Consider the following 52,874-nt stretch of genomic DNA (forward strand, 5'->3'; position numbering starts at 1 on the left):
GCCGCCCCGGTCCTTGGGCGCCAAGGCCGTGAGCCGCCCGCCGGGCCGCAGGGCCCGGATCGCGAGCGCCAGCGCGAAGCGGCGCTCGACCGTGCCGGGGGGCGCGAGCAGCACGGCGGCCTCGAGGCTTTCGGCCGCGATGTCCTCCAGCCGCGCGGAGCCGGGGATCAGCGGCGAGACCTGGGCGGCCCCGTCCGGCACGGCGACGAGTTCGGCGGACGGCAGTCCGTGGACGATGGCGGTCGGGTCAGAGGTGGCGGTCATGGACTCGGGTCATGTCGGGTTCACGGAACCGAAGCCTCCCGCTTTTCCCCTCCTCCTGCGGTGCCCGCGCAAGCGGGCCTCGACGAAGGGGTCCGGATCCCGCGCGATCCCTGGTGCCCTCCGTCGAGGCTGCGCTTCGCTCCGCGCCACAAGATCAGGGGGAAGAACGGGAAGTGCGGCGTTGAGAAAAAATCAGCCCGTCGGGAATTCGAGGCCCATCTCGCGGTAGCGAGCCGGGTCGTCGGCCCAGTTCTCGCGGACCTTCACGTGCAGGAACAGGTGAACCTTGGTCTCGGCCACCTCGGCGATCTCGATGCGGGCGGCCTGCCCGATCGCCTTGATGGTCTGCCCGTTCTTGCCGAGCACGATCGAGCGCTGGCTCTCGCGCTCGACGAAGATGGTCTGCTCGATCCGCACCGAGCCGTCGGGCCGGCCCTGCCACTGGTCGGTCTCGACGGTGGAGCGGTAGGGCAGTTCCTCGTGAAGCCGGTCGTAGATCTTCTCGCGCGTGATCTCGGCGGCGAGCATCCGCAGCGGCGCGTCCGAGACCTGATCCTCGGGGTAGAGCCACGGCGAGGGCGGCATCCGCTTCGCCAGCGCCTTGCGCAGGGTCTCGACCCCGTCACCGTTGAGCGCGGAGATCATGAAGGTGTCCTCGAAGGGCACCTGTGCGTTGAGCGTCGCCGCGAGTTCGAGCAGGCGCTCGCGGGGGATCAGATCGATCTTGTTGAGGATCAGGATCTTGGGCCGCTTCACGTCGGAGAGGCGGCGGAGAATCGCCTCGACCTCGCCGTCGGCGCCTTTCCGGGCATCGACCAAGAGGCAGACCGCGTCGGCATCGGCCGCGCCGCTCCAGGCGGAATGCACCATCGCCCGGTCGAGGCGGCGCTTGGGGGCGAAGATGCCGGGCGTGTCCACGAGCACGATCTGGGCCACGCCCTCCATGGCGATGCCGCGCACGAGCGCCCGGGTCGTCTGCACCTTGCGGGAGACGATCGAGACCTTGGCGCCGACCAGCGCGTTGAGCAGCGTCGACTTGCCCGCGTTCGGCACGCCGATCAGGGCGGCGAAGCCGGCCCGGGTCTCCTCCGGCGCGTGCGTCACGGCCCCGTCGGGGGCGATCTCGTCCTCAGCCATGTGTCAGCCCCGCGTCCCGTCCTGTCCCTGAGTGCCGCCGATGCCCTCACGAGCAAGAACGCCTCGCGCCGCCTCCTGCTCCGCGACGCGCTTCGAACTGCCCTCGCCGTAGCCCGGCTCGATCCCTTCGACCCGCACCGCGATCCGGAAGACCGGGGCGTGATCGGGGCCGGAGCGCTCCACCACCTCGTAGACCGGAATCGGGAGGCTGCGGGCCATCGCCCATTCCTGCAAGCTCGATTTCGCGTCGCGCCCCCGAGGCGCGCCGGTCTCCTCGCCGGGCCGGAAGGCCGCCTGCACGATCGCCTTGGTGGCGGCGTAGCCGGCATCGAGGAAGACCGCGCCGAGGATCGCCTCGCACACGTCGGCCAGGATGGTCTGGTTGCGCCGCCCGCCGGTCTGGACCTCGCCGGGGCCGAGATTGAGATGGGGCCCGACCTCCCAGGCCTCCGCCACCGCCGCGCAGGTCTCCCGCCGCACGAGGCCGGCGAGACGCCGCGACAGCTCGCCCTCCTCGGCATCGGGGAAGGCGGCGTAGAGCGATTCGGCCACGGCGAGGCCCAGCACCCGGTCCCCGAGGAATTCCAGGCGCTGGTAGCTGCCGACCCGGCCCGAGACGCCGGCCTTGCTCACATGGGTCAGGGCCAGGGGGAGCAGGGTTTGGTCGGCGAAGCGGTAGCCGATGCGTGCCTCCAGCACGTCGAGCCCGGGCCGCGGCCGCTGGGCGCGCCGGACCCGGCTGGACGGCCGGTCCTCCGGGACGTCGTCCGTCGTCATCTCAATGGACCGCCACCAGGCGGCGGCGCCCGCGCAGGGCGATGCGGCAGCTGACGTCATCGGTGAGGTCGGACGTCGGCAGCGCGAACACCGCGCCGTGGCCGCGCGACCGCTCATGGGGCAGGAACGCGCCCGAGCGCGCCCAGCGCGAAAGATCGCCGACCGGCCGAAATCGCGCCATCGCGGCCGCCCGCCGACCGGCGCGGCCCAGTCCTAACGCGAGGGCAAGACCCAACTGGAGGGCAAGACCCGACGCGAGGGCGAGACGCGCCCCGGCGAAGGCCTGGGCAGGCCTGAGCGCCGTGCCCTCGGCTTGAGCGATCGTCGTCACATCAGTGGATCGTCGAGAACATGCGGCTCCAGCGCACGTCGGCCGGCCAGCGCCAGAGCTGCCAGGCGGGCGTGCCTGCGTCGATCGAGAAGAAGATCATCTCGGCCCGGCCGACGAAGTTCTCGAAGGGAACGTAGCCGACGCTGGCGAGGTCGCGCGAATCGGTGGAGTTGTCGCGGTTGTCGCCCATCATGAAGTAGTGGCCGGGCGGCACCGTGTAAACGTTGGTGTTGTCCCAGCTACCGCGGTCGCCGTCGCGCTCGATCACCTTGTGCGAGACGCCACCCGGCAGGGTCTCCATGTACTGGGCGACCTTCACCTGCTGGTCGAACGCGTCCAGGGTGTCGTAATCGGCGATGCGCTCGCGCTTGACCGGGGTGCCGTTGATGACGAGCACGCCGGAGACGACCTGGATGCGATCGCCGGGCAGGCCGATGACGCGCTTGATATAGTCGGTGGCGTTGTCCTTCGGCAGCTTGAACACGGCGATGTCGCCGCGCTTCGGCTCGGCCGCCCAGACCCGCCCCTGCGCCTGGAACGGCAGGTACTCGGACAGAGGCAGAGAGTATTTCGAGTAGCCGTAGGTGTACTTCGACACGAACAGGTAGTCGCCGACCAGCAGCGTCGGGATCAGCGAGCCCGAGGGAATGTTGAACGGCTGGAACAGGAGCGTGCGCACCACCAGTGCGATCAGCAGCGCCTGGACGCCGACCTTCACGGTCTCGCGGATGCTCTCCCAGGTGGTGGGTTCGGCGGCCCGAAGCTCCGATTTGCTGTCGCGATCCACGCCCGCGCGTTCCATGCTCGTTGCCGTCGCAGCCTCCGGCCTCGCCGGAACGTCCGGCCCGTGCCGTTCATCCCGCGTCCGTTCTGCTGGGCCGGGGGTCTAGACCATGCGCGGCCTCCCCGCAACGCGAGGATGAGCCGGCTCAGACGGGCTCCGCCCTCAGCCCGGCGGGAGCGGGACCGCCTCGATGATCACGAAGGCTTGTGCCAGAGGGGGTTCGTCGGTGAGCGTGATGTGCAGCCGCGCCTCATGGCCGGGGGGGACCATGCCCGCCAGGTGCTCACGCGCACCTCCGGTGAGGTGCAGGGTCGGCGCGCCGCCGGGGAGATTGACCACCTCCATGTCGCGCCAGAACACGCCCTGGCCGATCCCGGTGCCGAGCGCCTTGGCGCAGGCCTCCTTGGCGGCGAAGCGGCGGGCATAGGAGGGGGCGCGGGCCGCACGCCGGTCGCATTTCGCCCGCTCACCCTCGGTGAAGACCCGGTGGGTGAAGCGGTCGCCGTATTTCTCCAGCGACGCCTCGATGCGACGGATGTCGCAGAGATCGGTACCGATGCCGAGGATCATCGAATCTTCCCGCGAACCGGCCTGCCGGTGCGGAGGCGTCCGCCGCCGGCGCGACGGGGCGCCGTCGCGCCGGCGGAGCGTCCTTTGCGGACCGTCCGTCTCATGAGCCGCTGCCCCTCACCGCCGCGCCCGGTCCATGGCGGCGCGCATGTCGTGCACCGCCTGCCTGAGCCCGACGAAGATCGCCTCGGCGATCAGGGCGTGGCCGATATTCAGCTCGCGCAGGTGCGGCACCGCCGCGACCGGGCCGACGCTGTCGAGGGTCAGGCCGTGGCCGGCATGGATTTCGAGGCCGAGCCCGGCGCCGTGGGCGGCGGCGCGGACGATCCGGTCGAGTTCGTGCGCCACGCGCTCTGCGTCGCCCGCCACCGCCGCCTCGCAATAGCTGCCGGTGTGCAGCTCGACCACGGGGGCCTTCAGGGCATGGGCCGCCTCCATCACCGCCTCGTCGGGCTCGACGAACAGCGAGACGCGGATGCCGGCCTCCGTGAGCGTCGCGATACGGGGCGCGAGGTGGTCGCGGCCACCGATGATGTCGAGGCCGCCCTCGGTGGTGCGCTCCTCGCGCTTCTCCGGCACGAGGCAGGCGGCGTGCGGCCGGGTGTGGAGCGCGATGCCGACCATCTCGTCCGTCGCCGCCATCTCGAGGTTCAGCGGCACCGGCAGCGCCTTGAGGCTGGCGATGTCGGCATCGCGGATGTGGCGGCGATCCTCGCGCAGATGGGCGGTGATGCCGTCGGCGCCCGCCGCCACGGCCTCCTGGGCGGCGCGGACCGGATCGGGCAGGAGCCCGCCGCGGGCGTTGCGGACGGTGGCGACGTGATCGATGTTCACGCCCAGGCGCAGGGACGACACGGGGGGCTCTTCCGGGTTTCGACGGCAGCGGGATGCGGGTTTAGCCGCTGGCGCCGAGTGTTGGAAGCGTCGAGGGCACGGCGAAGGCCGGCCCGGACGGGCGCACGGCCGCGCCCGCGCCCAGCCGCCGCAGGCCGGCCCGCGGGACCAGATCCCCCGGCTCGCGCAAGCCCCAGACCCATCCGAGCCGCCGGAGCGCCGTGAGCACCCACCAGCCCGGATCGGCCTGGCCGGGCTCGACGCCGAGGCGGGCCGATCCGGGCCAAGCGTGATGGTTGCCGTGCCACGCTTCGCCGAAGGTGATGAGCGCCGCCGCCGGCAGATCGTGCCCCTGCACGGCGACCCCGTCGACCGCCCAGCCCTGCGGCCCGCGCCGGTGCGTGACATGCCCGACCACCCAGTGCCCCGTCACCGAGACCGCCACCCGCACGGCGACGCCCCAGACCAGCCAGGGCATCCCGCCGACGAGGAAGAGAGCGAGGCCGAGCGGCACCTGTTGCAGCATCCAAGTCGCCTCGAGCCGGCGCAGGAAGGGATCGTCCCGCAGCCGCGCCTCCGGCACGAAACGCGGCGGATGGGCGAGATCCAGCCGGCAATGCATCTGCCACCACGCATCCTTCAGGAGCGGAGCCCGGTGTGCATGGAGATCGTGACAGGCCGCCTGCCGCTGCGCCCAGTCCCGCAGGTCGTGCAGGCGCACCATGCCGAGCGGCCCCGCCATCCCGACCAGCGTGCCGAGCCAGACCATGGTCCGCTCGAGCCAGAGGGGCGCCTCGAAGCTCCGGTGGATCAGGAGCCGGTGCAGCCCGAGCGAGTGCCCGAGGCAGAGCGTCACCGCGCTGAGGACGAGGAACACCATCACCGCCCCCGGGGTGACGAAGACCGGCCCGAGAGCGAGGGCGACCAGCGTCATCCCGCCGATCCAGAGCGATCGCCCCGGCGCCCAGGCGACACGCCCCTCCGTCGCGGAGACGCCCGGACCGGCGATCACCCGCTCCGTCGAGAGGCACGTTGCGGCGGTCCGCTGCATGAGGCTGCTCCGTTTCGATATTTAGGCAATTACTTAAATGCCGAAACGCCCGATGGTCAAGCGGGCCCGTTTTCGCTAGATCGGATCGGCTATCATGCAGCGCATCTTCGAAGCCCTCGCCTCCGCCCCCCGGCGCCGCATCCTCGCGATCCTCGCCCATGGCGAGATGAGCGCGGGGGACATCGCGGCGCGCTTCGAGATGACCCGCGCCTCGATCTCGCAGCACCTCTCCGTGCTGGAAACCGCCGGCCTCGTCGTCGGCGAGAAGCGGGGCCAGTTCGTCTTCTACCGTCAGGTGCCGGACAGCCTCGTGAACACCCTCGCCGGCTTCGTCCAGGAAGCCTGCCCCATCGGCCGCCCGCTCCGACACGAGAGCGCCGCCCGCGCCCGGCGCCAGAAGTCCTGACCGGGCGGCGGTGACCGGCTCGTCCGCCCATGCGGCGGCGCGGGCCGTTGCGCGGGCGCGGCCGATGCCCAGATTGTGCCGGGCCGACCCGGACGGCCGCCACAGGGATTGACCACGCATGCACGGCACGCTCTCCCGGCCGGACCCCGCACCGCCCCGGCCAGCCGCTTCCCGGCTGCCGCTCACCCTGCGCCTCGCCCTGCGCGAGCTGCGCGGCGGGCTCTCGGGCTTTCGGGTGTTCATCGCCTGCATCGCGCTGGGCGTCGCGGCGATCAGCGGCGTCACCTCGATCGCGGCCTCGCTCTCGGGCGGGCTCGGGCGGGAGGGCCGGCGGATCCTCGGCGGCGACCTGACCTACGCGCTGGTCAACCGCGAGGCGAGCCCGGCCGAACGCGCCGCCCTGTCCGCGCAGGGGCCGCTCTCCGAGGTCGCGACGCTCCGGGCCATGGCGGTGGCGGGCGACGGCGCGGCGCTGGTCGAGCTGAAGGCGGTCGATGCGGCCTATCCGGCGGTCGGCGCGGTCGAGACCGATCCGGCCCGCCCCCTGCCCGCGCTGCTGGCCGAGCGCGACGGCGTCTACGGCGCGGTCGCCGACCCGGCCCTGCTGACCCGGCTCGACCTCAAGACGGGCGACCGGGTGACCCTCGGCGGCTTTCCCGTGGAGATCCGCGCCGCGCTGGTCTCCGAGCCCGACAAGGTCGCGGCCGGCGTCGGGTTCGGGCCGCGCCTGATGATCGCGCTGCCCGCCCTGCGCGCCACCGGCCTCGTCCAGCCCGGCAGCCTCAACCAGTGGAGCTACCGCCTCCAGCTTCACGGCCTCGACGACGCGCGCCTCGCCGCCACCGACGCGGCGATCCAGAAGGCCCTGCCCGAGTCGGGCTTTCAGGTGCGCTCGCGGCTCAACGCCGATCCGCGCTTCGCCAAGGGCATCGAGCGCTTCACGCAGTTCCTCACCCTGGTCGGCCTCACCGCGCTCATCGTCGGCGGGGTCGGCGTCGCCAACGCCGTGCGGGCCTTCGTGGACGGGCGGCGCGCCTCGATCGCGACCCTCAAGAGCGTCGGCGCGCCGGGCTCGCAGGTCGTCGCCCTCTACCTCGTGCAGGTCATGCTGATCGCAGCCCTCAGCACGGCGCTCGGCCTCGCGCTCGGCGCCGCCCTGCCCTTCATCCTCGATGGGGCGTTGCGCGACCAGTTGCCCCTGCCGCTCAATCCCGAGATCGCGCCGGGCCGCCTCGCGCTCGCCGCCGCCTACGGGCTGCTCACCGCGCTGGCCTTCGCGATCCTGCCGCTGGGGCGCGCCCACGACGTGCCCGTGGCCGGGCTGTTCCGCGACACCGTCGATCCCGGGCGCAACCGGCCGCGAACCCGCTATGTCGTGGGGCTCGCCATCGCCCTCCTGGCGCTCGCGGGCCTCGCCCTCATCACGGCCTTCGACCGCAAGGTCGCGCTCCTGTTCATGGCCGCCGCCGCCCTCGCCTTCGGGGGCTTGAGGCTCGTCGCCGCCGGCATCATGGCCGGCGCCGCCCGCCTGCCGCGGCCGCGGGCGATGGTGCCGCGGATGGCCCTGGCCAACCTCCACAGGCCGGGCGCGCTGACCCCGGCGGTGGTGCTCTCGCTCGGCCTCGGCACGACGCTCCTCGTGACCCTCGGCGCCATCGACGCCAACATCACCCGGGCGCTGGAGAGCTCGCTGCCGGGCCGCGCCCCGAGCCTGTTCTTCCTCGACGTGCCCTCCCGCGACGCCGACGCCTTCACGACCTTCCTGGCCAACCGCGCCCCCGACGCGAAGATCGAGCGGGTGCCGATGATGCGCGGGCGCATCACCGCGTTGAACGGCGTCCCGTCCGGGCAGATCAAGGCGCCCGAGGACGCCGCCTGGGTGCTCGATGGCGACCGCGGCATCACCTATGCCGAGAGCCCGCCCGACGGCGCGCAGATCGTGGACGGCGCGTGGTGGAGCGCGGAGGACGGCCGCCAGCCCCTGGTCTCGTTCGAGGCGGACGCGGCCCGCGCCCTCGACGTCAAGGTCGGCGGCACCGTTACGGTCAACGTGCTCGGGCGCCCCATCACGGCGCGGGTCGCCAATCTGCGCAAGGTCGAGTGGCGCTCCCTCGGCATCAACTTCGTGATGGTGTTCTCACCGGGCACCTTCCGGGGAGCGCCGCACGCCGACCTCGCCACCCTGTCCCTGCCGCACGGCCCCGATCCGAAGCTCGAGGCGGAGATCGTGCGCGACGCCGCCAAGGCCTTCCCGTCGGTGACGAGCGTGCGGGTGAAGGACGCGCTCGATGCGGTCAACGATCTCGTCCACAAGCTGACGCTGGCGATCCGCGGGGCGAGCGTGGTCGCGGTCCTGTCGAGCCTCCTCGTGCTGGCGGGCGCCCTGGCCGCGGGCCATCGCGCCCGGCTCTACGACGCGGTGGTGCTGAAGGTGCTCGGCGCGACCCGGGGCCGGCTCCTCTCGGCCTACCTCCTCGAATACGGGGCGCTCGGCGCCATCACCTCGGTCTTCGGCATCCTGGCCGGAACCCTGGCCGGTGGGCTCATCGTCACCCGCGTGATGCGCCTCGATTTCCGGCCGGACTTCGTCGGGGCCCTGGGCGTGACCGGCCTCGCGGTCGCCTTCGCCGTGGTGGTCGGGCTCGCGGGCACGTGGCGCATCCTCGGCCAGAAGCCGGCCCCCTATCTGCGCCAGTTCTGAGGGGGGCTGGAACGCGAGCCCGCAGCAGACGGGGAAAGTCGTGCTTTAATCCCGCAGCGAACGCAAAAACTTCCATCAACCGAACGACTTGAAATCCGGGCCGTGAGCTTCAGCGCCCTCTTGTTTATGACTGCGTGACCGAACATATTCAGGCCAAGGCGCGTCCACCGCGCTGAAGGTCGCGCGTGGACCGGTACCATCCCCACGCCGGGAGCTTCCAAGGGAAACTTTCATGGCATTCGACAACAGCCCGTTCCGCTACGGCGCCCAGCCGCAGGGGTACGCCGGTTCCCAGGTCGAGGTCGACCAGGGCCTGCGCAGCTTCATGCTGGGCGTCTACAACAACATGGTCGTGGGTCTCGGGATCTCGGGTCTCGTCGCGCTCGGCCTCTTCCAGCTCGCCGTGGCCGACGCGCCGGGCGAGGCCGTGGCCCGCATGGGGAACGTGCCCCTCACCCAGCTCGGCGCGACGCTCTACGGCAGCCCCCTCAAGTGGGTGCTGATGCTGGCACCGCTGGCCTTCATCTTCGTGTTCTCCTTCCGGATGGACCGGATGTCGGCCTCGTCCGCGCGGATGATGTTCTGGGCCTTCGCGGCGGTGATGGGCGCCTCGATGTCCTCGCTGCTCCTCGTCTTCACGGGCGGCAGCGTGGTGCGGGTGTTCTTCATCACGGCGGCGACCTTCGGCGGCCTGAGCCTCTACGGCTACACCACGAAGCGTAGCCTGTCGGGCATGGGCTCGTTCCTGATCATGGGTCTGATCGGCCTGATCATCGCCTCGCTGGTCAACCTCTTCATGGCCTCCAGCGCCCTGTCGTTCGCCATCTCGGTGCTCGGCGTGCTCATCTTCGCGGGCCTCACCGCGTACGACACGCAGAAGCTCAAGGAGATGTACCTCTACAGCGGCATGGACGCCGAGGGTGCGGCCAAGATGTCCGTGAACGGCGCCCTGACGCTGTACCTGGACTTCATCAACATGTTCCAGTTCCTGCTCTCGCTGATCGGCGACCGCCGCTAAGCCTCGGGACCTCAGAGCCTGACAAGGAAAAGCCCCGGCCTTTCGGCCGGGGCTTTTTCATGCGCGCTCCCGTTTCGAAGCCGGTTCATCCGATCCCGCACGCTGGTCCCGCGGTGCCGCACGGAGCGCGTATCGGAGGGGTCGAACGAACCGGAGCGTCCGGCGGCTTCAACTATCGAAAAGACTCACTCCGTCAGGGAGCGGGCCTCTTCCGGCAACATGATCGGGATGCCGTCGCGGATCGGGTAGGCGAGCTTGGCGGAGCGGCTGATCAGCTCCTCGCGCACCGCGTCGTATTCCAGCGTCTCCTTGGTCAGCGGGCAGACCAGCAGTTCGAGGAGGCGCGGATCGACGCGGGTCGCCTCGACGGGCGGGGTGGGGCTGTCGGCCATGATGTCGTTCCCTGAAAGTCTTCGCCGCTGCGACGGCCGTGTCCATAGCCGGAAACGGCCGCCGACCCATACGGCAAAACGCTATTGCAGCGTCGGCTCCGCGCCGCTGGCGCGCACCAGCTCCATCTCGGTCACCGCGATCAGCACCTCGGCCCGGGTCCGGAGATCGGCAGCTTCCAGCATCGCCTGCTTCTCGCGCACGCCGAACGGGCTCATCATGCAGAGCGCGTTGACGAGCGCCTCGTTCGGCGCCTCCTCGATGCCGGACCAGTCGACTTGGAGCTCGTTGGCCTCGACGAAGCGGCGCAGGGTCTGCAGCACGCCCTCCCGGTCGACGGCCGCCTCGCCCGCCCGCGGCTCGAAATCGGCCGCGAAGGCGTCGTAGGACACCTGGCAGCGGCGATAGGTGGCGGTCGTCGCGAGCTCGCTCTCGACGCGGAAGCGGCTGACGCCGGTGAGCGAGATCAGGTAGCGCCCGTCGCCGGTCTCGGCGAACTGGCTGATGCGGCCGGCGCATCCGACCCGGTAGAGCCGCGGCGCCAGCGGCGCGCCGCTTCCGTCCGCGTCCGGCTGGATCATGCCGATGATCCGGTCCCCGCGCAGGGCGTCGTCCACCATGGCGAGGTAGCGCGGCTCGAAGATGTTGAGCGGCATCTGCCCCCGGGGCAGCAGCAGAGCCCCGGGCAGCGGAAACACCGGGATGATGGCGGGACAATCCGCCGGCGCCTTGAAATTCGCCTGCGCGCTCATGCGGATCTCCCGTGCGGGTCGTCGGAGGGCCGGCGCCCCGAGCTCATCGGCGCCGGCTCACGAGAACAGGATCGTCGAAAGCTGGCGGCGCCCGCGGATGGCGGCCGGATCCATCAGGCCCCAGGCCTCGAAGAACTGGAGCAGCTGCTTGCGCGCCCCGTCCTCGTTCCAGGTCCGGTCGGCCCGGGCGATGGCGACGAGTTGGTCCACGGCCTCGTCGCGCTTGCCGGCCGCGTTGAGGCCGAGCGCGAGGTCGAAGCGGGCCTGATGGTCGTTCGGATCGGCCTCGATCTGCCGCTGCAGGCCGGCGAGGTCGCCCAGGCTCTCGGCCTGGTCGGCAAGGTCGAGGGCGGCGCGCACGCCGGCCAGCGCCGGGTCGTCGGCCTTGTCGGCCGGCACCATGGCGAGGACCTGCCGGGCGTTCTCGATCTCGCCGAGTTCGATCTGGGTTTTGGCGAGCCCGGCGATGGCCTTCAGGTTGGCGGGCTCCTCGCGCAGGACCGCGGCGTAGAGCTCGGAGGCCGAGGCGAGATCGCCGGCGGAGGCGACGGCGGCGGCCTCGTCGAGGATCTGGTCGATCTCGGAGGGGCCGGCGAGCCGGTCGACGAAGGCGCGCACCTCCGATTCCGGCACCGCGCCCATGAAGGCGTCCACGGGCCGGCCGCGGTCGATCGCGATCACGGCGGGAATGGATTGCAGGCCGAGCTGCTGGCCGATCTGCTGCCAGACGCCGGGATGCTCGTCGATGTTGAGCTTGGCGAGCTTCACTCGGCCGCCCGCCGCTCGCACGACCTTCTCGAGGATCGGCGTGAGCTGCTTGCAGGGCCCGCACCAGGGCGCCCAGAAATCGACGATCACCGGCTGGTTCATCGACTCGGCGATGACCTCCTGCCGGAAGCCGGCGGTGGTGGTGTCCTTGATGAGACCGTCGGCGGCAGGGGCACCGGCGGGGTTGGCGTCGAGCATGGAGCCCTCTGGAATCGGAACGCGCGTTTTCGCGTGCGTTACATGGGGCCCGCGCCCCCGCCTGACCAGACGGTTTCGGGCGCGGGATGCCCCTTGGATCAGGGCTTGGCGCCCTCCTTGGTGTCCGGCTTGCTCTCGGGCTTGGCCTCGGGCTTGGCCTCGTTCGCCGCCGTGTCGGTGATGAAGGTGCCCGCATAGGTCTTGCCCTGCGACGTCACTTCGCAGTCGATCATGGTCTTGCCGGGCTCCGGGCGGGAGAATTTGCAGGCGCCGACCGCGGGCGAGGGCGAGCGGGCGATGCCCTCCGCGTTCTTCATGCCGGGCACCACGAGGCTGATCGGCTGGAGCTGCTCGGATTCCTCGGTGGCCTGGTGCTGCGCCCCGGCGCCGCTGAAGCTCAGGGACTGACCGTCCCAGGCAGCGAAGTCGAAGGTGGTGCGCCCGCGCGAGACCGTGTTGACGAGCTGCTCCTTGCAGTTCTGCGTGATGTCCTGGCCGCCGATGACCAGCCGCTCGCACCGGCCGGTCATCTTGACCTCGGCGCCCTGCTGGGCCGCCGCCGGACCCGCGGCGATCAGACCGAGGAATGCGAAAAGGGGGAGAGCGCGGGTCGTCATGGCGGGGTTCCTCCGAGAGCCAAGCCGCCTTCGCGGCCTTCGTTCGATCGCCGTGGTTCTGGCGCGCTCGGCGCCCGCTTCAAGCGCCGAAGCGCAGGGCGCGATCGTTGGGCGCATCGAAGTCGAGTTCCGGACCCAGCGGAACGATCCCGGTCGGGTTGATGTGCGGGTGGCTGCCGTAATAGTGCCGCTTGATCTGCGCGAGGTTCACCGTGGCGGCCACCTGCGGCAGCGCGTAGAGATCGCGCAGATAGTTCGAGAGGTTCGGATAGTCGGCGATGCGGCGGCGGTTGCACTTGAAGTGGCCGACATAGACCGCGTCGAACCGGACCAGGGTCGTGAACAGGCGGATGTCGGCCTCCGTCAGCCGGGCTCCGCAGAGGTAGCGGGCGCGATCGAGCCGCGCCTCCAGGGCATCGAGCTCCTCGAACAGCGCGGCGAAGGCCTCCGCGTAGACCTCCTGCCGCGTGGCGAAGCCGGCCTTGTAGACGCCGTTGTTGACCCGGTCGTAGACGCGGGCGTTCACGGCATCGATCGCCTCCCGCAGAGCCTCCGGGTAGAGGTCGGGCGCGGACGGGTCGGCGCCCGCGCCGCCGAAGGCGTCGTTGAGCATCCGGATGATCTCGGCCGATTCGTTGGAGACGATCGTGCCGCGCGCGCGGTCCCACAGCACCGGAACGGTCACGCGGCCGCTATAGTCGGGCTTGGCCCGCTGGTAGATCTCGTAGAGGCGCGTGGCGCCGAACAGCGGTTCCTCGGTCGAGCCCGGGACGCCGCCCTCGGCCTCCGGCTGGAACACCCAGCCCTCCTCGCGCATGTAGGGCGAGACGATTGAGACGGAGATCGCGGCCTCCAGCCCCTTCAGCGCCCGCACGATGAGGGCGCGGTGGGCCCAGGGACAGGCGAGCGACACGACGAGGTGGTAGCGCCCCGCCTCGCCCTTGAACCCGCCCTCCCCCGAGGGGCCCGGGCGGCCATCCGCCGTCACCCAGTTGCGGAAGGCGGAGGCCGAGCGCTCGAAGCGCCCGCCGGACTTGGCGGTGTCGTATCCCTGATCCCGCCACTCCCCGTCGACCAGCAAGCCCATCGTACGCCCTTTCCCTATCCTGCGAGCCGAGAAGATGGGAGCATGACGGGTCCAGAGAAGGCCGCCGGGCTGGCGGGGGCCGCGCGGAATCCCAGATGGTCGGTCGTGAAACGGAGCTGACGATGTCCGCACGCCTGTTCGAGCCCCTGCGCCTGGATGCCCTGGAACTGGAGAACCGCATTCTCGTCGCGCCGATGTGCCAGTACTCGGCCCGGGCCGGCGAGGCCACGGACTGGCACATGATGCATCTGGGCCAGCTCGCGCAGTCGGGCGCCGGCCTGCTGACCCTGGAGGCGACCGCGATCGCACCGGAGGCCCGCATCTCGCCGGCCGACCTCGGCCTGTACGACGCCGGCACCGAGCGGGCGCTCGCCCGCGTGCTGCAGGCGATCCGCGACTACGCCCCGATCCCGATCGCGATCCAGATCAACCATGCGGGCCGCAAGGCCTCGAGCCGCGTCCCCTGGGAGGGCGGCGCGCAGATACCGCCCGAGGCGCCCGACGGTTGGCGCACGGAGGCCCCCTCGGCCCTGACCCATGCCGAGGGCGAGGTGCCGCCCCATGCCCTCGACGCGGAGGGGCTCCGGCGCGTGCGCGATGGCTTCGTCGCGACGGCGCGGCGGGCGATGCGGCTCGGCATCGAAGGCGTCGAGATCCACGGCGCCCACGGCTACCTGCTGCACCAGTTCCTGTCGCCGCTCTCCAACCGGCGCGAGGATCAATACGGCGGCAGCCTGGAGAACCGGATGCGCTTCCCGCTCGAGGTGTTCGACGCGGTGCGCGCGGTCGTACCCGCGGGCCGGCCGGTCTGGATGCGGGTCTCGGCCACCGACTGGGTCGAGGACGGCTGGAGCCTCGACGAGACCGTGGAACTCGCCCGCGCCCTCAAGGCGCGGGGCGCGGCGGCGATCCATGTCTCCACCGGCGGCCTCTCCATCGCTCAAAAGATTCCGCTCGGGCCGGGCTATCAGGTGCCGTTCGCCGAGCGGATCAAGGCGGAGACCGGGCTCACCACCATCGCGGTCGGCCTCATCACCGAGCCGGCCCAGGCGGAAGCCATCCTCGCCGAGGGCCGGGCCGACGCGGTCTCGCTCGCCCGCGCCCTGCTCTACAACCCCCGCTGGCCCTGGCACGCGGCGGCCGAACTCGGGGCGCAGGTGCGGGCGCCCCAGCAGTACTGGCGCAGCCAACCGCGCCAGTACAAGGATCTGTTCGCGGACACGGCCCACGGGCAGCGTTGACCGATCGCTTGCCCGCGGGCCGGCCCCGGGCGGCGCGGCGAGGGGATTTCGGTCGCGCCCGGCGCGAACCGGCGGCGATCCCGGCGCAGGCCCGCACACCCTATTTCGGCACCGCCCCCACCAGCGGTCCGAGGGGACGGCTCAGGTCCGAGCGGCCGAGGCCCGGGGCGTAGAGGCTCGACACGCTGCCGTCGAGGAACAGCGCGTTGCGGCAGCCGAGGTCATCCTTGAACAGGCGGGCGAAGGCCCCGAAGGTCACCGGCTGCTCGGAAATGGCGAAGACCGCGGTGCGCCCGTCGTCGCGCACGCCGACGCCGTTGCGGATCTTCTGGCTCGGGCCGTCCGTCGAGATCTTGGGATGGATCTTCCCCTCGATCACCAGCATCGGGCCCGATTGGGTGGCGAAGTCGGGGCCGACCTTGGCGCGCAGGTAGCGGGCGGTGTCCATCACGCCGGCCCGCTCGCCCTTCACGTAGAAGACGCCGTTGGGCTTGAGGTGGAAGTTGCCCGGCCCGTTGGCGGTCGAGACGCCCTTCATCTCCCGGCCCTCCTCGACATAGAGTCCGACCGGGGCCTGGCCCTTGTCGTACATGCCGGCATTCATCGCGAAGCTGAGGCGGGGACCCTGCCGGTCGGCAAGGGTGCCGAGCGAGGAATAGGGCAACCCGTCCGAGCCGAGCCAGAACAGGCGCACCCGCTCGCGCCGCAGATCGACGGTGCAGACCGTGTAGGGCTGCCCCTCGGCCTCGACCGCCCGGCAGGGACCCTTGCCGGCCGCGGGAGTCTGCGCCGCCGCGGCGGCCGGGAGGAGCGCGAGCAAGAGCGCGAGAGAGGTGAGGCGAAACGCCACGGGCGGTCGATCCCTGTCTGTCGGTGCCCCGTCGGGCGAGGCTGGAGCCGTGAACGGTCTCTCCTCGCGCGAAAGCGGTGCGGCGTTCAAGGGGCGCGGCGCAGGGCCCGCCCTCCGCCGCCACGGGCGGGCCGCCTCTCGCGTTCGAACCTCACGGGATTGAGACCGCAAGTCGCGTGAACCCTCTGTTTCCCGTGAGCGTTTGGTGCTGAGGGGGGACAGCATTCTCTCGGTGGAGATGGTGTGATGATACGGGTTGTTCTGGCATCGGCCGCGATGGCCGGCGCGCTGGCGATGATCCCGGCGACCGCCGACGCTCGTCCCGGCTTCGGCGGTTTCCACGGTGGTGGTTTCCATGGCGGCGGCTTCGGCGGCGGCTTCCGCGGCGGTGGTTTCGGCGGCCCACGCTTCGGCGGCGGGTTCGGCGGACATCGCTTCGGCGGTGGGTTCGGTGGCTACCGGGCGGCCGGCTTCGGGCCGCGCTACGGCGGCGGCTACGGCTGGCGCGGGCATGGCGGGTGGCGCCGCGGCTATGGCGGCGTCGGGCTTGGCCTCGGCCTCGGCCTCGCGACGGGAGCCGCGCTCGGGGCGGGCTATTACGGTGGCTACGGGGGCTATTACGGATCGCCCTACGGCTACTCCAACGTCGGCTACGATCCCTACTATTACGGCGGCTGCTACACCGTGGAAAAGGTGAAGTGGACGCCGTGGGGTCCGCGGCGGGTTCTGGTCGAGCGCTGCAACTGATCCGGTCCGGATCGCTGTGACGGAAGGGGCCCGCGCGGCCCCTTCTTCGTTTCGTCAGCGCCGCATCTCGTCCCGTCGCATCGGCATGGCGTCGATGGTCGAGAACAACCGCTGCGGAGGGATCGGTTCGTCCGCGCTCAGCTTCGCCCCTCCGTCCTTGCCGACCAGCACCGCGCGGAAGCCGTCGGCGGGAAGGCTGAGAGCCTTGCGGATCGCCACCGCCCGCGGATCGTGCCCCACCGCCTCGACCGCCACGAGGTCCCGCTCTGCCGTGCCGGTCCGGGCCGAGGCGAGCGCCTGACGCTGCGCCGCGAGCCGGGGATCGTCGGCCTCGGGCGCGGCGATGACGAGCACCCGCGATTTCCAGAGATACGCCGCCAGGGGGTTGCTCCCGCCCGCCGCCATCGCCCCGCCTCCGCTCATCAGCGCCGCGAGGACGAGTCCGACCTGTCCCGACCGCATCGCCGTCCCCCGCCGCGCCTTCATTGCCGGGATCAGCGTGCGACCCCTCTGCCCGGTTCCCTGTCCGCCCCGTTCGGGAGACGTCCATGGCTCTTATGAATCGTCGGATCGTCCTGGCCTCCCGGCCGCACGGCGAGCCGAAGCCCGAGCATTTCCGGCTGGAGGAGAGCCGGGCGCCGACGCCGAAGGAGGGCGAGGTTCTCCTGCGCACCCGCTGGCTGTCGCTCGATCCCTACATGCGCGGCCGCATGAGCGCGGCGAAGTCCTACGCGCAGCCCGTCGAGATCGGGGAGACCATGGTCGGCCAGACGGTGAGCGAGGTGGTGGCCTCCCACCATCCCGCCTACGCGCTCGGTGATCGCGTGCTGAGCCCCGCGGGATGGCAGGATTACTTCGTCTCGGACGGGACCGGCCTGCACCGGCTCGATCCGGCGGCCGGCCCGCCGAGCGCCTTTCTCGGCGTTCTCGGCATGCCGGGGCTCACGGCCTATGCGGGCCTCCTCGAGATCGGCCGCCCGCAGCCCGGCGAGACCGTCGCGGTGGCGGCCGCCGCCGGGCCGGTCGGCTCCCTCGTCGGCCAGATCGCCCGGATCAAGGGCGCGCGGGTGGTCGGCATCGCGGGCGGGCCGGAGAAATGCGCCTACCTCACCGACGTCCTCGGCTTCGACGCGGCTCTCGACCACCGGGCCGGCGACTTCCCCGACGCCCTGGCGCGGGCCTGCCCGGACGGCATCGACGTGTATTTCGAGAATGTCGGCGGGGCCGTGTTCGCGGCGGTGCTGCCGCTCCTCAACGATTTCGCCCGGGTGCCGGTCTGCGGCCTCGTCGCGGGCTACAACCTGAGCGAAATGCCGCCCGGGCCCGACCGGGCTCCCCTGCTGATGCGCGCCGTGCTCACCCGGCGCCTGACGCTGCGCGGCTTCATCGTCTCGGATTTCGCCGGCCTGCACGGCGCCTTCCTGCACGACGTCGGCGATTGGCTGAAGGCCGGCCAGGTCAAGGCGCGGGAGGATGTGGTGGAGGGGCTGGAACAGGCGCCCGCCGCCTTCGCCGGGATGCTGCGCGGCACGAATTTCGGCAAGCTCGTCGTAAGGGTGGCCTGAGATCGGCGGCGGGACGGCGCCGAGGGGTAGTCCCTCGGCGTGTCCGGCTCCCGCGCAGTCCCAGCACGATCTCACGCCACGGCGCTCTTGCGGGACAAATAGAACAAAACTAGAACATGATTCCGCCGCGTGGACGGGCTCGCCGGTGTGAAGCGGGCACAAGCGCGGCGGACGGCTTGCCCGCGCGGGGGCGGACCTTCAAGGTCCGGCCATCGCGGGCGAGGATGGGCCCTGTGAGATCGGATCGGATGGAGAGAGTGAGATGGCGGGCAGCGTCAACAAGGTGATCCTGGTCGGCAATCTCGGGCGCGATCCCGAGACGCGGCGGCTGTCCTCGGGCGACCCCGTGGTGAACCTGCGCATCGCGACGTCGGAGTCCTGGAAGGACAAGGCGAGCGGCGAGCGCAAGGAGAAGACCGAGTGGCACTCGGTCGTCATCTACAACGACAACCTCGCACGCGTCGCGGAGCAGTACCTGCGCAAAGGGTCGAAGGTCTACATCGAGGGCCAGCTTCAGACCCGCAAGTGGACCGACCAGTCGGGCGTCGAGAAATACACGACCGAGGTGGTGCTTCAGCGATTCCGCGGCGAGATGACGATTCTCGACGGTCGCGGTGGCGGCGGCGGCGAGTTCGCGGGCGAGGACGATCAGGGCGGCGGCGGCGGTGGCCGGATCAGCCGCGGCGGCGACCGGGATGGCGGGCGCGACGATTACGGCTCGGGCCGTTCCTCCGGCGGCGGCGGCGGCGGCGACCGCCGGCCCTCCTCAGGGGGCGGATCGAAGCCGAACTACGACCTCGACGACGACATTCCGTTCTAGGACCTCGACCCGAAAGGGGGGACGCCGGCTCTCGACAGGGGGCCGGCGTTTCCCGTGGAGGATCAGGCGCGCCGTGGCTTCGTGGCCCGACGCGTCCGGGTCGAACCTCCCCAATGGTGGCCGCGAAGGTTTGGTCAGGCCTGGGCGGAGACCGGATCGCCCGCCGTTCCGTAGCCGCGTCGGGCGGCGGCGCGGTTGACGAGGCCGAAGCGCAGCACGGACTCCTCCCAATAATCGATCGCCCGCACGAGCCGGCGCCGCGCCCGCTCGGTCTCCTCGGGCGCCGCATCGGACGGCGTCTCGGCCAGCCCCACCGCCGCGATCAGCACGTTGTCGCGCTCGTCCTCGATGCGCCGGTCGCGCTCGAGATGTCCGCGCACCTCGGCATCGAAGAGGGCGATCACCCGCCAGGGCAGTTCGTCCTTGTCGACGCCGCCGGGAAAGGTCGCGGCCAGGCGCCGCCCCTCGGCACCGGCCCGGCGCATCAGGTCCGACAGGCTCGTCTCCATCCGGTCTCCTTCCGAGGTTCGCTCCGCCCCCCACCGAGGCCCGTTCGGCAACGCCCGTCGCGCCGAGATGGCCCCGCCGCCGGGCTCCGAATCGGCGAAGAATCGCCCCGCGCGAGGGCCGAAGGGCGCGCGCGGCGGGCCGATTGGACGCCCATTGGGGGGCCAAAGGCTTCGTAAGTCACGGCCACGCCGGTCGATTTCGTCCGCGATTGTGCCTTATTGCCTTCACACTCACCGGTGAAGTGCAAAAGGCGGCAGATCGACCGCGAATGCAGTCTCGGGGGCGAGAATGGTGGATGTCGAGAACCTTCCGGCTTGGGCGCGGCGACGGCTGGACCGGCATTTCAAGCGCGGCGGCAGCGGACGCATCGTTCGCTGGATGACGGTTTCGGCCGGCACGGTCGCCGATCCCGTGGCCGACGCGCCGCCCGCCGATTCAGGCGCGCCCCTTCCGCCGGACAACATCCTCGTCTTCGCGCGCTCGGCGGCGCCTGCGGCCCCGGAGCCGGCCCGCAGCCTCGCGGGCTGACGCCGCCCCGCCTGCGCGTCCGCCCGACGAGGCCTGGGCTCCGATCGTCGGGCGACCGCGCGTCGGGACGGCCGTGATCTGACGGATCGGGATCGGGCCCGGCGTCGTGCGAAGAAACCGGGCTCGCCGCCGTTCCAGCGGTTCGGGACGGCGCAAGCGTGGCAGGAATGCCGCACCGTGAGGAGAAGCGCACGCGCGCGGGCCGGTTGAGGGGTGAGCCACAGAAAGGGCATAACATCTGCTTAGCCGCCAGGGCCGAAGGGGGGTCCATGGGCAGCAAGCGGGATGGTTCGATGAGACGGACGGGATGGTTCGGCGTGAGCGCGGCGGCGGTTGCGGGCCTCGCCTTCGCGACGGCCGGCACGGCCGCGGCGAGCGAGATCGTCAGCGGCAAGGCGCGGGTTCTCAACGGCGACACGCTCGTCGTCGGTGGCCGCGTGGTCGGGCTCTACGGCGTGGCCGCGCCGGGTCTGAAGCAGACCTGCCTGAACGCCAAGGGACAGGGTTACGCCTGCGGGACCACCGCGGCGAAGGCGCTCGCGGCGCATCTGCGGGAGGCCACGGTGTCCTGCCGGATCCGCGAGACGGACAGCTACGGCCGGGCCCTCGCGGTCTGCCTGCGGGACAAGGACGATCTGAGTGCCTGGATGGCGGAGCGCGGCTTCGTCATGGCCGACCGCCGCCGGGGCCAAGCCGCCTATGTCGGCGCCGAGACATTGGCCTGGGGCAAGCGCCTCGGGCTCTGGGCGGGCTCCTTCGAGGACCCGACCAACCGGCCGCGCACGGCCTATAACCGCGCCAACGCCGTGGCCGAGGCGCAGCCCGGCGCCCACTGAGCCGAGCCGGGCGGTCTGGCGCGAGAGCAAGCGGGCCACGCAAAGGCCCCACGTCAGGAAGCCACGGCGGACAATCCGGTGCCGGGGCCGCCGCGGTCGCCGATCCGCCGCATCGCGCGCGTGTCGTTCGAGGCCTCCGCCCCGGTCGGGCGAATCGTCCGGCGGTTCGGACCCGCCGGAGCGCCGCACCAGGCGAGGATGGGAGGGCTGCCCATGTCGATCGAACAGGATCTCGGCTTCCGATCCAAGCTGGTGCTGCACAAACTCGGCCACGATCTCGGACGCTCCCTCGACGAGCGCGGCGCCCTGGATCTGCCCCGGGCATGGCACGCCCTGGTCGACGAGATCGGCGACCGGGCCGACGACACCCTCACCCTCCAAGTCCATCGCACCCTCCAAGTCCATCGCACCCTCCAAGTCCATCGCACCCTCCCAGTCCCTCTCACCCTCCAAGTCCATCGCAACGACGATCCGACGCTCGGCCACGACCGCATCGTGTTCGACCTGGCGGAGTGACGGGGCTGCAGGCCGGGGGACCGCGGGCGATCGAGCGCTTGCGGTCCCGGAAGGCCAATGCCACCTAGAGCCTCGGCCCGAGGGAGGGACGCCGGCGTTCGGTCAACGCCCGAACCGGCGGAGAGACCTCGAGCATCGACCAGGGATGGCGGGGGCGAAGGCGGGGATCCGGACCCGGCCGCGCCGTCGTATCGCGCGCCGTCCTGCCCGCTCCGGGCCGATGCTTCAGGGAACATCGAGACCACACCATGCCCAGCCCGACCTCTCGCGCCGCCGTCCTGCTCGCAGGCCTCCTGCTCTCCGGTGTCACGGGGGCGGCCCTCGCGCAGACGGCGGCCGAGCCTCGTGCGCCCCTCACCGGCCGCAGCGTCACCGCGGCCGGCCAGACCAAGCCGCCGACGCCGGGGCAGCTCTCGGCCTCCTCGCAGGCGCAGATGCAGAAGGCGCAGCGCGCGGCCCGGGATCGCGACAAGGCGTGGGACGCCAAGATGAACCGGACGATGGGCTCGATCTGCAAGGGGTGCTGACCGACCGGAGGGGACGCCCCGGATGATCCGCTTCGAGGGCGTGGGCAAGCGCTTTCCCGGCGCCGAAAGCCCGGCGATCGAGGGCCTCGATCTCACGGTGCCGGAGGGCCTCACCCTCGCGCTGATCGGCCCCTCGGGCTGCGGCAAATCGACGACCCTGCGGATGGTCAACCGCCTCGTCGAGCCGGATACCGGCCGCATCCTCCTGGCCGGGCGCGACGTGGCGGCGAGCGATCCGGTCACCCTGCGGCGCGGCATCGGCTACGTGATCCAGGGGGTCGGCCTGTTTCCCCATCGCAGCGTCGGCGAGAACGTCGCGACCGTCCCCGAGCTGCTCGGCTGGACGCGGGCGCGCATCGCGGAGCGAGTCGATGCCCTGCTCACCCTCGTCGGCCTCGATCCGGCCCGCTACCGCGACCGCCGGCCCGACGCGCTCTCGGGCGGGCAGCGCCAGCGCGTCGGCGTCGCCCGGGCGCTCGCCGCCGACCCACCAGTGCTGCTGATGGACGAGCCGTTCGGCGCCGTCGATCCGGTGACCCGTAGCCGGCTTCAGGACGAGATCCGGACGATCCTGCGCTCCCTCGGCAAGACCGTGATTCTCGTGACCCACGACATCGGCGAGGCGATGCGGATGGGAGACCGGATCGCCGTGATGCACGACGGCCGCCTCGTCCAGTCCAGCACGCCGGAGGCACTGCTCGCGGCCCCCGCGGACGCCTTCACGGAGCGCTTCCTCGGCTCTGGCCGGGCCCTGCGCCGGCTCGACCGGCTGCGGGTGGGTGATTTTGCCACCGCCGCCCCGCGGGCGGGCGAGGCTCCCACGATCGCGCCGGAAGCGAGCCTGCAGGAGGCGCTCGACCAGATGCTCGCGAGCGGCGCGACGCATCTCGCGGTCGGCAGCGGCAGCCTGACCCTCGACGCCGTGCGGGCCGCCGCCCGGGCCGAGGCCGGGCCGGGCTGAGACATTCTTGGGACGATCCCGCGATCCCGCCCGCGGCGCTAACGCTTCTTCTTCGGATCGCGGTTCGACGCGCCCCGGATCAGGCCGGCAAGGCCCGCCTCGATCACCGCATCCGCGGCCTCGGAGGGCGAGAACCATTGCGACACCCGCTGGCCGCGCTCGGGAAACTTCTTGAGTTGCTTGCGCACCTCGAGCGGGAAGACCGTGACCTGGCACAAGACGGCGTCCCGGTTCTTCAGGCGCTTTTCGTAGAGGTAGAAGCCGAGGGGACGCTTGCCGACATGGCCGACGATGCCGGCCTCCTCGTAGGCCTCGCGCGCCGCCGCCTCGAAGGGCTTGCGGCCCTTCATCGGCCATCCCTTGGGGATGACCCAGCGCCGGGTTTCGCGGGAGGTCACGAGCAGCACCTCGGTCCCCCCTTCGGGAGTCCGGCGCATCGGCAAGACGCCGACCTGGGGGCGCGCATCGCGGCTGGTGTCGATCGGGCCGGCCGTCATGCGTGTGCAACGCCCCATGGGCCGCGCGGTTCGCGCGCGCTCTTGCCCACCGAGCCCGTCCCGAAGGGACACCGTGATGGACCGGACGATTTGACGACATGATGACGGAAAGGCACGGCGCTTCGCCCGAACGCTGTGATCGCGCCGCAGCAAAGGGCGGCAGCCTCCCGTAACGGAGTTCCGCCCCCGACCTCAAGGGAAAATTAACCGGCAAACCTTTCAGAACCGCATCGGTCGCAGGACGCGTCCGTTCGGTCCGAGGCCGCTCAGCCGTTCATGCTGAGGTTCTCGATCAGCGCGTTGAGATCGGCCCGCATGGCCTGGATCTCCGGCTCGGACATGTTGAGCTGGCACATCACCGATTGGCGCACGGCCACCGCCTCGGCGCGTAGGGCACGGCCCGCCTCGGTGAGGGAAATCTCCACCTCGCGCTCGTCCGACTGGCGCCGGCTTCGGCTGAGGAAGCCGCTGCTCTCCAGACGCTTCAGCACCGGCGTCAACGTGCCGGAATCGAGCCTCAGGCGCCGCCCGATCTCGGAGACGGTGACGCCGTCATTCTCCCAGAGGACGAGCAGGACGAGATATTGTGGATAGGTGAGGCCCATCCGTTCCAGCATGGGCCGGTACGACTTCGTCATCCGATGGGCGGCGGCGTAGAGCGCGTAGCAGAGCTGGTTGTCGAGCAGCAGCGGGTCCTTGAGCACCCCTGCGGTCTCGTTGGGAGCATTCACCACGCGTACCATGCCGTTCGACGAAGCCTTCCGTCCGGCAAAGCGACCGGGGCGGGCCACCCTGCGCGGGGCCTCAGCTTGGTCATGCCGCGGATACGATAGCGGATGAACCCCCGGTGGGTACATGCACAAATGTCCCACACCCGCTTTTCCCCGGACTTTCGTCCGCCCGGCGGGACGGGTCAGGGCTCAAATAGCAGAAAGGCGGCCCGGAGGCCGCCTTCCGCTCGACGTGGAGGAGTGCCCGCCGGTCAGGCGGCGTCGGCCGACGCCTGGCTCGGGCCGGAATCCTTGCCGCGTGCATCGACGTCGCGGTCCACGAACTCGATGACGGCGAGCGGGGCGTTGTCGCCATAGCGGAAGCCCGCCTTCATGATGCGGCAATAGCCGCCCGGACGCGACTGGTAGCGCGGGCCGAGCACGGTGAAGAGCTTCTTGACCATGTCCTTGTCGCGGATCTGGGCCATGGCGAGGCGGCGGGCGTGGACGCTGTCGGTGCGGCCGAGGGAGATCAGCTTCTCGACGACCGGGCGGAGATCCTTCGCCTTCGGCAGGGTGGTGACGATCTGCTCATGCTTGAGCAGAGCGACCGACATGTTGGCGAACATCGCCTTGCGATGCTCGGCGGTGCGGTTGAAGCGGCGACCGCGATAGGCGTGACGCATGATGGCTGTTCCTTCTCCGTCACGGCCGCCGTGCCACGGTACGGCCATGTGCCCTGCAGGGCTGTTCTTGAAATTCCGCGTAACCCCGCGGCGGGATGGATGAGGCGCGCCCGACCCCGGGGCATCGCCCCGGTTCGGGATCGGCCCGACAGGCGGCACCCTGCGGCGCCGCCCCGTGTCGCCCGAGAGCGACCGTGTCGCCTCAGTAATGCTCTTCGAAGCGCTTGGCGAGATCCTCGATGTTCTCCGGCGGCCAGCCGGGGATGTCCATACCGAGGTGCAGGCCCATGCCGGCGAGCACTTCCTTGATCTCGTTGAGCGACTTGCGACCGAAGTTCGGGGTGCGCAGCATCTCGCCCTCGGACTTCTGGATCAGGTCGCCGATATAGACGATGTTGTCGTTCTTCAGGCAGTTCGCCGAACGGACCGACAGCTCCAGCTCGTCCACCTTCTTGAGCAGAGCCGGGTTGAAGGGCAGCTGCGGCGCGAGCGGGGCGGCCTCTTCCTTGCGGGGCTCCTCGAAGTTCACGAAGACCTGGAGCTGGTCCTGGATGATGCGGGCCGCATAGGCCAGCGCATCCTCCGGGGTCACGGCGCCGTTGGTCTCCAGCGTCATGGTCAGCTTGTCCTTGTCGAGATCCTGGCCCTCGCGGGTGGTCTCGACGCGGTAACTGACCTTGGTGACGGGCGAGTAGAGCGCATCCACCGGGATCAGGCCGATCGGCGCGTCCTCGGGGCGGTTGCGATCGGCCGGGACGTAGCCCTTACCGGTGGCGACGGTGAACTCCATGCGGATCTCGGCGCCGTCGTCCAGCGTGCAGATCGCGAGCTCGGGGTTGAGCACCTGGATGTCGCCGGTCACGGCGATGTCACCCGCGGTGACGACGCCCGGGCCGGTCTTGCGCAGGGTCATGCGCTTGGGCGTATCGGTCTGCGAGCGCAGGGCGATCGTCTTGATGTTGAGGACGATGTCGGTCACGTCCTCGCGCACGCCGGGGATCGACGAGAACTCGTGGAGCACGCCGTCGATCTGCACCGAGGTGACCGCGGCGCCCTGGAGCGAGGAGAGCAGGACGCGACGGAGCGAGTTGCCGAGCGTCGTGCCGAAGCCGCGCTCCAGCGGCTCGGCCACCACGGTGGCGACCCGCTTGGGATCATCGCCGGCCGACACCTGGAGCTTGTTCGGCTTGATGAGCTCTTGCCAGTTCTTCTGAATGACCACAGTCCTACCTCTTCACAATCCCGCGCCGCCGGCGTCCCGGAAGCGCTTCGGCCGGCTCAGGGCGCGCCCCTCAGGCGCCCGAGCCGGTCCCGGATCCTCACCCCTCGCCGCCGACCCAGAGGACGGGAACGAAGCTGTAGCCGGCGCCGTCACGGGCGACGTGCCCGAGGGCCGGAAACTCAAGATGCGAGCCGCCGATCAGCGTCCCCTCGGTCGCGACCTCGTCGAGGATGCGCGTGCGGGTCGCCCGGGCCTGATCGCCATCGACGTCGAAGGCGACACCCGCCTCCGGTCGCTTGAACTGGATCGCCGGCATGTGCACCACGTCGGTCCACATCAGGAGCGCCTTGTCCCCGGAGACGATCCGCATGCCGCAATGACCCGGCGTGTGCCCGGGCAGCGGCACGGCGGTGATGCCAGGCACCAGTTCGCCACCCTCGTGGCGGCGGATCCGGGCACCGTAGGGCGCCACCGCCTTGCGGGCGTTCTCGAAATACGGCCTGGCCGCCTCGGGCGCCCGGGAGAGCGCCTCGTCGGGCAGCCAGTGGGCCGCCTCGTCGGCATGCACCACCAGTTCGGCGTTCGGATAGGCGGCGCTGCCGTCCTGGGTCACCAGCCCGCCCGCATGGTCGGGATGGAGATGGGTCAGCAGCACCGTCTCGATCGACTCCGGCGCAATGCCGGCCAGGGCGAGCGCGGCGGGCACCCGGCCCATCGTCGCGGGGCCGAAATGTCCGTAGCCGGAATCGATCAGCACCGGCTTGCGGCCGGCGCCGGTCACCACGAACGCGTTGAGCGTGACGACCGGAGCCTCGCTGCGGAAGCCCGCGCGCTGGAGCGCGCCGGCCTCCTCCTGCGGGATGCCGGTGACGAGGTCGAGCGAGCCCTGAAACCAGCCGTCGTTGAGCGCGGTGACCGTGAGGTCGCCGAGGGTCCAACGTAGCACGCCGGGTAGGGGCTTGTTCGATCCGTCCGCCATAGGCTTCTCCGCTCCGCGGTCGCTCCGGTTCGCCGTATCAGACGCGACGGCGCTTGCGCGGGCGGCAGCCGTTATGCGGAATCGAGGTCACGTCGCGGATCGAGGTCACCGTGAAGCCGGCAGCCTGGAGCGCGCGGAGCGCCGATTCACGGCCCGAACCGGGGCCCGAGACCTCGACCTCGAGGGTGCGCATGCCATGCTCGGAGGCCTTGCGGGCGGCGTCCTCGGCGGCGACCTGGGCGGCGTACGGGGTCGACTTGCGCGAGCCCTTGAAGCCCATCGCGCCGGCGGACGACCACGAGATCGTGTTGCCCTGCGCGTCGGTGATGGTGATCATCGTGTTGTTGAACGAGGCAGCCACGTGCGCCACGCCCGAGACGATGTTCTTGCGTTCGCGCCGGCGGACGCGGGTCGGTTCCTTGGCCATTGTTTCGCTCTGGTCCTTCAATCACGCCCGTATTTCCAGGCGCTCGGGATTCTTTTGGGATTTGGCGGCGCGACCTTGGACGGTCGTTCCGCCTGTGCCGGCCCCGTAGCGGGACACCCGGCGCGACGCGAAGGAGGCCGAGCGAAGCACGGCCTTCCAATGCCAAAAATTACTTCTTCTTGCCGGCGATCGGCTTCGCCTTGCCCTTGCGGGTACGGGCGTTGGTGTGGGTGCGCTGGCCGCGGACCGGGAGCTGCTTGCGGTGACGGAGACCACGGTAGCAGCCGAGATCCATCAGGCGCTTGATGTTCATCGACACGTCGCGGCGCAGGTCGCCCTCGACCATGTAATCGCGGTCGATGGTCTCGCGGATCTGGAGCACCTCGGCATCGGTGAGCTGGTTCACGCGACGCTCGGCCGGGATCCCGACCTTCTCGGTGATCTCCTCGGCCTTCTTCGGACCGATGCCGTGGATGTACTGAAGCGCGATGACGACGCGCTTGGCGGTCGGGATGTTGACGCCTGCGATACGGGCCAAGATGATCTCTCCATGGGGCGGACCCTGACGGCCCGCAATCACTGCGAAGATGCGCGTCCGGTGGAGGCCGGCCCCTGCGCACCCGCCCGAAACGACAAATCGGCCCGCGAGCGCCCCTTCAAGGCACTGTCGGACCAGATCCCGCTTGAGCGAAGGGGGCCCGCCTAGCGCAGGCGCGCCCCCCTGTCAACGACCTCATACCGCGCTGCGGCGAAGGAACGGCGCGTCGGGCCTACGAAACCGCCTTCTCGCGATACGACTGGAGCAACGCGGTCACGTCGCCGGTCACCTCGTCGATCGGCTTCATGCCGTCGATCTTCCGCAGCAGGCCGGTGCCGGCATAGTAATCCGACAGGGGCGCCGTCTGCTTCCGGTAGGCCTCGAGACGGGTCTTGAAGACCTCGGGGGTGTCGTCCTTGCGCACGGGCTGACCGCGGGCCGCGGTCTCCTCGGCACGCCGGGCGATGCGGCCGACCAGGGCGTTCTCGTCGACGACGAACTCGACCACCGCGTCCAGCGCGATGCCCTTGTCGGCGAGCATCCGGTCGAGGGCCTTGGCCTGTTCCACGGTGCGCGGGAACCCGTCGAGGATGAAGCCGGACTTGGCGTCGGCCTCCTCCACGCGGTCGGCGACAATGCCGACGACCACCGCGTCCGGCACGAGGCCGCCGCTCTCCATGATCGACTTCGCCTCGAGCCCGACCGGCGTGCCGGCGGCCACGGCCGCGCGCAGCATGTCGCCCGTGGAGAGCTGCGGGATGCCGTAGCGTTCCACGATGCGCTCGGATTGCGTGCCCTTGCCCGCCCCCGGCGGTCCGAGCAGGATGATCCGCATGACGTCTCCTCGTCGTCAGGGCCCGGCACCGGGCTCGTTCTTCCGTCCCGGCCTCCTCCCGCGGAGCGAGGCCGGTCTCACTTCACTGTGATGCGAGAATTCGGCGCTCCCGTCCATCGAACCTTTGGACGGGACGCGCCTGAAGCGGGATTAGCGTCGCCGGGCGCCCGTGGTCGAGGCGCCGCGCAGCTTGGCCTTCTTCACGAGCCCCTCGTACTGGTGCGCCATCAGGTGCCCGTGGATCTGCGCCACGGTGTCCATGGTGACCGAGACCACGATGAGCAGCGAGGTGCCGCCGAAGCCCAACGCCGCCGAGGTGTAGGAGGCGACGATCTCGGGCACGAGGCAGACGAAGGTCAGGTAGCCGGCGCCGATCACCGTGATGCGGGTCAGCACCTTGTCGATGAAGGCCGCGGTGCGCTCGCCCGGGCGAATGCCGGGGATGAAGCCGCCATGCTTCTTCAGGTTGTCGGCGGTCTCCTGCGGGTTGAAGACGACCGCCGTGTAGAAGAACGTGAAGAAGATGATCAGGGCGGCGTAGGCCACCATGTAGAGCGGCCGGCCGTGGCCGAGATAGGCCGTCAGCGTGCCGAGGATGCCGGTCGAGCCCTGGTTCGCCGAGAAGCTCGCGATCGTGGTCGGCAGAAGCAGCAGGGACGAGGCGAAGATCGGCGGGATCACGCCCGAGGTGTTGAGCTTGAGCGGCAGGAACGAGGTCTGGCCCTCGTACATGCGGTTACCGACCTGGCGCTTGGGGTAGTTGATCAGGAGCCGGCGCTGGGCGCGCTCCATGAACACGATGAAGTAGACCAGCCCGACCGCCGCGAGGCCGGCCCCGAGCAGGATCGCCGGCGAGAGGGCGCCGGTACGGGTCAGTTCGAGGGCGCCGAAGATCGAGGCCGGGAGGTGGGCGACGATGCCGGCGAAGATGATGAGCGAGGAGCCGTTGCCGATGCCGCGGGCCGTGATCTGCTCGCCGATCCACATCAGGAACAGGGTGCCGCCGGTCAGCGTCACCACGGTCGACAGGATGAAGAACGGTCCGGGCGCGATGACCGCGTTGGAGCCCTGCAGGCCGAAGGCGATGCCCCAGGACTGGACCAGCGCCAGCACCACCGTGAGGTAGCGGGTATACTGGTTGATGACCTTGCGGCCGGATTCGCCCTCCTTCTTCAGCGCCTCGAGGCTCGGAACCACCGAGGTGAGGAGCTGAACGATGATCGAGGCCGAGATGTAGGGCATGATGTTGAGCGCGAAGACCGCCATGCGCTCCACCGCCCCGCCCGAGAACATGTTGAACAGGCCGAGCACGCCGCCGGCCTGGTTCTGGAAGTTGCGGGCGAACTGCTCCGGGTCGATGCCGGGGATCGGAATGTAGGTGCCAAGGCGGAACACGATCAGCGCGCCCAGGGTGAACCAGATGCGCTTCTTGAGTTCGTCGGCCTTGGCGATGGCGCCGAAATTCAGGTTGGCGGCGAGCTGCTCGGCGGCTGAGGCCATGTCACGATTCCTAGAGCATCGGCCCAAAAGGTGGACATCGACTCGCGAGCGGAGCCGATGCGGCACTGAGAGGCGTCATGTCCCGGGTCGTCTCGGACGGTCCCGGAATGCGGAAGCGGCGGCCGCGTGCGAGCACGGGCCGCCGCTTCGGCGTTCGATTTAAGGGTCGGTTCAGGCCGACGCAACCGCGCTGTCGGGCGTGCCGCGGTGGGCGACGCCGGCGGCGAAGGTGGTGGTGACCGAGCCGCCGGCCTTCTCGACGGCCTCGATGGCCGACTTGGAAGCGCGTGTGATCTCGAAACTGAGCTTCGCCGTCAGCTCGCCGACGCCGAGCAGCTTCACGCCGTCGCGGGCCCGGGAGATGATCCCGGCCTGGACGAGGGCATCGACCGTCACGGTGGCGTTGGCGTCGAGCTTGCCGGCATCCACCGCTTGCTGGACGCGACCGAGGTTCACCTCGTTCAGGTCGTGGGCGTGGATGTTGTTGAAGCCGCGCTTCGGCAGGCGACGGTGGAGCGGCATCTGGCCGCCCTCGAAGCCCTTGATGGACACGCCGGTGCGGGCCTTCTGACCCTTCACGCCGCGTCCCGCGGTCTTGCCCTTGCCGGAGCCGATGCCCCGGCCGACGCGCATGCGGGCCTTCACGGCCCCTTCATTGTCGCGGATCTCGTTGAGCTTCATGGGTAAGCCCTCCTCACGCCGCGGCGTCGTCGAGGACGCGCACGAGATGCGCGACCTTGCGGATCATGCCGCGAACCGAGGGAGTGTCCTCCAGCTCGGCGACGCGGTGCAGCTTGTTCAGCTTGAGGCCGATCAGCGTCGCACGCTGGGAGGCCTCGCGGCGGATCGGCGAGCCGATCTGCTCGACGCGGACAGTCTTGTTTGCCATGCTGCCCTCCCCTTACGCCACAGCGGCTTCGGAGGCGTCGGCCGGGTCGGAATCGCGGCGGCGGGCCTGGAGGGCCGACACCTTGAGACCGCGACGGGCCGCGACCGAACGCGGGCTGTCCTCGTTCTTGAGCGCGTCGAAGGTGGCGCGCACGAGGTTGTAGGGGTTGGACGAGCCGAGCGACTTGGCGACGACGTCCTGCATGCCGAGGGTCTCGAACACGGCACGCATCGGGCCGCCGGCGATGATGCCGGTGCCCTGCGGGGCCGCGCGAAGGATGACCTTGCCGGCGCCGTGGCGGCCGTTGACGTCGTGGTGCAGGGTGCGGCCCTCACGCAGGCTGACCCGGATGAGGCCACGCTTGGCCGCCTCGGTCGCCTTGCGGATCGCCTCCGGCACCTCACGGGCCTTGCCGTGACCGAAGCCGACGCGGCCCTTCTGGTCGCCGACGACGACGAGCGCCGCGAAGCCGAAGCGACGGCCGCCCTTCACCACCTTGGCGACGCGGTTGATGTGGACGAGCTTGTCCACGAACTCGCTGTCGCGCTCCTCGCGGTCGTCGCGGCGACGACCCTCGCGTTCACGTGCCATTCTTGTGTTCCTATGATCTCACTGACGCGAGCCCGAAGGCCCGCTCGCTCGATGGCTTCCCTCCCGGCGACGGGAGGGAAGACGCGTCCTCAGAAGTCCAGGCCACCCTCGCGGGCCGCGTCGGCTAGAGCCTTGACGCGTCCGTGGAAGATGTAGCCCGAGCGGTCGAAGACGACCTTGGTGACGCCCGCGGCCTTGGCCCGCTCGGCGACGAGCTTGCCGACCGCCTCGGCCGCCGCCTTGTCGGCACCGGTCTTGAGGCTGGCGCGCAGATCCTTTTCGAGGCTCGAGGCCGCGGCGAGCGTACGGCCCGCGGCGTCGTCGATGACCTGGACGTAGATCTGCTTGGACGAGCGAAACACCGACAGCCGCGGACGGCCGTTGGCGGTGGCTCGAAGGGCCCGACGGACCCGCGCCTTGCGGCGCAGGAGGGCTTCGTTCTTGTTCGACATGAATCGCCCCCCTTACTTCTTCTTGCCTTCCTTACGGAAGATGAACTCGCCCGCGTACTTGACGCCCTTGCCCTTGTAGGGCTCGGGGCCACGATAGTCGCGAATTTCGGCCGCAACCTGACCGACACGCTGCCGGTCGATGCCCGACACCACGATCTCCGTGGGCTTGGGCGTCACGATGGTGATGCCGGCCGGGATCTCGTATTCGATGTCGTGGCTGTAGCCGAGCGAGAGCTTCAGCGCCTTGCCGGCCATCGCGGCGCGGTAGCCGACGCCGGTGATCTCCAGCTTCTTCTCGAAGCCCTTGGAGACGCCCTCGACGAGGTTCGCCACCTGGGCGCGCGAGGTGCCCCACAGGGAGCGGGCCTGCTTCGACTGGTCCTTGGGCTGCACCGAGACGGCGCCGTCCTTGAACTCGACGTTCACCTGGGCCGGCACGACGAACTGCAGTTCGCCCTTGGAGCCCTTCATCTTGACCGTCTGACCCGTGACCGTGGCGGTGACGCCGGCGGGGACGGGGACGGGCTTCTTGCCTACGCGAGACATTGAGCTGTCCTCCGGATCAGAACACCTTGCAGAGCACTTCACCGCCGACGTTGCGCTCGCGCGCCTCGTGATCGGCCATGACACCCTGCGGAGTGGAGATGATGGTCACGCCGAGGCCATCGGCGACCCGCGGCAGCTCGCCCACCGACGAGTAGACGCGGCGGCCCGGCTTCGACACGCGCTTGATCTCCCGGATGACCGGGCGACCGTCGTAGTACTTGAGTTCGATCGCGAACTCGGTGCGGCCGTTACCGAGGTCCGACACCGCGTAGTCGCGGATGTAGCCCTCGGACTTCAGGACGTCGAGAACCGAGGCGCGCAGACGCGAGCCCGGGGTCTGGACGACGTTGCGACGGCGCGACTGGCCGTTGCGGATGCGGGTGAGCATGTCACCCACGGGATCGTTCACCATGGATGCCTCCCCTTACCAGCTGGACTTCACGAGACCCGGGATCAGACCCCGGTTGCCGAGCTCCCGCAGAGCGACGCGCGAGACGCCGAGCTTGCGGTAGTAGGCGCGCGGGCGGCCGGTCATCTCGCAGCGGTTGCGGATGCGGGTGGCCGACGAGTTGCGCGGCAGCTCGGCGAGCTTGAGGCGCGCCTCGAAGCGCTCCTCCATCTCGCGGGACTCGTCGTTGGCGATGGCGAGCAGAGCCTTGCGCTTCTCGGCGAAGCGCTTGACCAGCTCCTTGCGGTGGTTGTTCTTTTCGACTGAGCTCTTCTTAGCCATGTCTTCTCTCTCCGGTGTCCGCGTCTAAGCGGCGCTGCATGAGCGCGGCTTACTGCCGGAACGGGAACTTGAAGTGGGCGAGGAGCGCCTTGGCCTCCTCGTCGGTGGTGGCGCTCGTCTGGACGACGATGTCCATGCCCCAGGTCTGCTCCGCCTTGTCGTAGGAGATCTCCGGGAACACGAGGTGCTCCTTGAGGCCCATGGCGTAGTTGCCGCGGCCGTCGAAGGAGCGCGGGTTCAGGCCGCGGAAGTCGCGCACGCGCGGCAGCGCGATCGTAACGAGACGGTCCATGAACTCGTACATGCGCGCCTTGCGCAGGGTCACCTTGCAGCCGATCGGCATGCCCTCGCGGACCTTGAAGGTCGCGATCGCCTTGCGGGCGCGGGTGATGACCGGCTTTTGACCGGCGATGAGAGCGAGATCGCCCGCCGCAACGGTGGCCTTCTTCGAATCCGCGGTGGACTCGCCGACGCCCATGTTGATGACGATCTTCTCGATCTGCGGCACCTGCATCGGGTTCTTGTACCCGAACTGCTCGATGAGCTTCTGCCGGACGACCTCGTCGTAATGCTTGCGCAGACGCGGGACGTAGGCGTTCTTGTCGGCCTCAGCCATCGATCTGATCCCCCGTGGTCTTGGCGAACCGGACCTTGCGCCCGTCGTCGAGGATGCGGAAACCCACGCGGGTCGGCTTGCCGTTGGCATCGGCGACCGCGATGTTGGAGAGCTGGATCGCAGCTTCCTTGGAAATGATGCCGCCTTCGGCGTTCTGGGTCTGCTTCTGGTGCTTCTTGACCAGATTGACGCCGCGCACGAAGGCCTTGCCGTCCTTCGGCAGCACCTGGATGACCTCGCCGGAGCGACCCGCGTCGCGGCCGGTGAGGACGACGACCGTGTCGCCCTTCTTGATCTTGGCGGCCATCACAGCACCTCAGGAGCGAGCGAGATGATCTTCATGTGGTTGCGGGCGCGCAGCTCGCGCGGCACCGGCCCGAAGATGCGGGTGCCGACCGGCTCCTTCTGATTGTTGATCAGAACGGCGGCGTTCTTGTCGAAGCGGATGACGGAGCCGTCGGCGCGCTTCACGTCCTTGGCGGTGCGCACGACGACCGCCTTCATGACGTCGCCCTTCTTCACGCGGCCGCGCGGGATCGCCTCCTTGACGGAGACGACGATGATGTCGCCGACGCCGGCATACTTGCGCTTGGACCCGCCGAGCACCTTGATGCACATCACGCGGCGCGCACCCGAGTTGTCGGCGACGTCCAGATTCGTCTGCATCTGGATCACGGGAGTGACCTTTCCTGGTTTCAGGCGGGTTTCCGCACGCGGACGGTATTGCCCGGCGGACGACGCCTGATGGGGACTTGACGTCCCCGGATGTAACGAACCGCGCAAACGGCGTCGTGAGACGCCGGCGCGGTCACCGCGTTGGGAGGGTGCGAACACCCTTGCCGAATGTCGCGAAGGCCGGCCGCATACTACGGCGCGAGAGCGGGCGCAAGGTCTCCCGCGGCAGACCGACCCACCACCGTCGGTCCGGACGCGGTCCGTGATCGCCTGCGGCCAATCGCGACAAGCCCCCCGGACCCGGTTCAGGATCGGGCCCGCCGCCTGCTAGAGAAGGGCGGTCCGTCAACCGTCGGCCCGGCCATGTCCCCAGCTCTCGCGCATCTCGTCTTGCCGCCCGACCGCCGCCAGTCGCCGACGGCGCTGCAGGTCCAGCGCGGGGTGCGCCGCCTCTTCTCCGAGATGGGCTGCGTCTCCCTGCCGGAATTCTCCCTCGCCAACGGGCGCCGGGCCGACGTGATCGCCCTGTGCGGCGCAGGGCGCCTCACTATCGTCGAGATCAAGTCGAGCGTGGCCGACTTCCGGGCCGATCGCAAATGGCCGGAGTACCGCGACTATTGCGACCGGTTCTTCTTCGCGATTCCCGAGACGGTGCCGGAGAGCCTGATCCCCGAGGAATGCGGGTTGATCGTCGCCGACGCCTTCGGCGCGGCGGTTTTGCGGGCGCCGCTGGAACACCCGCTGAGCGGGCCACGGCGCAAGGCCGTGACCCTCCGCTTCGCCCATGCGGCGGCGGGCCTCCTCCACGCTCTGGCCGATCCGGGTGCGATTCGCGAAGGTGCGCTCTGAGGCGTCCGCGCCTCGTCAGGCGGCGCGCACCGTCCCGAGGAAGCGCTGCACCTCGCCCCGCAGATGCTCCGACTGGCGCGACAGGCTCGCGGCGGCCGTCAGGACCTCATTGGCCGCCGTCACGGTCTGCTCCGCGGCATGGGCGACGCTCGCGATGTTCGCGGTCACCTGACCGGTCCCCGTCGCCGCCTGGGCGACGTTGCGCACGATCTCCTGGGTCGCCGCCCCCTGCTGCTCGACCGCCGCGGCGATCGACGTCGCGACGCCGCTGATCTCGCGGATCCGGAGGGTGATGTCGCCGATGGCGCCCACCGCCTTGCCGGTGGATGCCTGGATCCGGCCGATCTGGTCGGCGATCTCGCCGGTCGCCCGGGCCGTCTGGGTGGCGAGTTCCTTGACCTCGCTCGCGACCACGGCGAAGCCCCGGCCCGCCTCGCCGGCCCGCGCCGCCTCGATCGTCGCGTTCAGCGCCAGCAGGTTGGTCTGTCCGGCGATCGTCGAGATCAGCGCCACCACGTCGCCGATTTTGGCCGCCGCGCCGCTCAGATCCTGGACCAGGGTCGCGGTCTGGGCCGCCTCGTTCACGGCCACGCCGGCCATGGCGGCGGAGCCATCGACCTGCCGGCCGATCTCCTGCACCGAGGCGCCGAGTTCTTCGGCGGCGGCCGCGACCGTCTGGACGTTGGTGGCGGCCTCCTCGGCCGCGGCGGTGACCGTGCTGGACTGGTCGGCGGTCTGCGCGGCGGTGCCGGCCATGCCCTGGGCGGTCGTCTGGAGCTGCGCGGCCGCGGTGCCGACGGAGTCCACGATCCCGCTCACCGCCCGCTCGAAGCCGTCGGCCATCGCGTGCATCGCGGCCTTGCGCTGCGCCTCGGCCCCGGCCCGGGCGAGCGCCGTTTCCGCCTCCAGGGCGCGGGCGCGGATCAGGTTGTCCTTGAACACCTGCACGGCGGCGGCCATGGCGCCGATCTCGTCGCGCCGGGTCCGGTGGGGCGTCTCGACGGTGGCGTCGCCCGCGGCGAGGCGGCCCATGGTCTGCGTCATCGCCGCGATCGGCCGCGTGATCCGCCTCAGGCCCAGCAGCGTGGCCGCGAGCGCCACCGCGAGGGCGACGCCGACCGCGAGGGCGGCGACGAATGTCGCGGTCCCGACATCGGACGAGGCCCCATCGGCCTCCTTCTGCGCCGCGCCCTCGTTGAACGCGGTGGCGCGATCGAGAACCGCGCGCACTTCCGAATAGGTGGCGACGTTCGCCCGGCTCACGAGGATGTCCAGGGCCTCCTGCCCGCGTCCCGCCTCCGTGAGGGCCTCCAGCGCACGGCTCTTGCGCAGATAGCCCTCCCACAGCTCCGCGAACGGTCCGAAGATCGCCCGCTCCTCGGAGGAGGCGATCAGCGGCTCGTAGCGCTTGCGCGCCGCCGCCACGTTGTCGATCGCCGTCCGGGACTGGCGCAGGGCATCGGCCCGGTGCTCGGGATCCACCGAGGTGGTGACGAGGCGATATTGCTTGATCCGGACCTGATCGACTTCGCCCCGCAAGGCATTGATGGCGACGACCGACGGCAGCCAGTTGCCGGCCACTTCGGAGATGCGGCCCTGGATGCTGAACAGCTTGACCACGGACAGCGCGCCCTGGGCGCAGGCGATCAGCGCGAGCAGGCCGAACAGCCCCGCGAGCGTGCTCGTCAGGGACAGGCGCAGACCCGCTCCCGATCGATGTCCGAGATCCATCGTGTTCTCTCCCAGGAAGCGGTGTCGCCAGGAAGCGGTGTCGCACGGCCGCCTCCGCCGACATCGCACCGACCGGTGGATGATTCCCCGCCCGAGACTGACCATCGTCTCTGGCGGAGACCTGGGGAAGGTCGAGCATCTTGCTTAAAGCCGACTTAATCTCAGCAAACCCGACCTGACAAAGAAGTAAATCCCATAAGACCACATGAGGTTGTCTGACAGCGTCCGCGCGACACCTCACGATCATTGGACCACAGGTCGCCGGGCGGGCCCGGGGCGGATTGCGCGGCCGGCGCACGGGCAGCGGCAGACCCCGCCCCCGCTCGCGCCGGGCCGGTTCGCGCCATGGCAGCGGCTCACGATCAACTGTTCGTGATCGACGGCTGGCGGGTCCATATCGGACCGCGCTCGCTCACGCTTCGGAGGAGGCCCGAGCCATGAGCGAAGGATTTACGGGGGAGAGGATGGCGGCAGGGGGCCCGGCTGCAGGGCGCGGAGCACGTGGACCCGGAGGGCGGAGGACAGGTTGCGCGCGCCGCGCTCGGCATCGACCGCCCCGATCAGCGCCTGGACCGATTGTCCGCGCTCTCGGGCCATCGCCTGCAAGGCCGACCAGAATTCCGGTTCCAGGGAGACGCTGGTGCGATGGCCGGCAATCATCACGGACCGTTTGGCGATGCCCGTCGCGGGCGCGCCGCTCATGTCTTGTCGGGGTCGCTCAGCCGGTGGCCCTCGAGACGCGACGCCTCGAGCGCCTTGCGGGTCTCGACGAGGGTCTTCGTCGCTTTCGGCCGGCCGAACAGGACGCGGTTCTCGGCGGCCTTGGCCTCCCGCGCCGCCTTCTCGCGCGCCTTGCGCACTTGCCGCAGGTTGATGATCTCGGCCACGCGTCAGCCCTCCGCCATCGACCCGGCGCGGACCTTTCCGCACCGGGACAGGAGTTTGCGCCTATTCCGCGGAGGGCGCCAGCATGGTCTCGGGCCGCACCACGCGCTCGAACTCCTCCTCCGTGACGTAGCCGAGGCGCAGCGCCTCCTCCTTCAGAGTGGTGCCGTTCTTGTGCGCGGTCTTGGCGATCTCGGCGGCCTTGTCGTAGCCGATCGAGGGGGCGAGCGCGGTCACCAGCATCAGCGAGCGGCTCATCAGGTCGCTGATCCGGTCGGTGTTGGCCGTGATCCCGACGACGCAATTGTCGGTGAAGCTCACCGAGGCGTCGGCGAGCAGGCGCACCGATTGCAGCACCGCGTTGGCGATCACCGGCTTGAACACGTTGAGCTCGAAATGGCCCTGGCTGCCGGCGAAGCTCACGGTGGTGCCGTTGCCGACGACCTGGGCGCAGACCATGGTGAGGGCCTCGCACTGGGTCGGGTTGACCTTGCCCGGCATGATCGAGGAGCCGGGCTCGTTCTCCGGCAGCGACAGCTCGCCCAGTCCCGAGCGAGGCCCGGAGCCGAGCAGGCGGATGTCGTTGGCGATCTTGAACAGGCCGCTGGCCAGGGCGTTGAGCGCGCCCTGGAGGAAGACGAGGGCGTCGTGGGTGGCGAGCGCCTCGAACTTGTTCTCGGCGCTGGTGAAGGGCAGTCCGGTCAGCTCCGCGACCTTGGCCGCGAACCGCTCGGCGAATTCCGGATGCGCGTTGAGCCCGGTGCCGACCGCCGTGCCGCCCTGGGCCAGGGCCAGCACGCCGGGGAGCGTCGCCGCCACCCGGGCGCCGCCGAGCGCCACCTGGGCGGCGTAGCCGGAGAATTCCTGGCCGAGCGAGACCGGCGTCGCGTCCTGGAGATGGGTGCGGCCGATCTTGACGATGCTCTCGAAGGCCTTCGCCTTCGCGTCGAGGGCGTCGTGCAGGTGGGACAAAGCCGGGAGCAGCCGCTCCTGCACCTCCCGGGCGACCGCGATGTGCATGGCGGTCGGGAAGGTGTCGTTCGAGGACTGGCCGCGGTTGCAATGGTCGTTGGGGTGGACCGGCGACTTGCCGCCGCGCTTGCCCCCGAGCCGCTCGTTGGCGAGGCTGGCGATGACCTCGTTGGCGTTCATGTTGGACTGGGTGCCCGAGCCCGTCTGCCAGACCACCAGCGGGAACTCGTCGTCGTGCCGGCCGGCGACCACCTCGGCGGCGGATTCGGCGATGGCGTCGGCGATCTTCGGGTCGAGCCCGCCGAGATCCCGGTTCACCAGCGCGGCGGCCTGCTTGACGATGCCCAGGGCGTGGACGAGCGGCGCGGGCTGGCGCTCGGTGCCGATCTTGAAGTTCTGGATCGAGCGCTGCGTCTGCGCGCCCCAGTACCGGTGGGCGGGCACCTCGATCGGGCCGAAGGTGTCGGACTCCGTGCGGGTCTCGACAGCGGGGGACTCGTGCGGCGACATCGTGGCCTCTTCGTTGGGTCGGCTGGCCCCCTACTTAACGAAGCCTGATCGTCGGCGCGATGCCGCTCGCAAAGGGCGGATGACGCATCGATCGCTCCGTTACCGCCAAGATTGCCGCCCAGATTACCGCCGAGGTTTTCCCCGCCGATGCAGGACACGCTTCCTCTCGCGGCCGCACCGTTCCGGCCGAAGGTGCCGCCGCCGCTGACCCGGCCGCTCGGCCTGTTCGCCTTCCTGAAGGCGGCGCGGGAGAACCCGATCGGCACCTGGATGAAGGCGCATTTCGAGGAGTTCGTCGTGGCGGGCGAGACCGCCATGGGCCGCGTGACCGTCGTCAGCGACCCGGCCTTGGTGCGCTACCTCTTCGTCGAGAACGCCGCCAATTACCGCAAGGACGACCTCCAGAAGCGCGTGCTGGCGCCGGGCCTCGGCAACGGCCTGCTCACGGCGGAGGGGGACGAGTGGCGCCTGCAGCGGCGTACCCTCGCGCCGATCTTCTCCGCGCGTCAGGTCGCGGGGTTCACCCGCCCGATGGACGCGGCGGGGGCCCGCCTGGCCAAGCGCCTCGCCCGCCGCGACGGGGCGCGCGTCGACATGGCCCAGGAGATGACCCGCGCCACCCTCGACGTGCTGGAGCGGACGATCTTCACGCAGGGATTGCCGGGCGACCCCGACGCCCTGGGCCGGGCCATCACCCGGCTCCTCGAATCGGTCGGGCCGATCGATCCCCTCGACGTGTTCGGCGTGCCGGGCTTCGTGCCCCGCATCGGCCGCCTGCGGGCGCGCCCGGCCCTGCGCTTCTTCGCCGAGGTCGTCGACACGCTCCTGGACGGGCGCAAGGCCGCCATCGCCCGGGGCGAGGCGCCCCACGACCTGATGACCCTGCTCCTGAACGCGCAGGACCCCGAGACCGGGCGCGGCCTGTCCGACCTCGAGGTGAAGGCCAACATCGTCACCTTCATCGCCGCCGGACACGAGACCACCGCCAACGCCCTGACCTGGGCGCTCTACTGCCTCTCGCAGGACGCGCCCGCGCAGGAGCGGCTGGCGGCGGAGGCCGAGGCCGCCCTCGACGAAGCGAGCGGGACGATGGCCCTCGACCAGCTGCCCTTCGCCCGGGCGGTGATGGAGGAGACGATGCGGCTGTTCCCGCCGGTGCCCTTCATGAGCCGCCAGGCGCTGCGCGACGACCGGATCGGGCGGATCAAGATCCCGCGCAACTCCACGGTGATCGTGGCGCCTTGGGTGATGCACCGCCACCGCCGCCTCTGGGACGAGCCCGACGCCTTCCTGCCCGAACGGTTCCTGGGCGAACGACGCGAGGCGATGGCGCGCTACAGCTACCTGCCGTTCGGGGCGGGACCGCGGGTCTGCATCGGGCAGAGCTTCTCGCTGCAGGAGGCGACGCTGGTGCTCGCCCATGTCGCCCGCGCCGTGCATCTCATCCTGCCGGCGGACCACCCGCCCGTCACACCGCTTCACCGGGTGACGCTGCGGCCCAAGGACGGCTTGCGGATGGTGGTGCGGCGAAGGGGCTGAGCGCCCCTCGGAGGGGCTGAATGCCCCTCAGTTCTTCTTGCGGAAGGCGTCCAGGCTGACGACCTCGGCGGTCGCGTCCTTGTCGCTCTTCTCGGCGGCCTCGGGAGCCGGCTCCTTGCCCTCCCCCTCGCCCTTGCCTTCGTTCTTGGCTTCGTTCTTGGACGCACCACGGGCCGCCTTGCCGGAGGCGGGCAGGGCCGGGACGATCTTCGGGCCGGAGGTGGGAAGCGTCGTCAGGCCGGTGCCGAGCGGCTTGATCTCGGCGGGCTCGGAGGCCGCCCCGCGGGGACCGGTCTTGACCGTGGACGGCGTCGCCTCGGTCGACTCGGCCTCCTCCGCCGTCTCCGCGAGGTCGAATTTCAGGCCGAACTGCACGGAGGGATCGAAGAAGCCCGACAGAGCGTCGAACGGAATCAGAAGGCGCTCGGGCACGCCCGAGAAGGACAGGCCGACCTCGAAGCTGTGCTCGGTCACGCCAAGATCCCAGAACTGGTGCTGCAGGACGATCGTCATCTCCTGCGGGTATTTCTCGCGCAGGCGCTGCGACATGCGCACGCCCGGCGCTTCCGTCCGGAAAGAGACGTAGAAATGGTGCTCGCCCGACAGCCCTTCGCGGGCCGCGTCGGTCAGCACCTTACGCACGACGCCGCGCAGGGCATCCTGAACCAGCAGATCGTAACGGATCAGATCTTCGGCCATCGGCGCTCGCTTGCCCGGTCACGGCCGGGAGGCGGCTGCGTCGGGTCGTGGAATGAAGTGGAGGTTTCTGTTGCCAGGTACCTCCGAACCCCGCCGAACGGTGCTACCCGCTAGGACTTTAGGTCGGTTTTTGGCACCGCTTACGCGGCGACAGCCACCGGAGCAAAGTTGTCGTTGGCAACTATTGCAGAGGCCCGATAACGGCGGAACCATGCCGAGCGAAAGATCTCCCTTTACGCCCTCGTCGATCCTATTTCGCCCCCGCCGGAACCCAGCACATCGGCCGGTGACGGCCATGCGGCCATCGGTCCTGGGTTCGGGTGGAGGCGCCGGGTACCGCCCCCGGGTCCGATAGGTTTATTTCGAAGAACGTTTATCGCCATAGCCGGCCTTGCGACCGGCACGGTGAATATAGAGGGGCTGTCGGCGGTTTTGAAGAGCGATCCGCGCTCAGATCCGCTCCGCGCCGGGAGCGTGGCCGATATGCCGCCCCCCGGCGAGCGCGCGCTCGCGGCCATCCCCCTTCCATCCCCCCTTCCAGCCCGCTCCGGTTCGTGGCTCCGCTGGCTCGGCCGGGTGCTCGCCCTCGTGGCGCTTCCGCTCGTCGTCCTCGTCCTGGCGACGCTGCTCGCCGTCCTCCTCGTGCGGGTCGTCGGCGACCTCCGGCTCGGGATCGACCCGCTCACGCCGACCCTTCTGCGCCCGCGTCTGCCGCTCGCGGAACTCGCCGCCCGCGGCGTCGTCACGGATGCCGTGCGGCAGGGCGTGATGGCCCTGTCGGTGGTGGGCCTCGCCCTGTGGGCGAGCCGGGGCCTGGGCCGCGGGGCCTGGCGCGCGCGGCTCGGCCTCTCCCGGCCCGCGATTCCCCGGGCGCCGATGGGCCGGCTCTGGCTGCTCCTGCCGCTCTGGCCGGTGATCCACCTCCTGTGGGTCAGCGCCACGGCGTCGGCGCTCCATGTCAATTTCGCGCAGGGCGTGCGGATCTCGCCCTTCCTCTCGCCCGCGATGGTCGTCCTCTGGTTCGCCTTCGTGGTCGTGCTGGCCCCCGTGGCCGAGGAACTGCTCCTGCGGGGCGAGACCTTCGCCCGAGCGAGCGCCTTCCTGGGCCCGGCCGGCACCATCGCGGCGACGGCGCTGCTGTTCTGCCTCGCCCATGTCGGCCTGGAGCCCGGCACCAAGAACGCCTTTGCCCGGCCGCTGACCCTGCTGCCGCTGGCGCTGACCCTGGGCTGGCTGCGCTGGCGCACGGGCCGGCTCTGGCCCTGCATGCTGCTGCACGGCTGGAGCAACCTCGCCCTGGTGACCTATCAGCTCTCGCCCGGTTTACGCTGAGACGAGAACCCGACTCGACATCCGCTCCGCCGCCGGTCAGACCGGGAGCACCATGCGTGCGTATCACGATCTCCTGACCTGCATCCTCGACGACGGCGTCCGCAAGGAGGACCGGACGGGGACCGGCACGCTCTCGGTCTTCGGCCACCAGATGCGGTTCGACCTCGCCGAGGGCTTCCCGCTGGTGACGACGAAGCAGCTCCACCTGCGCTCGATCGTCCACGAATTGCTGTGGTTCCTGCGCGGCGACACCAACGTCGCCTATCTGCGCAAGAACGGCGTCACGATCTGGGACGAGTGGGCCGACCAGAACGGCGATCTCGGGCCCGTCTACGGCCGGCAATGGCGCTCCTGGGGCAAGCCCGACGGGGGCACCGTCGACCAGATCGCCGGGGTGCTGGCCGAGATCGCCCGCAATCCGGACTCGCGCCGCCTCGTCGTCTCCGCCTGGAACCCGGCCGATCTCGACCGGATGGCGCTCGCCCCCTGCCACTGCCTGTTCCAGTTCTACGTGGCCGAGGGGCGGCTCTCCTGCCAGCTCTACCAGCGCTCGGCGGACGCCTTCCTCGGCGTGCCCTTCAACATCGCGAGCTACGCGCTGCTCACGGCCATGATGGCGCAGGTGACCGGCTTCGCCCCGGGCGACTTCGTCCACACCTTCGGCGACGCCCATCTCTACGCCAACCATCTCGATCAGGCGCGGCTGCAACTCACGCGCGCGCACCGGCCCCTGCCACGGCTGCGGCTGAACCCGGAGGTCCGCTCGCTGTTCGACTTCCGCTTCGAGGACATCGCGATCGAGGGGTACGATCCGCACCCCGCGATCAAGGCGCCGGTGGCGGTCTGATGGCCCCCCCCCGCATCGCGCTCATCGCGGCGGTCGCCCGCAACGGCGTCATCGGCCGCGACAACGGCCTGATCTGGCACCTGCGCAGCGACCTGAAGCGCTTCAAGGCGCTCACCATGGGCAAGCCCATGCTGATGGGCCGCCGGACCTTCGACTCGATCGGCCGCCCGCTGCCGGGGCGGCGCAGCCTCGTCCTGACCCGGGACCGCAGCCGCGTCATCCCCGGCGCCGAAACCGTCCACGATTGGGGAGCGGCGCTCGCGGCCGCGGGGACCGAGGAATTGATGGTCGTGGGCGGCGCCGAGATCTACGCCCTTGCCCTTCCCTTCGCCGACCGGTTGCATCTCACCGAGGTGGCGGCGAGCCCGGAGGGCGACGTGCGCTTCCCGGATTTCGACCGCTCGGCCTTCCGCGAGACCGCCCGCGAGAGCCACCCCGCCGGGGAGCACGACGCGTTTCCGTTCCAGTTCGTGGATTGGGAACGCGTCGCCGGCCGTTGATCGAACCGGGGCGCATTGGCCGCAGGGGCGCGGCGACCGGACGATCCCCGCCCCGGTTGCGGTTGACCGGAGGCGGGACCACCTGCCAGCCTTGACAGGACAGTCCGGGGCCACTCAGGTGCGCGGCACGATCGTGCGATGCCGCAAATGCGTTCTCGCGGCTGAGAAAAATCGCCTTTCCCGCCACCCGGCGGGCCGGCGGGTCGAATGAGGGAGCGGCCATCCCGCGGCGGGCGGGGGCCGGCTTGAGCAGGAGTTCACGTCGAGAATGCCTTGGAGCAATCAGAGCGGCGGCGGCGGCGGCGGCCCCTGGGGCCGGCCCGGCGGCGGCGGCGGCGGCGGTAACGGCGGCGGTCCCTGGGGTGGCGGGGGCGGCGGCAAGACGCCCCCCGATCTGGAGGATCTGCTCCGGCGTGGACAGGACCGGCTGCGCGGCGTGATGCCCGGCGGCGGCCTCGGCGGCGGCAAGGGCATCCTGATTGCGGCGGGCCTCGTGCTCGGCGCGTGGCTGCTCACCGGCTTCTACATCGTGAAGCCCAACGAGGTCGGCATCAACACGATCTTCGGGCGCTACACCGGCTCCACCCGCGAGGGCCTGCGCTACAACTTCCCCTATCCGATCGGCACCGTGCAGAAGCCCAATATCGGCGTCGTGAACTCGATCCCGATCGGCTACATCACCGGCAGCAGCGCCACCCGCACCCGGGACGTGGCGGAAGAGAGCCTGATGCTCACCGGCGACGAGAACATCGTCGATCTCGACTTCGAGGTGCAGTGGCGCGTCAACCCGCTCAAGGCCGAGGATTACGTCTTCAACCTCGCCAACCCGGACGGCACCATCAAGGCCATCGCCGAGAGCGCCATGCGCGAGGTGATCGGCCGCCGCAACATCCAGCCGATCCTGACCAACGAGCAGTCGAGCATCGCCCAGGAGGTCAAGGAGATCCTTCAGGCCGCTCTGGACGAGTACGGCGCGGGCGTGCGCATCGAGGTGGTGCAGCTCACCAGCGTCAACCCGCCGCCCGAGGTGCGCCCGGCCTTCATCGACGTGAACGCCGCCCAGCAATACGCCCAGCAGGTCCGCAACGAAGCCGAGACCTACGCGAGCCGCGAGGTTCCGCAGGCCCGAGGCAAGGCGAGCCAGATCGTCCAGGGGGCCGAGGCCTTCAAGACCCAGGCGACGGCGGACGCGACCGGTCAGGCGGCCCGCTTCAGCCAGGTCTACGAGTCCTACAAGGTCGCACCCGCCGTGATCCGCGAGCGCATCTTCCTGGAGACGATGGAGAAGGTGCTGGGCTCCGTGAACAAGGTGATCATCGATCAGAACGGGTCCGGCGTGGCCGGTGCCACGGCCGCCGGCGTCCTGCCGGTGCTGCCCCTGACCGATGGCGGGCGGAGTCAGAACAGCGGAGCGACGAGCCGATGAACAATCCCGCCCTTCGCACGGGCCTGATCGTGATCGCGGCGGCGATCGCGGTCGGCCTCTACGCCTCCGTCTTCACCATCGGGCAGATGCAGCAGGCGCTGGTGCTCCAGCTCGGCCGCGTGCGCGACGTGCTGAACCCGGTCGGCCAGAACAAGCCGGGCCTCTACTTCAAGGTGCCCTTCGCCGACAGCGTGGTGCTGTTCGACAAGCGCGTGCTCGACCTCGACCTGCCGGTGCAGCCCCTGCTCACCGCCGACCGGCAGAACCTGGAAGTGGACGCCTTCGCCCGCTACCGCATCGTCGATCCTCTGAAGTTCTATCAGTCGGTCGGCACGATCGCCCTGGCCAACCAGCGTCTCGCCAGCTTCACCAACTCGGCGCTGCGCAACGTGCTCGCCCGTTCCAGCCGCGACGCGCTGGTGCGGACCGACCGCGCCAAGCTCATGAACGAGATCCAGGAGAGCGTGAACCGCGAGGCCCAGGGGCTCGGCGTCGAGATCGTCGATCTGCGCATGACCCGCGTCGATCTTCCCGCCAAGAACAGCCAGGCGGTCTACGACCGCATGACGTCGGAGCGGAAGAAGGAGGCGACCGACATCCGCGCCAACGGCGATCAGGCGGCGACCCTGATCCGCGCCAAGGCCGACCGCGACGTCACCGTGATCCTGGCCGAGGCCAACCAGCAGGCCGAGGAGCTGCGCGGTGCGGGCGAGGCCGAGAAGAACCGCATCCTGGCCGAGGCCTTCGGGCGCGACGCGGACTTCTTCGCCTTCTACCGCTCGATGCAGGCCTACGAGCAGGCGCTGAAGGGCCCGGACACCCGGCTCGTGGTGAGCCCGACCTCGGACTTCTTCCGCTACTTCTCCGACCCGCAGGGACGTCGCCCGGCGGCCGAGCGCAACGCCACCGCGTCGGCGCCCGGCACCACCGGAACCGTCAAGTAACGACGCCCGCGCCTCGCGGGCACCCGCCCGTCCCGCGGCATCGCGGCCGGCGCCCTTGATCGGGCGGCCGGCCGCGGAATCTATCGGCTCGCCCCGCAAGGGGACGCCCCAGGAATGGTGAGGAACCCGCCCATGAGAGTCGCCGCGAACGTCGTCAGGGGCGAAAGGTCATCGCTCGCCCGGCGCGCCTCCTCGGCGTTGGCCGCCGCGGTGCTGGGCCTGTCCGTCACCGTGACGGCCCTGCCACTCCCGGTCCTCGCGAAGGGTCCGGAATCGCTCGCCGATCTTGCCGAGAAGGTGACGGACGCGGTCGTGAACATCTCGGCCTCGACCACAGTGGAGGCCAACAAGAGCGGCGGGCGCACCATGCCGCAGCTCCCCCAGGGCACCCCGTTCGAGGATCTCTTCGAGGAATTCTTCAAGCGCCGCGGCCAGAACAGCCCGCGCAGCGAAGACGACAGCCCGCGCTCGCCCTCCCGCAAGTCGAACTCGCTGGGCTCCGGCTTCATCATCGACGCCTCGGGCCTCGTGGTGACGAACAACCACGTCATCGGCGACGCCAACGACATTCAGGTCATTCTCAGCGACGGCTCGAAGCTGAAGGCCGAGATCCTCGGCAAGGACCCGAAGATCGACCTCGCCCTGCTGCGCGTGAAGCCGACGGCGGAGCGCCCGCTCCGGGCGGTGCCCTTCGGCGATTCCGACAAGATGCGCCCGGGCGACTGGGTGATGGCGATCGGCAACCCGTTCGGGCTCGGCGGCTCGGTCTCCGCCGGCATCGTCTCGGCCCGGGGCCGCAACATCGAGTCCGGCCCCTACGACAACTACATCCAGACCGACGCGGCCATCAACAAGGGCAATTCCGGCGGACCGCTGTTCAACATGGACGGCGAGGTCATCGGCATCAACACCGCCATTCTCTCGCCTTCGGGCGGCTCGGTCGGCATCGGCTTCGCGGTGCCCTCCGGCACGGCGAGCCCGATCGTCGACCAGCTGCGCCAGTTCGGCGAGGTCCGCCGCGGCTGGCTCGGCGTGCGCATCCAGAACGTGGACGACGCCACCGCCGAGGCGCTCGGCCTGAAGGGCGGCGCCAAGGGCGCCCTGATCGCCGGCGTGGACGACAAGGGCCCCGCCAAGACCGCTGGCCTCGAGGTGGGCGACGTGATCGTCCGCTTCAACGACGTGCCCGTGAAATCCTCGAGCGAGCTGCCCCGCATCGTCGCGGCGACGCCCGTCGGCAAGACCGTCGAGGTGCGGGTGGTGCGCAAGGGCGAGGAGCAGACGAAGTCCGTCCTGCTCGGCCGCCTCGAGGATGGCGAGAAGACCCAGGTCGCCAGCGCGAAGCAGCCCGAGGCCGAGCCGTCGATCCGGCAGGTGCTCGGTCTCAACCTGACCGGCCTCACCGACGAGGCCCGCAAGCGCTACAACATCAAGGAATCCGTCAAGAACGGCGTCGTCGTCACCCGCGTCGATCCGAACTCGACGGCGGCCGACAAGCGCATCCAGCCCGGCGAGGTCATCGTCGAGGTCGGCCAGGAGACGGTGAACGCCCCCGCCGACGTGACGAAGCGGGTCGACGCCCTCAAGAAGGAGGGCCGCAAGTCGGTGCTCCTGCTGGTGGCCAGCGTCAGCGGCGACGTGCGCTTCGTCGCCATCGCGCTCGACTGAGCCGCCTCCCGGCGAGGCGGCGTGAGCCTCCTCGCCGTCACGGCGCCCCACGGCTCGGCCCCGCGCTCGGGCGCCTGCTCGCCCCGGTGCCGGTGATCGCCTGGCCGCTCATCGCCTTCGTGCGCGCAGAGCGGACGCGGCCCTTCGCGGTGCGGCGATCGGCGCGGCCGGCCCGTGCGCGTTCAACCTCGCGGTGATCCGCCTCGCACCGACAGGGGGCATCGCCGTCACCTACGCAGCGGCGCTCGCGGTGTCCCTCGGGCTGGTCGGGCTGCCTACCGGCGGGGTTAAGGGCGTCCGCGCCTCAGTGCACGAACTCGGCCGCGGAGAACCCCTGCAGGTAGAGCAGCGCGGTGAGGTCGCCGTGCTCGATTCGCACCCGCGCCGCGGCGGCGACCTTGGGCTTGGCCCGGAAGGCGACGCCGAGACCCGCCTCGCCGATCATCGGGAGGTCGTTCGCCCCGTCGCCCACGGCGAGGGTGTCGGCGGGCGCCAGGCCCAGGCGGTTGCGCAGCGCGATCAGGCTGGCGCGCTTGGCCTCCGCCCCGACGATGGGCTCCACCACCGCGCCGGTCAGCTCACCCTCGGCCACGTCGAGGACGTTGGCGCGGGTCTCGTCGAAGCCGAGCGCGCCGCCGACCGGCCCGGTGAACAGGGTGAAGCCGCCCGAGACGAGGCAGGTATGGGCCCCATGGGCGCGAAGCGTCGCCACCAGGGTGCGCCCGCCGGGCGTGTGGCGGATGCGGTCGCGGATCAGCGCGTCGATGGCCCCCACGGGCAGCCCCTTGAGCAGCCCGACCCGCTCGCGCAGGGCAGGCTCGAAGGCGATCTCGCCGCGCATGGCCCGCTCGGTGATGGCGGCGACCTGCGGCTTGATGCCGACGACATCGGCGAGTTCGTCGATGCATTCCTGCTCGATCATGGTGGAATCCATGTCGGCCAGGAACAGCCGCTTGCGGCGGTGGGCGCCGGCCTCCAGCACCGCCACGTCGATCGGCTCGGCCCCGAGCGCCGCCCGCAGGCGCTCGGTCAGGCCGGCCGCCTCGCCGGGCGCGCCCGGCACCAGGATCTCGGCCGCGACCTCGCCGTGCAGGATCCGCGGCTGGTGCTCGGTGCCCATCACCCGTCGGGCCTCGGCGAGGACCGCGTCGGTGATGGCGGGCCGGGCCGGGTTTGCTATCAGCGTCGCGACGAGGGTCATGGGGAGCAGGCCGTGCCGGTTGCGGACGGAGGCGAGGAGGACCGTCCGGCCGCGATTCTCATCGCAGGGCCGACCGCCTCGGGCAAGTCGGCCCTAGGGCTGGCGCTGGCGCGGGCCTTTGGCGGCACGGTGATCAACACCGACTCGATGCAGGTCTACGCGGATCTGCGCGTCCTCACCGCCCGGCCGAGCCCGGAGGAAGAGGCCCTCGCCCCGCACCGCCTCTACGGCAGCGTCGACGGGGCCGTGAATTTCTCGGTCGGGCATTTCCAACGGCAGGCCTCGGCTCTCGTCGCCGAGGCCGACGCGGCGGGGCGTCTGCCGATCTTCGTCGGCGGCACCGGCCTCTACTTCCGCGCCCTCGACGAAGGCTTTTCCGATCTCCCCGAAATCCCCGACGCCATCCGGACAGGCCTTCGCACGGAGGCCGAGGGACGGCCGACCGAAGCGCTCCACAGGTGGCTCGCCGAGCGCGATCCCGAGAGCGCCGCGCGCCTGCGCCCCTCCGACCGGATGCGGGTGATGCGCGCCCTCGAAATCTTCGCCGCCACCGGCCGCTCGATCGGCTCGTTCCACGATCGCCGCGAGCCGGGCCCGCTGGCAGGGCGAACACTCCTGAAAATCTTCCTCGCGGTGGAGCGCGACGCGCTGCGCCGCCGCATCGACGCGCGCTTCCTCGCCATGATGGAGGGGGGCGCCCTCGACGAAGTGGCCGCCTTGCATGCGAGGACGCTCGACCCGCTCCTGCCGGTCATGCGCGCCCACGGCGTGCCGGGGCTGATCGCCCATCTCGACGGCGCGCTCCCGCGCGAGGAGGCGGTGCGGCGGGGTCAGGGCGACACCCGCCGCTACGCCAAGCGCCAGCACACGTGGTTCCGCCACCAGATGGGGGCGGACTGGCACTGGCTCGAGCCCGAGGCGGCCCAGGCGATGGCCGTCAGACGCCTTCGCGCTGCAGCCGGGCGATGAGCGAGGACGTGTCCCAGCGCTTGCCGCCCATGGCCTCGACCTCGGCATAGAACTGATCGACCAGGGCGGTCACCGGCAGGCGGGCGCCGTTGCGGCGCGACTCGGCGAGCAGGATGCCGAGATCCTTGCGCATCCACTCCACCGCGAAGCCGAAATCGAACGTGTCGGCGTTCATGGTCTTGCCGCGGTTCTCCATCTGCCAGGATCCGGCGGCGCCCTTGGAGATCACCTCCAGCACCGCCTCGACGTCGAGCCCGGCGCGTTTGGCGAAGTGGATCGCCTCGGACAGACCCTGCACCAGCCCGGCGATGGCGATCTGGTTGACCATCTTGGTGAGCTGGCCCGAGCCCGAGGGCCCGAGCAGCCGGCAGGAGCGGGCATAGGCCGCGATGACGGGCTCGGCCTCGTCATAGGCACCGGCCTCGCCGCCGCACATCACGGTGAGGACGCCGTTCTCGGCCCCCGCCTGACCGCCGGAGACCGGGGCGTCGACGAAGCGCAGGCCCGCCGCGTCGGCCGCCGCCGACAGGGCGCGGGCGACCTCCGCCGAGGCGGTGGTGTGATCGACGAAGACCGCCCCCCGCTCCATCCCGGCGAAGGCGCCGTCGGGGCCCAGCACCACCGAGCGCAGATCGTCGTCGTTGCCGACGCAGGCGAACACGATCGACGCGCCGGCGGCAGCCTCCCGCGGCGTCGCGGCGGACCGGCCGCCATGGGCCGCGACCCAGGCCTCGGCCTTGGCCGGCGTGCGGTTGTAGACGGTGACCTCGTGGCCCTTCTTGGCGAGGTGGCCCGCCATCGGCGAGCCCATCACGCCGAGGCCCAGGAACGCGACTTTGGCCATAGGTATCGAATCTCCAGCGTCGGATCGGGATGCCTGGAGATACGCCGGATTGCCGGGCGGGTCCGCATTCAAAATGCGGTTTTCAGCCCGGCGATGCCGCGAATCGCGTTCCCGCCGGGCTCCCGATCGGAGGCCCGCCCGGCGCTATTGCAGCCGGTGGCCGATCACCTTGTCGATGCGGTTTCCATCCATATCCACCACCTCGAAGCGCCACGCGCCGATATCGACCGTCTCGCCGGTCTCGGGCAGGCGCTGCAGCGCGGTCAGAACGAGGCCGGCCACGGTCTCGTACGCGCGCCGCTCCGGCAGGGGCATCTCCACCCGCTCCGCGAACTCGTCCACCGGCATGGCGCCGGAGATGAGCCAGGAGCCGTCCTCCCGCCGCACCAGTTCGGGGTCCGGGTCGGTCGTATCCGCCTGGAAGGCGCCGGCGATGGCGTCGAGGATGTCGGCCGGCGTGAGCACGCCCTCGAACAGGCCGTACTCGTCGTGAACGAGGGCGATCGGGACCGCGGCCTTCTGAAGCTCCCGCAGGGCGTCGAGGGCGGTGAGCTGGTCCGGGAGGATGACCGCCGGCTTGACCTGCGCGCGCACGTTCAGCGGTAATCCGCGCGCCAGATCCGGCAGCAGGTCGCGGACTTGGAGCACGCCGACCATGTTCTCGGGGCCCCCATCGGCGACGGGCAGGCGGGCATGGGGGGAAGCGAGCAGGATCTCGCGATGCTTCGCCTCGCCGTCCTCGAGGTCGAGCCACGTCACCTCCGTTCGGGGCGTCATCACGCCGCGCACGCGCCGGTCGCCGAGGCGCAGGACGCCGGCGATCATCTGCTGCTCGTGCCCCTCGATCACGCCCGCGGCTTCCGCCTCCGCCAGGATGGTCCGGATCTCCTCGTCGGTGACCGAGGAGGGCGGCTCCTGCGTCTGGCCGAGGAGGCGGAAGATCATCCGCGTCGAGGCGTCGAGCAGCCAGACCAGGGGGCCCGCCAGGCGCGAGACCACCGTCATGCTCGGCGCGACGAGGCAGGCGATGCCCTCTGGATCGCGCAGGGCGAAGTTTTTCGGGACCAGCTCGCCGATGACCACGGAAAGATAGGTGATGACGAAGATGACGAGTCCGTATCCAGCGGGCTCCGCGATCCGCTCCGGCACCCCCTGCCCCTGCAGGAGTTCCGTCATCCGCTGCCCGAGCGCGGCGCCGGAATAGGCTCCCGCCAGAACGCCGATCAAGGTGATGCCGATCTGCACGGCGGAGAGGAAGCGCCCGGGATCGTCGGCGAGG

General features: G+C 70.5%; 63 protein-coding genes, 1 other RNA gene and 1 pseudogene (1 of these 65 running past the window's edge). 21 read left to right on the top strand and 44 right to left on the bottom strand.

Annotation, left to right across the window (positions count from 1 at the left end; all coding sequences use genetic code 11):
* The 8 genes and pseudogenes from LW587_RS13030 to LW587_RS13065 all read right to left on the bottom strand — a co-directional run.
* Positions 1-264 (bottom strand): annotated as a pseudogene (locus LW587_RS13030) (methyltransferase); the annotation flags it as partial.
* 192 nt (positions 265-456) lie between these two features.
* Positions 457-1,401, bottom strand: coding sequence for a GTPase Era (gene era / locus LW587_RS13035; protein WP_232630023.1), 945 nt, complete (start codon positions 1,399-1,401; stop codon positions 457-459).
* Between the two features lie 3 nt (positions 1,402-1,404).
* Positions 1,405-2,178 (bottom strand): ribonuclease III, encoded by a 774-nt coding sequence (gene rnc, locus LW587_RS13040; RefSeq protein WP_232630024.1) that lies wholly within the window; start codon positions 2,176-2,178, stop codon positions 1,405-1,407.
* A gap of 1 nt (position 2,179) precedes the next feature.
* Positions 2,180-2,509 carry a hypothetical protein gene (locus LW587_RS13045; RefSeq protein ID WP_232630025.1) on the bottom strand — a complete coding sequence of 110 codons (330 nt, stop codon included), beginning with the start codon at positions 2,507-2,509 and terminating at the stop codon, positions 2,180-2,182.
* 1 nt (position 2,510) lies between these two features.
* Positions 2,511-3,311: a signal peptidase I gene (gene lepB, locus LW587_RS13050; protein WP_232630026.1), complete on the bottom strand. Its 801-nt coding sequence runs from the start codon at positions 3,309-3,311 to the stop codon at positions 2,511-2,513.
* Between the two features lie 144 nt (positions 3,312-3,455).
* Complete coding sequence (gene acpS / locus LW587_RS13055; protein WP_232630027.1) at positions 3,456-3,863, bottom strand: holo-ACP synthase; 408 nt, start codon at positions 3,861-3,863, stop codon at positions 3,456-3,458.
* Positions 3,864-3,980: 117 nt separating this feature from the next.
* The gene (locus tag LW587_RS13060; RefSeq protein WP_232630028.1) at positions 3,981-4,718 is read right to left on the bottom strand and encodes a pyridoxine 5'-phosphate synthase; all 738 of its coding nucleotides are present in this window, start codon (positions 4,716-4,718) and stop codon (positions 3,981-3,983) included.
* A 40-nt stretch (positions 4,719-4,758) separates the two neighbouring features.
* Positions 4,759-5,748 (bottom strand): acyl-CoA desaturase, encoded by a 990-nt coding sequence (locus tag LW587_RS13065; protein ID WP_232630029.1) that lies wholly within the window; start codon positions 5,746-5,748, stop codon positions 4,759-4,761.
* A gap of 94 nt (positions 5,749-5,842) precedes the next feature.
* Between LW587_RS13065 and LW587_RS13070 the strand changes: the two genes are divergently transcribed.
* From LW587_RS13070 to LW587_RS13080, 3 genes are all read left to right on the top strand, one after another.
* Positions 5,843-6,154 carry a metalloregulator ArsR/SmtB family transcription factor gene (locus LW587_RS13070; RefSeq protein WP_232630030.1) on the top strand — a complete coding sequence of 104 codons (312 nt, stop codon included), beginning with the start codon at positions 5,843-5,845 and terminating at the stop codon, positions 6,152-6,154.
* 118 nt (positions 6,155-6,272) lie between these two features.
* Positions 6,273-8,855, top strand: coding sequence for an ABC transporter permease (locus LW587_RS13075; RefSeq protein ID WP_232630031.1), 2,583 nt, complete (start codon positions 6,273-6,275; stop codon positions 8,853-8,855).
* Between the two features lie 232 nt (positions 8,856-9,087).
* Positions 9,088-9,873, top strand: coding sequence for a Bax inhibitor-1/YccA family protein (locus LW587_RS13080; RefSeq protein ID WP_232630032.1), 786 nt, complete (start codon positions 9,088-9,090; stop codon positions 9,871-9,873).
* A gap of 185 nt (positions 9,874-10,058) precedes the next feature.
* On the opposite strand, the gene LW587_RS13085 is transcribed toward LW587_RS13080, so the two are convergent.
* The 5 genes from LW587_RS13085 to LW587_RS13105 form a co-directional block, all read right to left on the bottom strand.
* On the bottom strand, positions 10,059-10,265 hold the full coding sequence (locus tag LW587_RS13085; RefSeq protein WP_232630033.1) for a Trm112 family protein: 207 nt from the start codon (positions 10,263-10,265) through the stop codon (positions 10,059-10,061).
* Positions 10,266-10,346: 81 nt separating this feature from the next.
* On the bottom strand, positions 10,347-11,015 hold the full coding sequence (locus tag LW587_RS13090) for an LON peptidase substrate-binding domain-containing protein (protein ID WP_232630034.1): 669 nt from the start codon (positions 11,013-11,015) through the stop codon (positions 10,347-10,349).
* Positions 11,016-11,072: 57 nt separating this feature from the next.
* Positions 11,073-11,981 carry a thioredoxin family protein gene (locus LW587_RS13095; protein WP_232630035.1) on the bottom strand — a complete coding sequence of 303 codons (909 nt, stop codon included), beginning with the start codon at positions 11,979-11,981 and terminating at the stop codon, positions 11,073-11,075.
* Positions 11,982-12,079: 98 nt separating this feature from the next.
* Complete coding sequence (locus LW587_RS13100) at positions 12,080-12,598, bottom strand: hypothetical protein (protein WP_232630036.1); 519 nt, start codon at positions 12,596-12,598, stop codon at positions 12,080-12,082.
* A gap of 79 nt (positions 12,599-12,677) precedes the next feature.
* A complete protein-coding gene (locus LW587_RS13105) occupies positions 12,678-13,685 on the bottom strand; it encodes a glutathione S-transferase family protein (protein WP_232630037.1) in 1,008 nt (335 codons plus the stop codon).
* 122 nt (positions 13,686-13,807) lie between these two features.
* On the opposite strand from LW587_RS13105, the gene LW587_RS13110 reads away from it, so the two are divergent.
* Complete coding sequence (locus LW587_RS13110; protein WP_232630038.1) at positions 13,808-14,926, top strand: NADH:flavin oxidoreductase/NADH oxidase; 1,119 nt, start codon at positions 13,808-13,810, stop codon at positions 14,924-14,926.
* A gap of 100 nt (positions 14,927-15,026) precedes the next feature.
* Here LW587_RS13110 and LW587_RS13115 read toward each other — a convergent pair whose 3' ends face one another.
* A complete protein-coding gene (locus LW587_RS13115; RefSeq protein ID WP_442919145.1) occupies positions 15,027-15,776 on the bottom strand; it encodes a phosphodiester glycosidase family protein in 750 nt (249 codons plus the stop codon).
* Between the two features lie 246 nt (positions 15,777-16,022).
* Between LW587_RS13115 and LW587_RS13120 the strand changes: the two genes are divergently transcribed.
* A complete protein-coding gene (locus LW587_RS13120; protein ID WP_232630039.1) occupies positions 16,023-16,523 on the top strand; it encodes a hypothetical protein in 501 nt (166 codons plus the stop codon).
* A 54-nt stretch (positions 16,524-16,577) separates the two neighbouring features.
* On the opposite strand, the gene LW587_RS13125 is transcribed toward LW587_RS13120, so the two are convergent.
* Complete coding sequence (locus tag LW587_RS13125) at positions 16,578-16,985, bottom strand: DUF4174 domain-containing protein (protein WP_232630040.1); 408 nt, start codon at positions 16,983-16,985, stop codon at positions 16,578-16,580.
* Between the two features lie 86 nt (positions 16,986-17,071).
* Here LW587_RS13125 and LW587_RS13130 point away from each other — a divergent pair, with 86 nt between their 5' ends.
* Both LW587_RS13130 and ssb read left to right on the top strand, forming a co-directional pair.
* A complete protein-coding gene (locus LW587_RS13130; protein WP_232630041.1) occupies positions 17,072-18,088 on the top strand; it encodes an NADP-dependent oxidoreductase in 1,017 nt (338 codons plus the stop codon).
* A gap of 262 nt (positions 18,089-18,350) precedes the next feature.
* Positions 18,351-18,908, top strand: a complete 558-nt coding sequence (ssb, locus tag LW587_RS13135; protein ID WP_232630042.1) for a single-stranded DNA-binding protein — start codon at positions 18,351-18,353, stop codon at positions 18,906-18,908.
* Between the two features lie 134 nt (positions 18,909-19,042).
* On the opposite strand, the gene LW587_RS13140 is transcribed toward ssb, so the two are convergent.
* A complete protein-coding gene (locus LW587_RS13140; RefSeq protein WP_232630043.1) occupies positions 19,043-19,417 on the bottom strand; it encodes a hypothetical protein in 375 nt (124 codons plus the stop codon).
* Positions 19,418-19,796: 379 nt separating this feature from the next.
* Between LW587_RS13140 and LW587_RS13145 the strand changes: the two genes are divergently transcribed.
* The 5 genes from LW587_RS13145 to LW587_RS13165 all read left to right on the top strand — a co-directional run bounded on the left by LW587_RS13145 (position 19,797) and on the right by LW587_RS13165 (position 22,786).
* Positions 19,797-19,946, top strand: a complete 150-nt coding sequence (locus LW587_RS13145) for a hypothetical protein (protein WP_232630044.1) — start codon at positions 19,797-19,799, stop codon at positions 19,944-19,946.
* A 293-nt stretch (positions 19,947-20,239) separates the two neighbouring features.
* A complete protein-coding gene (locus LW587_RS13150) occupies positions 20,240-20,782 on the top strand; it encodes a thermonuclease family protein (RefSeq protein WP_232630045.1) in 543 nt (180 codons plus the stop codon).
* Between the two features lie 213 nt (positions 20,783-20,995).
* Positions 20,996-21,298, top strand: a complete 303-nt coding sequence (locus LW587_RS13155; protein ID WP_232630046.1) for a hypothetical protein — start codon at positions 20,996-20,998, stop codon at positions 21,296-21,298.
* Between the two features lie 248 nt (positions 21,299-21,546).
* On the top strand, positions 21,547-21,825 hold the full coding sequence (locus tag LW587_RS13160; RefSeq protein ID WP_232630047.1) for a hypothetical protein: 279 nt from the start codon (positions 21,547-21,549) through the stop codon (positions 21,823-21,825).
* A 22-nt stretch (positions 21,826-21,847) separates the two neighbouring features.
* The gene (locus tag LW587_RS13165) at positions 21,848-22,786 is read left to right on the top strand and encodes an ABC transporter ATP-binding protein (protein ID WP_232630048.1); all 939 of its coding nucleotides are present in this window, start codon (positions 21,848-21,850) and stop codon (positions 22,784-22,786) included.
* 38 nt (positions 22,787-22,824) lie between these two features.
* Here the strand turns inward: LW587_RS13165 and LW587_RS13170 are convergent, their stop codons facing one another.
* The 19 genes from LW587_RS13170 to rplN form a co-directional block, all read right to left on the bottom strand.
* Positions 22,825-23,283, bottom strand: a complete 459-nt coding sequence (locus tag LW587_RS13170; protein WP_232630049.1) for an NUDIX hydrolase — start codon at positions 23,281-23,283, stop codon at positions 22,825-22,827.
* 266 nt (positions 23,284-23,549) lie between these two features.
* Positions 23,550-24,014 carry a MarR family winged helix-turn-helix transcriptional regulator gene (locus LW587_RS13175; RefSeq protein ID WP_232630050.1) on the bottom strand — a complete coding sequence of 155 codons (465 nt, stop codon included), beginning with the start codon at positions 24,012-24,014 and terminating at the stop codon, positions 23,550-23,552.
* A gap of 251 nt (positions 24,015-24,265) precedes the next feature.
* Positions 24,266-24,679, bottom strand: a complete 414-nt coding sequence (gene rplQ / locus LW587_RS13180; protein WP_232630051.1) for a 50S ribosomal protein L17 — start codon at positions 24,677-24,679, stop codon at positions 24,266-24,268.
* 202 nt (positions 24,680-24,881) lie between these two features.
* Positions 24,882-25,901: a DNA-directed RNA polymerase subunit alpha gene (locus LW587_RS13185; RefSeq protein WP_232630052.1), complete on the bottom strand. Its 1,020-nt coding sequence runs from the start codon at positions 25,899-25,901 to the stop codon at positions 24,882-24,884.
* Positions 25,902-25,998: 97 nt separating this feature from the next.
* On the bottom strand, positions 25,999-26,880 hold the full coding sequence (locus LW587_RS13190; RefSeq protein WP_232630053.1) for an MBL fold metallo-hydrolase: 882 nt from the start codon (positions 26,878-26,880) through the stop codon (positions 25,999-26,001).
* A gap of 37 nt (positions 26,881-26,917) precedes the next feature.
* Positions 26,918-27,307 carry a 30S ribosomal protein S11 gene (gene rpsK / locus LW587_RS13195; RefSeq protein ID WP_003597118.1) on the bottom strand — a complete coding sequence of 130 codons (390 nt, stop codon included), beginning with the start codon at positions 27,305-27,307 and terminating at the stop codon, positions 26,918-26,920.
* A 169-nt stretch (positions 27,308-27,476) separates the two neighbouring features.
* On the bottom strand, positions 27,477-27,845 hold the full coding sequence (gene rpsM / locus LW587_RS13200; RefSeq protein ID WP_056247446.1) for a 30S ribosomal protein S13: 369 nt from the start codon (positions 27,843-27,845) through the stop codon (positions 27,477-27,479).
* 232 nt (positions 27,846-28,077) lie between these two features.
* Positions 28,078-28,680: an adenylate kinase gene (locus LW587_RS13205; protein WP_232630054.1), complete on the bottom strand. Its 603-nt coding sequence runs from the start codon at positions 28,678-28,680 to the stop codon at positions 28,078-28,080.
* Positions 28,681-28,830: 150 nt separating this feature from the next.
* Positions 28,831-30,180: a preprotein translocase subunit SecY gene (secY, locus tag LW587_RS13210; RefSeq protein ID WP_232630055.1), complete on the bottom strand. Its 1,350-nt coding sequence runs from the start codon at positions 30,178-30,180 to the stop codon at positions 28,831-28,833.
* Positions 30,181-30,351: 171 nt separating this feature from the next.
* The gene (rplO, locus tag LW587_RS13215) at positions 30,352-30,861 is read right to left on the bottom strand and encodes a 50S ribosomal protein L15 (RefSeq protein ID WP_232630056.1); all 510 of its coding nucleotides are present in this window, start codon (positions 30,859-30,861) and stop codon (positions 30,352-30,354) included.
* A gap of 13 nt (positions 30,862-30,874) precedes the next feature.
* Positions 30,875-31,069 (bottom strand): 50S ribosomal protein L30, encoded by a 195-nt coding sequence (gene rpmD / locus LW587_RS13220; RefSeq protein ID WP_232630057.1) that lies wholly within the window; start codon positions 31,067-31,069, stop codon positions 30,875-30,877.
* Between the two features lie 12 nt (positions 31,070-31,081).
* Complete coding sequence (gene rpsE / locus LW587_RS13225) at positions 31,082-31,660, bottom strand: 30S ribosomal protein S5 (RefSeq protein ID WP_232630058.1); 579 nt, start codon at positions 31,658-31,660, stop codon at positions 31,082-31,084.
* A gap of 89 nt (positions 31,661-31,749) precedes the next feature.
* Positions 31,750-32,112 (bottom strand): 50S ribosomal protein L18, encoded by a 363-nt coding sequence (rplR, locus tag LW587_RS13230; protein ID WP_232630059.1) that lies wholly within the window; start codon positions 32,110-32,112, stop codon positions 31,750-31,752.
* 12 nt (positions 32,113-32,124) lie between these two features.
* A complete protein-coding gene (gene rplF, locus LW587_RS13235; RefSeq protein ID WP_232630060.1) occupies positions 32,125-32,658 on the bottom strand; it encodes a 50S ribosomal protein L6 in 534 nt (177 codons plus the stop codon).
* 16 nt (positions 32,659-32,674) lie between these two features.
* Positions 32,675-33,070 (bottom strand): 30S ribosomal protein S8, encoded by a 396-nt coding sequence (gene rpsH / locus LW587_RS13240; RefSeq protein WP_192282721.1) that lies wholly within the window; start codon positions 33,068-33,070, stop codon positions 32,675-32,677.
* Positions 33,071-33,082: 12 nt separating this feature from the next.
* Positions 33,083-33,388, bottom strand: coding sequence for a 30S ribosomal protein S14 (rpsN, locus tag LW587_RS13245; protein WP_091947089.1), 306 nt, complete (start codon positions 33,386-33,388; stop codon positions 33,083-33,085).
* Positions 33,389-33,437: 49 nt separating this feature from the next.
* Positions 33,438-34,004, bottom strand: coding sequence for a 50S ribosomal protein L5 (gene rplE, locus LW587_RS13250; RefSeq protein ID WP_056247424.1), 567 nt, complete (start codon positions 34,002-34,004; stop codon positions 33,438-33,440).
* Positions 33,997-34,311 (bottom strand): 50S ribosomal protein L24, encoded by a 315-nt coding sequence (gene rplX, locus LW587_RS13255; RefSeq protein ID WP_232630061.1) that lies wholly within the window; start codon positions 34,309-34,311, stop codon positions 33,997-33,999. The genes rplE and rplX overlap by 8 nt, the downstream gene beginning before the upstream one ends.
* A complete protein-coding gene (rplN, locus tag LW587_RS13260) occupies positions 34,311-34,679 on the bottom strand; it encodes a 50S ribosomal protein L14 (RefSeq protein ID WP_012253654.1) in 369 nt (122 codons plus the stop codon). Before rplN ends, rplX begins: the two co-directional genes overlap by 1 nt.
* 363 nt (positions 34,680-35,042) lie before the next feature.
* Between rplN and LW587_RS13265 the strand changes: the two genes are divergently transcribed.
* On the top strand, positions 35,043-35,528 hold the full coding sequence (locus tag LW587_RS13265) for an MmcB family DNA repair protein (protein ID WP_232630062.1): 486 nt from the start codon (positions 35,043-35,045) through the stop codon (positions 35,526-35,528).
* Positions 35,529-35,543: 15 nt separating this feature from the next.
* Here the strand turns inward: LW587_RS13265 and LW587_RS13270 are convergent, their stop codons facing one another.
* The 4 genes from LW587_RS13270 to fumC all read right to left on the bottom strand — a co-directional run bounded on the left by LW587_RS13270 (position 35,544) and on the right by fumC (position 39,626).
* A complete protein-coding gene (locus LW587_RS13270) occupies positions 35,544-37,259 on the bottom strand; it encodes a methyl-accepting chemotaxis protein (protein ID WP_442919146.1) in 1,716 nt (571 codons plus the stop codon).
* Positions 37,260-37,709: 450 nt separating this feature from the next.
* Entirely contained in the window at positions 37,710-37,961 is a 252-nt protein-coding gene (locus tag LW587_RS13275; protein WP_232630063.1) for a ribbon-helix-helix domain-containing protein, read from the bottom strand.
* Entirely contained in the window at positions 37,958-38,146 is a 189-nt protein-coding gene (locus tag LW587_RS13280) for a DUF4169 family protein (RefSeq protein WP_232630064.1), read from the bottom strand. Before LW587_RS13280 ends, LW587_RS13275 begins: the two co-directional genes overlap by 4 nt.
* A gap of 61 nt (positions 38,147-38,207) precedes the next feature.
* Positions 38,208-39,626, bottom strand: a complete 1,419-nt coding sequence (fumC, locus tag LW587_RS13285) for a class II fumarate hydratase (protein WP_232630065.1) — start codon at positions 39,624-39,626, stop codon at positions 38,208-38,210.
* Between the two features lie 147 nt (positions 39,627-39,773).
* Here fumC and LW587_RS13290 point away from each other — a divergent pair, with 147 nt between their 5' ends.
* A complete protein-coding gene (locus LW587_RS13290) occupies positions 39,774-41,165 on the top strand; it encodes a cytochrome P450 (protein WP_232630066.1) in 1,392 nt (463 codons plus the stop codon).
* 27 nt (positions 41,166-41,192) lie between these two features.
* On the opposite strand, the gene LW587_RS13295 is transcribed toward LW587_RS13290, so the two are convergent.
* Both LW587_RS13295 and ssrA read right to left on the bottom strand, forming a co-directional pair.
* The gene (locus LW587_RS13295; protein ID WP_232630067.1) at positions 41,193-41,864 is read right to left on the bottom strand and encodes an SspB family protein; all 672 of its coding nucleotides are present in this window, start codon (positions 41,862-41,864) and stop codon (positions 41,193-41,195) included.
* Positions 41,865-41,920: 56 nt separating this feature from the next.
* Positions 41,921-42,305: a transfer-messenger RNA gene (ssrA, locus tag LW587_RS13300) on the bottom strand.
* Positions 42,306-42,347: 42 nt separating this feature from the next.
* Between ssrA and LW587_RS13305 the strand changes: the two genes are divergently transcribed.
* The 6 genes from LW587_RS13305 to LW587_RS13330 all read left to right on the top strand — a co-directional run bounded on the left by LW587_RS13305 (position 42,348) and on the right by LW587_RS13330 (position 48,581).
* On the top strand, positions 42,348-43,196 hold the full coding sequence (locus LW587_RS13305; protein ID WP_232630068.1) for a CPBP family intramembrane glutamic endopeptidase: 849 nt from the start codon (positions 42,348-42,350) through the stop codon (positions 43,194-43,196).
* A gap of 52 nt (positions 43,197-43,248) precedes the next feature.
* On the top strand, positions 43,249-44,043 hold the full coding sequence (locus LW587_RS13310) for a thymidylate synthase (protein WP_232630069.1): 795 nt from the start codon (positions 43,249-43,251) through the stop codon (positions 44,041-44,043).
* Entirely contained in the window at positions 44,043-44,543 is a 501-nt protein-coding gene (locus tag LW587_RS13315; RefSeq protein ID WP_232630070.1) for a dihydrofolate reductase, read from the top strand. The genes LW587_RS13310 and LW587_RS13315 overlap by 1 nt, the downstream gene beginning before the upstream one ends.
* A gap of 268 nt (positions 44,544-44,811) precedes the next feature.
* Positions 44,812-45,969: an FtsH protease activity modulator HflK gene (gene hflK / locus LW587_RS13320; RefSeq protein ID WP_232630071.1), complete on the top strand. Its 1,158-nt coding sequence runs from the start codon at positions 44,812-44,814 to the stop codon at positions 45,967-45,969.
* Entirely contained in the window at positions 45,966-46,913 is a 948-nt protein-coding gene (hflC, locus tag LW587_RS13325; protein WP_232630072.1) for a protease modulator HflC, read from the top strand. The genes hflK and hflC overlap by 4 nt, the downstream gene beginning before the upstream one ends.
* Before the next feature lie 132 nt (positions 46,914-47,045).
* Positions 47,046-48,581, top strand: a complete 1,536-nt coding sequence (locus LW587_RS13330; RefSeq protein WP_232630073.1) for a DegQ family serine endoprotease — start codon at positions 47,046-47,048, stop codon at positions 48,579-48,581.
* A 304-nt stretch (positions 48,582-48,885) separates the two neighbouring features.
* On the opposite strand, the gene serB is transcribed toward LW587_RS13330, so the two are convergent.
* The gene (serB, locus tag LW587_RS13335) at positions 48,886-49,782 is read right to left on the bottom strand and encodes a phosphoserine phosphatase SerB (protein WP_232630074.1); all 897 of its coding nucleotides are present in this window, start codon (positions 49,780-49,782) and stop codon (positions 48,886-48,888) included.
* 12 nt (positions 49,783-49,794) lie between these two features.
* On the opposite strand from serB, the gene miaA reads away from it, so the two are divergent.
* Positions 49,795-50,751 (top strand): tRNA (adenosine(37)-N6)-dimethylallyltransferase MiaA, encoded by a 957-nt coding sequence (miaA, locus tag LW587_RS13340; RefSeq protein WP_232630075.1) that lies wholly within the window; start codon positions 49,795-49,797, stop codon positions 50,749-50,751.
* Here miaA and LW587_RS13345 read toward each other — a convergent pair.
* Positions 50,720-51,595 carry an NAD(P)-dependent oxidoreductase gene (locus LW587_RS13345; protein ID WP_232630076.1) on the bottom strand — a complete coding sequence of 292 codons (876 nt, stop codon included), beginning with the start codon at positions 51,593-51,595 and terminating at the stop codon, positions 50,720-50,722. The two genes, miaA and LW587_RS13345, sit on opposite strands and share 32 nt — an antisense overlap.
* Before the next feature lie 144 nt (positions 51,596-51,739).
* Positions 51,740-52,874 carry the 3' portion of a hemolysin family protein gene (locus tag LW587_RS13350; RefSeq protein WP_232630077.1) on the bottom strand. The gene runs 143 nt beyond the window's last position, so the window shows 1,135 of its 1,278 coding nt (coding positions 144-1,278); the start codon falls outside the window, past its right edge — the gene reads right to left on this strand; its stop codon occupies positions 51,740-51,742.

Origin of the sequence: Methylobacterium sp. Leaf118 (genome assembly GCF_920984675.1) — a bacterium.
GTDB lineage: Bacteria > Pseudomonadota > Alphaproteobacteria > Rhizobiales > Beijerinckiaceae > Methylobacterium.

Excerpts from the sequence above, each read along its gene's own strand:
- LW587_RS13275 (WP_232630063.1), bottom strand. The coding sequence starts at position 37,961 with ATGAGCGGCGCGCCCGCGACGGGCATCGCCAAACGGTCCGTGATGATT.
- LW587_RS13120 (WP_232630039.1), top strand. The coding sequence starts at position 16,023 with ATGATACGGGTTGTTCTGGCATCGGCCGCGATGGCCGGCGCGCTGGCG.
- LW587_RS13065 (WP_232630029.1), bottom strand. The coding sequence starts at position 5,748 with ATGCAGCGGACCGCCGCAACGTGCCTCTCGACGGAGCGGGTGATCGCC.
- LW587_RS13165 (WP_232630048.1), top strand. The coding sequence starts at position 21,848 with ATGATCCGCTTCGAGGGCGTGGGCAAGCGCTTTCCCGGCGCCGAAAGC.
- rpsN (WP_091947089.1), bottom strand. The coding sequence starts at position 33,388 with ATGGCTAAGAAGAGCTCAGTCGAAAAGAACAACCACCGCAAGGAGCTG.
- LW587_RS13330 (WP_232630073.1), top strand. The coding sequence starts at position 47,046 with ATGAGAGTCGCCGCGAACGTCGTCAGGGGCGAAAGGTCATCGCTCGCC.
- LW587_RS13315 (WP_232630070.1), top strand. The coding sequence starts at position 44,043 with ATGGCCCCCCCCCGCATCGCGCTCATCGCGGCGGTCGCCCGCAACGGC.
- LW587_RS13270 (WP_442919146.1), bottom strand. The coding sequence starts at position 37,259 with ATGGATCTCGGACATCGATCGGGAGCGGGTCTGCGCCTGTCCCTGACG.
- LW587_RS13090 (WP_232630034.1), bottom strand. The coding sequence starts at position 11,015 with ATGAGCGCGCAGGCGAATTTCAAGGCGCCGGCGGATTGTCCCGCCATC.
- rplO (WP_232630056.1), bottom strand. The coding sequence starts at position 30,861 with ATGAAGCTCAACGAGATCCGCGACAATGAAGGGGCCGTGAAGGCCCGC.
- LW587_RS13140 (WP_232630043.1), bottom strand. The coding sequence starts at position 19,417 with ATGGAGACGAGCCTGTCGGACCTGATGCGCCGGGCCGGTGCCGAGGGG.
- LW587_RS13130 (WP_232630041.1), top strand. The coding sequence starts at position 17,072 with ATGGCTCTTATGAATCGTCGGATCGTCCTGGCCTCCCGGCCGCACGGC.
- LW587_RS13105 (WP_232630037.1), bottom strand. The coding sequence starts at position 13,685 with ATGGGCTTGCTGGTCGACGGGGAGTGGCGGGATCAGGGATACGACACC.
- LW587_RS13100 (WP_232630036.1), bottom strand. The coding sequence starts at position 12,598 with ATGACGACCCGCGCTCTCCCCCTTTTCGCATTCCTCGGTCTGATCGCC.
- era (WP_232630023.1), bottom strand. The coding sequence starts at position 1,401 with ATGGCTGAGGACGAGATCGCCCCCGACGGGGCCGTGACGCACGCGCCG.
- lepB (WP_232630026.1), bottom strand. The coding sequence starts at position 3,311 with ATGGAACGCGCGGGCGTGGATCGCGACAGCAAATCGGAGCTTCGGGCC.
- ssb (WP_232630042.1), top strand. The coding sequence starts at position 18,351 with ATGGCGGGCAGCGTCAACAAGGTGATCCTGGTCGGCAATCTCGGGCGC.
- LW587_RS13145 (WP_232630044.1), top strand. The coding sequence starts at position 19,797 with ATGACGGTTTCGGCCGGCACGGTCGCCGATCCCGTGGCCGACGCGCCG.
- hflC (WP_232630072.1), top strand. The coding sequence starts at position 45,966 with ATGAACAATCCCGCCCTTCGCACGGGCCTGATCGTGATCGCGGCGGCG.
- LW587_RS13345 (WP_232630076.1), bottom strand. The coding sequence starts at position 51,595 with ATGGCCAAAGTCGCGTTCCTGGGCCTCGGCGTGATGGGCTCGCCGATG.
- acpS (WP_232630027.1), bottom strand. The coding sequence starts at position 3,863 with ATGATCCTCGGCATCGGTACCGATCTCTGCGACATCCGTCGCATCGAG.
- LW587_RS13085 (WP_232630033.1), bottom strand. The coding sequence starts at position 10,265 with ATGGCCGACAGCCCCACCCCGCCCGTCGAGGCGACCCGCGTCGATCCG.
- LW587_RS13075 (WP_232630031.1), top strand. The coding sequence starts at position 6,273 with ATGCACGGCACGCTCTCCCGGCCGGACCCCGCACCGCCCCGGCCAGCC.
- serB (WP_232630074.1), bottom strand. The coding sequence starts at position 49,782 with ATGACCCTCGTCGCGACGCTGATAGCAAACCCGGCCCGGCCCGCCATC.
- LW587_RS13290 (WP_232630066.1), top strand. The coding sequence starts at position 39,774 with ATGCAGGACACGCTTCCTCTCGCGGCCGCACCGTTCCGGCCGAAGGTG.
- rplQ (WP_232630051.1), bottom strand. The coding sequence starts at position 24,679 with ATGCGTCACGCCTATCGCGGTCGCCGCTTCAACCGCACCGCCGAGCAT.
- LW587_RS13265 (WP_232630062.1), top strand. The coding sequence starts at position 35,043 with ATGTCCCCAGCTCTCGCGCATCTCGTCTTGCCGCCCGACCGCCGCCAG.
- LW587_RS13110 (WP_232630038.1), top strand. The coding sequence starts at position 13,808 with ATGTCCGCACGCCTGTTCGAGCCCCTGCGCCTGGATGCCCTGGAACTG.
- fumC (WP_232630065.1), bottom strand. The coding sequence starts at position 39,626 with ATGTCGCCGCACGAGTCCCCCGCTGTCGAGACCCGCACGGAGTCCGAC.
- LW587_RS13170 (WP_232630049.1), bottom strand. The coding sequence starts at position 23,283 with ATGACGGCCGGCCCGATCGACACCAGCCGCGATGCGCGCCCCCAGGTC.
- LW587_RS13295 (WP_232630067.1), bottom strand. The coding sequence starts at position 41,864 with ATGGCCGAAGATCTGATCCGTTACGATCTGCTGGTTCAGGATGCCCTG.
- LW587_RS13155 (WP_232630046.1), top strand. The coding sequence starts at position 20,996 with ATGTCGATCGAACAGGATCTCGGCTTCCGATCCAAGCTGGTGCTGCAC.
- LW587_RS13080 (WP_232630032.1), top strand. The coding sequence starts at position 9,088 with ATGGCATTCGACAACAGCCCGTTCCGCTACGGCGCCCAGCCGCAGGGG.
- LW587_RS13310 (WP_232630069.1), top strand. The coding sequence starts at position 43,249 with ATGCGTGCGTATCACGATCTCCTGACCTGCATCCTCGACGACGGCGTC.
- LW587_RS13125 (WP_232630040.1), bottom strand. The coding sequence starts at position 16,985 with ATGCGGTCGGGACAGGTCGGACTCGTCCTCGCGGCGCTGATGAGCGGA.
- rpsE (WP_232630058.1), bottom strand. The coding sequence starts at position 31,660 with ATGGCACGTGAACGCGAGGGTCGTCGCCGCGACGACCGCGAGGAGCGC.
- LW587_RS13190 (WP_232630053.1), bottom strand. The coding sequence starts at position 26,880 with ATGGCGGACGGATCGAACAAGCCCCTACCCGGCGTGCTACGTTGGACC.
- secY (WP_232630055.1), bottom strand. The coding sequence starts at position 30,180 with ATGGCCTCAGCCGCCGAGCAGCTCGCCGCCAACCTGAATTTCGGCGCC.
- LW587_RS13150 (WP_232630045.1), top strand. The coding sequence starts at position 20,240 with ATGAGACGGACGGGATGGTTCGGCGTGAGCGCGGCGGCGGTTGCGGGC.
- rplR (WP_232630059.1), bottom strand. The coding sequence starts at position 32,112 with ATGTCGAACAAGAACGAAGCCCTCCTGCGCCGCAAGGCGCGGGTCCGT.
- LW587_RS13095 (WP_232630035.1), bottom strand. The coding sequence starts at position 11,981 with ATGCTCGACGCCAACCCCGCCGGTGCCCCTGCCGCCGACGGTCTCATC.
- LW587_RS13305 (WP_232630068.1), top strand. The coding sequence starts at position 42,348 with ATGCCGCCCCCCGGCGAGCGCGCGCTCGCGGCCATCCCCCTTCCATCC.
- rplF (WP_232630060.1), bottom strand. The coding sequence starts at position 32,658 with ATGTCTCGCGTAGGCAAGAAGCCCGTCCCCGTCCCCGCCGGCGTCACC.
- rplE (WP_056247424.1), bottom strand. The coding sequence starts at position 34,004 with ATGGCTGAGGCCGACAAGAACGCCTACGTCCCGCGTCTGCGCAAGCAT.
- LW587_RS13070 (WP_232630030.1), top strand. The coding sequence starts at position 5,843 with ATGCAGCGCATCTTCGAAGCCCTCGCCTCCGCCCCCCGGCGCCGCATC.
- rpmD (WP_232630057.1), bottom strand. The coding sequence starts at position 31,069 with ATGGCAAACAAGACTGTCCGCGTCGAGCAGATCGGCTCGCCGATCCGC.
- rpsK (WP_003597118.1), bottom strand. The coding sequence starts at position 27,307 with ATGGCCAAGGAACCGACCCGCGTCCGCCGGCGCGAACGCAAGAACATC.
- rplX (WP_232630061.1), bottom strand. The coding sequence starts at position 34,311 with ATGGCCGCCAAGATCAAGAAGGGCGACACGGTCGTCGTCCTCACCGGC.
- LW587_RS13205 (WP_232630054.1), bottom strand. The coding sequence starts at position 28,680 with ATGCGGATCATCCTGCTCGGACCGCCGGGGGCGGGCAAGGGCACGCAA.
- rpsH (WP_192282721.1), bottom strand. The coding sequence starts at position 33,070 with ATGGTGAACGATCCCGTGGGTGACATGCTCACCCGCATCCGCAACGGC.
- LW587_RS13160 (WP_232630047.1), top strand. The coding sequence starts at position 21,547 with ATGCCCAGCCCGACCTCTCGCGCCGCCGTCCTGCTCGCAGGCCTCCTG.
- rnc (WP_232630024.1), bottom strand. The coding sequence starts at position 2,178 with ATGACGACGGACGACGTCCCGGAGGACCGGCCGTCCAGCCGGGTCCGG.
- hflK (WP_232630071.1), top strand. The coding sequence starts at position 44,812 with ATGCCTTGGAGCAATCAGAGCGGCGGCGGCGGCGGCGGCCCCTGGGGC.